Origin of the sequence: Bradyrhizobium sp. Ghvi (assembly GCF_900115265.1) — a bacterium.
GTDB lineage: Bacteria > Pseudomonadota > Alphaproteobacteria > Rhizobiales > Xanthobacteraceae > Bradyrhizobium.
Map to the genome: position 1 here is coordinate 57,672 of NZ_FOVU01000007.1, position 53,344 is coordinate 111,015.

Here is a 53,344-nt window from a genome sequence, read left to right on the forward strand (position 1 = left end):
TGAGGCCGAGCTCGTGCACATGGTGGCGACCCAGGTCGCGATCAACGACCGTCCGAGCTCGGTGCGTTATCCGCGCGGCGAAGGCCGTGGCGTCGAGATGCCCGAGGTCGGCATTCCGCTCGAGATCGGCAAAGGCCGCATGATCCGCCAGGGCAACAAGATCGCCCTGCTCTCGTTCGGCACGCGTCTGGCCGAATGCGAGAAGGCGGCCGACGAACTCGCCGCCCATGGCCTGTCCACCTCGATTGCAGATGCGCGCTTCATGAAGCCGCTGGACACCGAGCTGGTGCTCAAGCTTGCCCGCGATCACGACGTCCTGATCACCATCGAGGAAGGTTCGATCGGCGGCTTCGGCTCGCATGTCGCCCAGTACCTGGCCGACCAGGGCGTGCTCGACACCGGCATGGTCAAGTTCCGCTCCATGGTGCTGCCTGACGTGTTCCAGGACCACGACACGCCCACCGCGATGTACGCCCGCGCCGGTCTCGACGCCAAGGGCATCGTCGCCAAGGTGTTCGAGGCGCTCGGCAAGGACGTCAAGACCGAGACGGTCAAGCTGGCTTGATCGCTTTCACCTCTCCCGCTTTGCTTGCGGGAGAGGTCGCGCCGGAGGCGCGGGTGAGGGCTTTCGCCTCTTGGGGTTCTCGCGAGCGGAGACAACCCTCTCCCCACCCCTCCCCCGCAAGCGGGGGAGGGAGCAGAGCACGTGCTGCGGCTCGTAGCTCGATCCAGACTTTTCCGGCTTTGACTCCCATGAAAATCTATTTGGCAGGCCCCGATGTGTTCCTGCCGGATGCGGTTGAGATTGGCCGCCGCAAGGCCGCGATCTGCACTGCGCACGGCCTGACTGGTCTCTACCCCCTCGACAAGGCCATTGACCTCACCGCGCCCGACGCCTCCAGGCAGATCTTCTGCGGCAACGAGGCGATGATGGACGAAGCTGACGCCATCATCGCCAATCTCACCCCCTTCCGCGGCGCGGGCGCCGATCCCGGCACTGTCTACGAGCTCGGCTACATGGCCGGTCGCCGCAAGTTCTGTCTGGCCTATTCCAACGATGGCGCCGCCTATGCCGACCGTCTCGGCCGCTTCATGGCCATCACCTCCGAGGATGGGCGGTTGGTCGATGCGCAGGGGCTGACGGTCGAGGATTTCGGCCTCGTCGACAACCTCATGATGATCCATGCGCTGGAGCTGCACGGCTGTCCTCTGGTGACGCCGGCAGAGCAGCCGATCGACGTCTGGCATGATCTCGCCGCGTTCGAGGCTTGCGTCCGGATGGCAGCCGCGCGATTGATCGCTACATAAGCACTTCAGTCGTCTTTCGGAGATCCGATGTCCCCTGCCCGCAAGCGTGCGGATGTTCTGCTGGTCGAGCGTGGCCTGTTCGAGAGCCGGGCGCGGGCGCGCGCGGCGATCGAGGCCGGGCTCGTCACGGCCGACGACAAGCAGGTCGCAAAGCCCTCGGAGACAATCGCCGAGGACGCGATGATCCAGGCCGTGCCGGCGCATCCCTACGTCTCGCGCGGCGGCGTCAAACTCGCTGGCGCGCTCGAGCGTTATCCAATCGATGTTGAGGATCATGTCTGCCTCGACGTCGGCGCCTCCACCGGCGGTTTCACCGAGGTGCTGCTGGCCAATGGGGCGAGCCTGGTGTTCGCGATCGATGTCGGCACCAGCCAGTTACACGCCTCGCTCCGCGGTCATCCCAAGATCGTGTCGATGGAGGAGACCGACATCCGCAGCTATGAGGGCAAGCGGCTGCCGGCGCGGCCCGATATCGTCGTCATCGACGTCAGCTTCATCTCGCTCAAGACGGTGCTTCCCGTGGCCCTGTCGCTGGCGGCGGCGCCGATGAGTCTGCTCGCGCTGATCAAGCCGCAATTCGAAGCCGATCGGAAGCACAACAAGAAAGGCATCATCCGCGATGCCGCCGTGCACCAGGAGATCTGCGACGAAATCGCGGCCTTCGCGGCATCGCTCGGCTGCACCGAGATCGAGGTGTTTCCATCCTCGATCGCAGGGGGCGACGGCAATATCGAATTCTTCCTGGGCGCGCGCCGTGGTTGAGCGCGTCACAATCGATCACGTCGGCCATCGCGGCGACGGCGTCTCGCTCACGACGGGCGATGCAGTCTATGTGCCCTACACGCTTGGCGGCGAGACCGTGGAAGTCGATCATGTCGTCGGCCATCATCCCGATCGCCGCAAGCTGCTGGCGGTCGATGTCGCCAGTCCGGAACGGATCGAACCGTTCTGTCCGCATTTCGGCGTCTGCGGTGGCTGTGCGATCCAGCACTGGGCGGCGGAGCCGTATCATGCCTGGAAGCGCAACATCGTGGTCGAGACACTGGCCCAGGCCGGCATCGATTGCGACGTGGCGCCGCTGGTCGATGCCCATGGCGCCGGCCGCAGGCGCGTCACCCTGCATGGCAGGTTCGGCACGCATGACGTGCTCAAGGTCGGCTTCTCGGCAACAAGCTCGCACGATGTCATTCCGATCGATCGCTGCCCGATCCTCGATCCCGCACTTGAAGGCGCGCTCGACGCCGCCTGGGGGCTCGCCGAGCTCCTGACGTCCAAAATGCCGGTGACGAAGCCGCTTGACATCCAGGTCACCGCAACCGCCAACGGCCTCGATATCGACCTGCGCGGCTCCGGCCCGCTGCCGACGCCGCTGGTCACGGCATTATCGCGCGTTGCCGAGCAGCACCATTTGGCGCGGCTGACGCGACATGGCGAGCTCGTGCTGCAACGCCTGCCGCCGACGGTGAAGATGGGCCGCGCGGAAGTGACGCTGCCGCCGGGCTCGTTCCTGCAAGCCACTGTCGCGGGCGAGGAGATGCTGGCCGCGCTCGCTTCAGAACGCATCGGAAAAGCCAAGGAGGTTTTGGATCTCTTCTGCGGCGTCGGTCCATTTGCGCTCAGGCTGGCGGAGAAGTCATGCGTTACCGCTTACGACAACGATGCCGGCGCCGTCGCCGCGCTGGCGAAAGCCGCGCGCACGCCAGGGCTGAAGCCGATCAGGGCCGAGCCACGCGATCTGTTCCGCCGGCCGCTGATGCCGCAAGAACTACGCGATGTCGATGCCGTCGTGTTCGATCCGCCGCGTCAGGGCGCGCAGGCGCAGGCTCTGAAGCTGGCTGCGAGCAAGGTGCCGGTGATCGTCGCAGTCTCCTGCAACGTCGCGACCTTCGCCCGCGACGCCCGGCTGCTGATCGATGGTGGTTACCGGATCGAGAGCGTGGTGCCCGTGGACCAGTTCCGCCACACATCACACGTGGAATTGGTGGCGCGGTTCACGCGCTAACGCCGCAGTACCCCAAGCGCCGGCGACTCGCCGGGCAGCATGTTCGAATGGATATCGCTGTCCATGCGCCCCGAGTCCCGCTGGGTGAACCCGGCCCCGAACGACAGGCTGAGGTTGGAGGTCGGCTTGAATTCGACGCCCGCGAATGCACCATAACCGGGCGCGGCGGCGGAGGTCAGCGGCGCAACCGAGCTGCCGATGCCGTTACCGTATTTCAGCGTGTCGAAGCCGGCAAAGAACGTCACGGGCGAACCGCCCGCCGTTTTCATGTTGTAGCCGAACTGGGTGCTGTCGTAGGACAGCGCGCTGAAATTGCTCGCAGGCCCGGTCTGGCTGAAACCGCTCAGACCGAGATTGCCGCTCCGGCTTCCGACAAAGAAGCCGGGGTGAAAGTCGTAGCCACTATTAGCATCACCGGTATTGAAGCTTGGAAAGTTGCCGTAGCTGTCGGCACTGCCGCCATAGCCAAAAGCTCCGCCCGGAATCCAATATTGCAGGGGGGCGACCTGCGCATGAGCCGGCGCTCCACTGAAACAGAGCACCGCGAAAAAAATTACGAAACCGCAGGAGCTTAGAAGGCCGGGCATCCAGACAACCGTCAGAAAAAGCGCGTGGATTATACGCCCGGCATCGTGTGAATACCAGCGACGGGACGCCCAACATCCCACCATCCGGTTCCAGGATGCCCTCTTTCTGGCGCTTTGAACCTCCTGCGCGTCGGATTGACCCACCTAGAGGACGCGCCAGCCGAGCCGCCATATCGATCGCGGGAGTCTGGCGTAGCCGACAACGCGCAATTGCGCAGACCTTTGAAAATGCCTGACACTGGATGGAGGCTATCATGGAGGTCAATACCGACAGGTTGAATGCCTTTATGGGCAAGATGATCACCGAGGTCGGGGCGGCGATGAACGCATCGCTCGTTCTCTTGGGCGACAAGCTCGGCCTCTACCGCGCCCTTGCCGCCAAGGGACCTATGAACTCCGCCGAGCTCGCGAGCGCCACCGGAACAGCGGAGCGGTATGTCCGCGAATGGCTGGCGAGCCAGGCCGCGTCCGGCTACGTCGAATACGACGCCGGCTCTGGAAAGTTCTCGATGCTGCCGGAGCAGGCGATGGCGCTCGCTGACCAGGACAGCCCGGTGTTCCTTGGCGCGGTCGGCAACGTCATCGCGGCCGCATTTCTCGACGAGCCGAAGGTTTCCGACGCCTTCAAGTCCGGGAAAGGCGTCGGCTGGAACCGGCGCAGCGAATGCCTGTTCTGCGGCACCGCGCGCTTCTTCCGCACCGGCTACATGCACCATCTCGTGCAGGAGTGGCTGCCCGCGCTGGACGGCGTCGTGGACAAGCTGAACCGCGGCGCCAAGGTTGCCGATGTCGGCTGCGGGCACGGCGTCTCGACGCGGCTGATGGCCGAGGCTTTTCCCAATTCCCGTTTCTATGGCTTCGATTATCACGAGGGCTCGATCGAAGCGGCACGAAAAGCGGCAGCCGAGGCCAGGCTGGGCGATCGCGTCAGCTTCGCGGTCCACTCGGCCAAGACCTATCCGGCCGAAGGCTACGACCTCGTCTGCTTCTTCGATTGCCTGCACGACATGGGTGATCCCGTTGGCGCAATCAGCCATGTGCGTCAAACCATGGCGAAGGACGGCACGTGCATGCTGGTCGAGCCGTTCGCCGGCGACCGCCTCGAAGACAATCTCAACCCGGTCGGGCGCGTCTATTACGCCGCGTCGACCATGATCTGCACGCCGGCTTCGCTCGATCAGGAGGTCGGCCTTGCTCTCGGGGCACAAGCCGGTGAGGCAAGGCTACGCAAGGTCGCGAGCGAAGGCGGATTGTCGCGCTTCCGTCGCGCCGCCGAGACGCCGTTCAACCTGATCCTGGAGGCTCGGATCTGATCTTCACGCGACGCCGCGGCTCGCCATGTCAGGCCGCGGCGTCCGTCGCGATCACAGCGCAGTCCTGTGCGGCTACGCCGTCCGGTCTACCGAGGACGAGGAATCCGCCGGCGTGACGATGGCCGTGCGGCGAAATGAGGCGAAAAGTCTTAGTGGACGGGCGCCTCAGCGGCCCCAGCGGTCCGACCAGATCTTCTCGCCGATCGTGCAGCTCACGCGCGGCTCCTTGTCCTTGTCGGCAACGTGCACCACCGGACGCTCGGGCGTGCGGCCGGCGACCTCCATCAGCAGCTTGGTGCGAATTGCCTCCTTGAACTTTTCGCGCCCCTTGATCGCAATCACGAAGGAGCCGGGACCGCCGATGACGCAATCCTCGTAATAGTAATCGAGATTGTCGATATCCATTGTCGAATAGGATGGTTCCTTGACCATGATCGGCAGGCCGTTGATGACGATGCCCTTCTCGAGCGCGGCATCGCGCGCCAGGGTGACCGGGCCGCCATTGTTGTTGGGACCGTCGCCGGAAATGTCGATGACGCGACGAAGGCCGTGGTAGGGATCCTCGTCGAACAGCGGCATCGCAAATCCGATCGCACCTGATATCGAGGTGCGCGAGGCGCGTCGGATCGGCGTCTTCATGATCTCGGTGGCAACCGCATCCGCGGTCTCCGGTCCGTCGATGAGGCGCCACGGGATGATGATCTTCTGGTCGTTGGACGCAGCCCATTCGAAGTAAGTCACCGCGATCCTGCCGGCGGGGCCGGCCTTCAGCGCTTGCAAGAACTCCTTGGATTGGATCGCCTGCGCATAACCTTCGCGCTGGATCGCGAGTTCGTCCATGTCCATGGAGTAGGAGACGTCGACCGCGAGGATCAGTTCGACGTCGACCGACTGCGCATCGCCGTCGGCCGCTTGCCGCTGCCGCGACGATTCGAATTTCGGCGGTCCGGATTTAGGACCTGGTGCCGCGATGCTCGCGACGTCCCCTCCGGCAAGTACGCCGGCCACCAGCACAGCCCCGATCGAGAAAAGCAAGCGCATCGCAGCCTCCCGTCGTATGACGCGATGGTGACACGCAAACGTCCTGCCGCAAAGCGCGAAGATCGCTTGCGCTTCACATTCAGGTTAGGGATTTGCAAGTTAGAGTCTTCGTGCGCCAGCGCAAAAATCGCCGCCATGTCGCCACGCTTGCGCCGCCGCACCTTCGCGCCACAGGAGAGCGCGCTGCCCCCCACTTGTTCCCTGTGATTTCCATGCTAGGCTGACGACAGAGATGGGGATGGAGTCCCCCGTTAACCGCCCGGCGGTCGAACAACCGTAGTGGGCTGATGACTCCTGCTCGAGGTGAGGCAATGTGCCCTTGCCTTTGGTGGGAGCATGGAGAACCCCGCCGATGGCGGGTTTTTTGTTGCCTGAAGCATAAGGCCGGGGATGTGACGACGACGACACCCAATGCGCGCATCAAGCTCCCCAGGGGAATCTGGGTGCTCGGCTTCGTCTCGATGCTGATGGACATCTCCTCCGAGATGATCCACGCGCTGCTGCCAGTCTATCTCGTCACCGTGCTCGGCGCCTCCACGCTCACCGTCGGCTTCATCGAGGGCATCGCGGAGGCGACCGCCGCGATCACGAAGATCTTTTCGGGCGCATTGTCAGACTGGCTTGGCCGGCGGAAGTTGCTCGCCGCCCTCGGCTATGGGCTGGCGGCGGTGACCAAGCCGCTGTTTCCGCTCGCGCCCAGCGTCGGCTGGCTCGTCGCGGCGCGCTTCATCGATCGCGTCGGCAAGGGCATTCGCGGCGCGCCCCGCGATGCGCTGGTTGCCGACATCGCGCCCGCCGGCCTGCGCGGCGCGAGCTTCGGCCTGAGGCAGTCGCTCGATACTGTCGGCGCCTTTGTCGGGCCGCTCGCCGCGATTGGCCTGATGTGGTGGACATCAGATCATTTTGTCGCCGTGTTCTGGGTGGCAGTCGTGCCGGCGTTCTTGTCCTTTGGACTGATTGCGTTCGCGGTCGAGGAACCGGAACCGGACGCGAGCCGAGAGCCTGCGAAGAACCCGCTCAACGCCGCCGCAATCCGACAGCTCGGACCGATTTATTGGCGCGTCGTCGCAGTCGGCGTCGTCTTCACGCTCGCTCGATTCAGCGAAGCCTTTCTGATCCTGCGCGCCCAGAACGTCGGGCTCAATGCGATGTGGGTGCCGGCGGTGCTTGTGCTGATGAACGTCATCTACGCGCTCTCGGCCTATCCTGCCGGCGCGCTGTCGGACCGGATCAACCGGACCGCCCTGCTCGCGCTCGGCCTTCTCGTCCTCGCCGGCGCCGATCTGGCACTCGCGCTGTTGCCTGATCTGACCGGCCTCGCGCTCGGCGTCGTGCTGTGGGGGCTGCATATGGGACTGACGCAAGGCTTGCTCTCGGCCCTGGTCGCCGATACTGCACCTTCTGCGCTGCGCGGCACCGCGTTCGGCTATTTCAATCTGTTCACGGGCCTTGCGATGCTGGCCGCGAGCGTCATCGCCGGGGCGCTGTGGGACGCCTATGGTCCGACCGGAACGTTTCTTGCCGGGCTCGGCTTCACGCTGGCCGCGCTCGGGGGACTGCTCGCCATCGGCAACGGTCTGACGGCGGAGGACAAGGGATGACGGGGAGCTGTTCATCGTGTTGAGCGGAGTGATCGCAATCATGGTCGGCGGCGCGCTGGGCGGCTGCACCCGCTATTTCGTCTCCGGCGCGATCGCGCGGCGGCTGGGCGAGACCTTTCCCTGGGGCACCATGACCATCAACATCACCGGCGCCTTCCTGATCGGCATCTTCGGCGCGCTGGCGACCCATCCCAACTCGGCATTCGCCTCGCCCAATCCGTGGCTGTTCGCGGTGACCGGCTTTCTCGGCTGCTACACGACGGTGTCCTCGTTCAGCCTGCAAACGCTGACCTTGGCGCGCAACGGCGAGCCGATGCAGGCTCTCGGCAATGTCGTGGTCTCGGTCGGGCTGTGTCTCGCGGCCGTAAGCTGCGGCTTCCTCCTTGCGGACAGTCTGGGAGGCTAGCGGCAGATGAAGCCCTCCTCTACGGACCGCCGGCGCACGGCCATGCTCTATGCCTGGGTTTCTGCCGGCAGCATCGTCGGCGGGCTGACGCGTTATCTGGTCGGGCTTGCGCTCGATACCGGCCCCGGCTTTCCCTTTGCGACGTTGTTCATCAACGCGACAGGCTCGCTCATCATCGGCTTCTACGCCACGCTGACTGGTCCCGACGGCCGCATGCTGGCGCGGCCGGAGCACCGGCAGTTCGTCATGACCGGCTTCTGCGGCGGCTACACCACCTTCTCGACTTTCAGCCTCGAGACCTTCCGCCTGATCCATGGCGGCATGAAATATACCGCGCTCGCCTATATCACGGCGTCCGTCGTCTGCTGGCTGGTGTCGGTGTGGGCAGGGCATATGATGGCGAGCCGCTACAACCGCTTGACCAGGAGTTGACAATGCAAATCCCCAATCAAGCTATTTCGCTCCGGATCTTCATCGGCGAAAGCGACCATTGCGACGGCAAGCCGCTCTATGAAGCGATCGTGATGGCCGCACGCGAGCGACATCTCGCCGGTGCCACCGTTCTGCGCGGCCCGATGGGGTTCGGCAAGTCGAGCCGGTTGCACACTTCGAAAATTCTGCGACTCTCGGAAGATCTGCCGCTCCTGATCGAGATCGTCGACAGCGAAGACAACATCAACGCATTCCTGCCCATCCTGGATGGCATGATGTCGAGCGGCCTGATCACCTTGGAGAAGGTGCAGGTCCTGCAATATGGTGCGAAGGCCGCGAGCTGATCGCTCAGCTGGGAACCCGAGCCGCCGTGTCCAGGAGGCGGAATGAACGACACCGTTACCACGCCGAAAACCAGGACAAAGACCAAGGTCGAGCGGCCGAAGCTGCACAAGGTCATCCTGATCAACGACGACTATACGCCGCGCGAATTCGTCACCATGGTGCTGAAGGCCGAGTTCCGCATGACCGAGGATCAGGCCTACAAGGTGATGATCACTGCGCACAAGTTAGGCGCCTGCGTAGTCGCCGTATTCACCAAGGACGTCGCCGAAACCAAGGCAACGCGCGCCACCGACGCCGGCCGCGCCAAGGGCTATCCGCTGCTGTTCACGACGGAGCCGGAGGAATAGCGGGCAGGCCATCACGGGGCGTTTCCTCCGCGAGCCCATACACGCGCTGCGCCTTGGAAAACCCCGCGATCGGAAATTCGCCGAGCTCGCGCCAGCCCTCGCGGCAGACTTTGGCAAACCCTTCCGAGGCCACGATGGTGCGGCCGAGCCGGCCTGTGATCTTTTCGAGCCGTGCGGCAAGATTGACGGCAGGACCGATGCAGGTGAAGTCGAGCCGGTTGCCGCCGCCGATATTGCCATAAAGGATGTTGCCGACGTGGAGCGCGACACCGAAGCGGAAGCGCTCGATGGCCTCGCCGACAGGATGCGCAAGTGCCTCGACGCTGCCGCGCGCGTCGCGTGCCGCCGCCAGCACCTGCCCGCAGACATGCGTGGCATCCCCGACATATTCGTCGATCGGAAACACCGCGAGCAGGCCGTCGCCCATGAATTTCAGCACCTCGCCGCCGTGGGCGCGAATCGCGTCGACCTGACAATCGAAGTAGCGATTGAGGATCTCGACGACCGTTTCGGCCGGCAGCCGATCCGACAGCGCGGTGAAGCCACGCAGATCCGACAGCCAGATCGCGGCCTGCATGGTGTCGTTATGGCCGCGGCGGATCTGCCCGCCGAGGATGCGCGCGCCGGCGCGATTGCCGACATAGGTATCGAGCAGCATCTCGGCGGTTCGGCGCAGGCTGATGATCTCGCTGACGCGCGCCAGCGGCGTCACGATGGAGCGGATCGCGGCGATGTGGTCGTCGATGAAACCGCCGGGATGACGCGTCGTCCAGCTCGTGGCATGGATCGAGCCGTCGAGAAACGGCATCGGGACCGCGACGTAGTCAGTCGCGCCTTCGGCACGCAGATCGTCGATGAACGGAAACCGGTTGCTGTCAGGATCGTCGATGCGGCCGCGGACCTCGACGCCCTGCTCGAACACGATCCGAAGGGGACTCCGGGCGAATTCGGGCGAGTCCAGGATTTCGAAATCAACGGTGCCGATCTCGACCTCCTGGCCTTGCCGCCAGATGAAGTTGCGCCCAAAAATCTCCGGATGCAACGTGCGGATGAAAATGCCGAACCGCCACAGTGGCAGGCCGGCCTCGACCAGATGTTCGCAAATATCCGCGACCATCTCGGCCGGCGTCGTTGACGACCGCGCGCCGTCGATCAGCCAGTTGGTGATGCGCTGGAGCTCGGAGCTTTGCATGAGTCCATTTGCGGACGGATGACGGGCTCCGTCAAGCCGATCGAACGGTTTGCTCTCGCATCGCCGCTGTCCGCGCCGATCCTAGTGATGACGAGCCATGCAAACAGCAGCACGCTCAAGCCAACGACAATCGAGGCGATACCGAGCACCGGCTCGGCGGCCTCGACACCCCTGAGCTTGAGCAGCAACGCGACAAACATGACGGGGACACCGGCATTGTGCATCCAGAATTGCGCCCCGGCGATGCGCCCCGCGCCGACCGATGGATAGGCCGTGGCGGTCAACCCGAACAACGCCATCGAGACCCAGCCGAGCAAATTGATATGGGCGTGGAGCGGAAACAGCGAATGGTCGCCGGATGCGCCCATCATTACGCCGAGAAGCACTCCAACGGCGAAATAGAAGGCCGCCAGCCGGAGCCAGGCGCGGGCGCGCGGGTTGTCGTTCATGACATTCTCCTCGACGATCAATGGCCTGCTCACGCGGCGTGCGGCGCGTTGAGTTGGTTGAGGATCGCCGCGAAGTCGAGCCAGACGTTTTCGCGCTTGATCTGCCCGTCGGGCGCCATGTCGAACACGTGCAGCAGGCGAAAGCTCAGCTTGCGTCCATGGCCTGGAATCCCGAAGGGCGCGCCGGGAGCCGTTCCTTCCCACAGACTCTCGTCCACCACGAAATCCGGCCCGTAATAGCGTCGCAATGTGGTGACCTTCTCGCCGGAGAGGTCTGCGAACAAGGCATCGTAGAAGCCGCGCGCCGCCGTCTTCCCCTGAACCGGGCCTGTGGGATAGCCGACGACGTCGTGCTCGACGTCGTCGACCATCGTGCTCAATACACCATCCACGTCGTCCTCGGCCTCGAAACGGAAGTGGCGGTCGATCATGCGATCAAAGGTTTTCTTCAATTCAGCGTTCATGGGTTTCCCTTTGCTGGACAATTGGCTATAGTGAGACACAGTCCCTTAATAAGACATTTGTCTCACATATGCCCGACAGGAAGTCAAGCCGAAGCGCGGATCGGAATCCGATCGAGACCGATGGCCGCGCAAACCAGAAGCGTCGCACGCGCCAAGCCCTGATGGATGCTGCAATTGCGCTTCGGGATGAAGGGCGCAGCCCGACCTTTGCCGAGGTGGCCGAGCGCGCCCTGGTGTCGCGCGCCACCGCATATCGTTATTTCTCCTCGCTCGAAGCTTTGATCAGCGAAACGGCGACTGAACGCGGGCTTGTGCCTCTGGAACAGATCTGGCGGCCCGGCGATGATCCGGCCGACGGTATCTCGCGCGCGTCACGTGAAATGATGAAGCTGATGCTGGATGACGAAATCGGCCTGCATGTGATGGAGCGCTCGTTCATGGCCGTGTGGCTCGACAACGATGCGGGCGCACGGCCACCGCGGCCAGGCCGACGCATGAAGTTCATCGTGCCGATCGTCGAGGCGCTGAAGGGGGAACTGTCATCCGCCGCACGCCGGCGGCTCGCCCACGCGCTGTCGATGGTGATGGGCAGCGAGGCTGCGCTGGCGATACGCGATATCGGCGGCGCCAGCGTCGATGAGGCACTCGCTGCCGCCGCCTGGGCGGCGCGGGCGCTTGTCAACCAGGCGCGGATCGATGCTGCGGAGGCGCGCCGCAAGTAGTGGAATGCGTGTTGGCGAAGGCGCCCTGAATCAGCGTCCCACCTGCCCGCGGTCGCGCAGGAAATGATCGGCCAGCACGCACGCCATCATGGCTTCGCCGACGGGAACGGCGCGGATGCCGACGCAGGGGTCATGGCGGCCCTTGGTGAAGATCTCAGTCTCGGCGCCCTTGCGATCGACGGTCAGGCGCGGCTGGAGGATCGACGAGGTCGGCTTCACCGCGAAACGCACCACGATCGGCTGTCCCGTGGAGATGCCGCCCAAAATGCCGCCGGCATGGTTGGACAGGAAGCGCGTGCCGTCATTGCCGGTGCGCATCTCGTCGGCGTTCTCTTCGCCGGTGAGCTCGGCGGCACCGAAGCCGGCGCCGATCTCGACACCCTTCACCGCGTTGATGGTCATCATCGCGCCGGCCAGATCGGAATCGAGCTTGGCATAGATCGGCGCGCCAAGTCCTGCCGGCACGCCTTCGGCGACGATTTCGAGCACCGCGCCGATCGAAGAGCCGCTCTTGCGGATGCCGTCGAGATAGGTCTCGAAGAAGGCCGCCTTGTCCTTGTCCGGACAGAAGAACGGATTTTTGGCGATCTCGTCCCAGTCCCACTTCGCGCGGTCGATCTTGTGCGGCCCGATCTGCACCAGCGCGCCGCGCACCTTCACATCCGGCAGCACCTTCCGCGCGATCGCCCCGGCGGCGACGCGCATCGCGGTCTCCCGCGCCGAGGAACGGCCACCGCCGCGATAGTCGCGCAGGCCATACTTGGCTTCGTAAGTGAAGTCCGCATGACCGGGACGAAACTTGTCCTTGATGTCAGAATAGTCCTTCGAGCGCTGGTCGGTGTTCTCGATCAAGAGCCCGATCGGTGTGCCCGTGGTCACCTGCACGCCGGTCTCCGGATGCGCCATCACGCCGGACAGGATTTTGACCTGATCCGCCTCCTGACGCTGGGTGGTGAAGCGCGACTGGCCCGGCTTGCGGCGATCGAGATCGCGCTGGATGTCGGCCTCGATGAGCGGGATCATCGGCGGGCAGCCGTCGACCACGCAGCCAATCGCCACCCCGTGGCTTTCGCCGAAGGTGGTGACGCGGAACATGTGGCCGAAGGTGTTGAAGGACATTCGCGGAAGCCGCCTTGTGCTGACAGTCAAAGTTTATGTTGCATGTCAACGTTCGTAGCCCCGAGGAGCACAGCGTTCAACCCTGTTCCCGTCATGCCGGGATGGTCCGAAGGACCAGCCCCGGAATCTCCAGATTCCGGGTTCGGTGCTCCGCACCGCCCGGAATGGCGGTGGGTGGCCTTAACTATACTTATCCAGCCGGCCGTCGCGGAACACGTAGACGGCGCCCTGCTCGATATAGAGTTCCGCAGCGCTCACCGGGGTCTCCAGACCGAGCGAAACCATCAGCGCGCGGCAGGTGCCGCCATGGGCAACCGCGACCGTGTCGGTCCGGAGCTGGTCGTACCAGTCACGCACGCGGACCTGGACGTCGGCATAGGTCTCGCCACCCGCAGGCGCCACGGTCCATTTGTCGGCGAGGCGCCGGGCATAGATTTCGGGATCTCTCGCCTCGCTTTCCGACAGCGTGAGCCCTTCCCAGACGCCATAACCGATCTCGCGCAGGCGATCGTCCAATGCGTAATCCGTCACAGGCAATTCGAGCTTGCCGCGCACCAGTTCCATGGTCTGGCGCGCACGGCCGAGCGGGCTCGACACATAAGGCAGCGCCGCCTTGTCGCGGCCGTCGCGCTCGAGGAGATCAGCGAGTATGAGGCCGGCCTGCGCGGCCTGACTGCGGCCGCGCGCATTCAGCGGAACGTCCTTGGTGCCCTGAAGCCGTCCGAGCGCATTCCATTCGGTCTCGCCGTGGCGAAGATAATAGATCGTGGGCACGGGCATTGCGGGTGGTGATCAGTCCTTCGGCGCCGCGCCGGATGCCTCGGGCCGGCCCATGCCCAGCACGTTGTAACCGGAATCGACGTGATGGATCTCGCCGGTGACGCCGCGCGACATGTCGGACAGGAAATAGACCGCGCTGTCGCCGACCTCCTCGATCGTGACGTTGCGCCGTAGCGGTGCGTTGACCTCGTTATATTTCAGGAGCAGGCGAGAATCCGAGATGCCGGCGAAGGCAAGCGTCTTGATCGGACCGGCGGAAATCGCATTGACGCGGATCGCCTTCTCGCCGAGATCGGCGGCGAGGTATCGCACGCTCGCTTCGAGCGCCGCCTTCGCCACACCCATCACGTTATAGCGCGGCATCCACTTCTCGGCGCCGTAGTAGCTGAGCGTGAGGATCGAGCCGCCGTCGGCCATGAGCTTCTCGGCGCGCTGCGCCAGCGCGGTCAGCGAGTAGCAGGAGATCAGCATCGACTTGGAGAAGTTTTCCGCCGTGGTGTCGACATAGCGGCCGTCGAGCTGTTCGCCATAGGCGATGGCGTGCACGACGAAATCGATCTTGCCCCACTTTTCCTTGAGGGCGTCGAAGGCCGCATCGATCGTCGCGGCGTCGGTAACGTCGCAATGACCGAGTACCAGCGCGCCGAGTTCGGCAGCCAATGGCTCGACGCGCTTCTTCAACGCATCGCCCTGATAGGTGAAGGCGAGCTCGGCACCAGCCGCCCGGCATGCCTTGGCGATGCCCCAGGCGATCGAACGGTTGTTGGCAACGCCGAGGATCACCCCGCGCTTGCCTTGCATCAGTCCCTGCATCAGACCTGAATTCTGCGCCATTTCTTCACGTCCCGTCGAACTGGATCTAAGGTCTGGAGGTACACCAGCCCTCCCCGGCGGTACAGTCCTAATACGCGGCGATAACGCTGTTTCCCGGGCCGGAATAGCCGTTCCGTTCGGGTGTTATGATCAGTGAGGCGCTTGCGCCGAACGGCAGGACATCAAAGACGGCATGAGCGCGTTTCGCCAGAGTGTGGAAGCCATGATCCCGGCGTTGCGCCGCTACGCCCGCGCGCTCACGCGCGATGCGGATGCGGCCGACGATCTGGTGCAGGACACACTGGTGCGTGCGTTGCGTTCGGAGCGATTGTTTCTCGGAGGCGACGTCAGGAGCTGGCTCTACACGATCCTGACCAACCTCAACAAGAACCGGCGGCGCTCGCTGGCAAGGCGGCCGCAATTCATGCAGCTGACGGAGAACAACCCGGATGCCAGCGGGACGGAGGCTGAGGGGCGCGATATCGAGAAGGCGCTCTCGACGCTGGTCGAGGAGCAACGCTCGGTGCTGCTGCTGGTGATGCTGGAGGGCATGAGCTACCGCGAGGTCGCCGACATCCAGGGCGTGCCGATCGGCACCGTCATGTCCCGCTTGGCGCGCGCGCGCGCACACGTCAAAGCATCGCTGGAGGGCGAGCGCCCGGCGCTCAGGCGGGTGAAATGATGGCAGGATCGATGCATCGCGTGTGCCGCATCTCCTGCACGGGGAGAGAAGCAGCGCAATTGAACCGCGTGAGATATTTTGGGCTGCAGAGCCAGAGACGACCAATATGAATGACCGCAACATTCCAATCACCGAAGACGAGTTGCACGCCTTGGTCGATGGCGAGCTGCCGCCCGAGCGCCGCGCCGATGTCGAGGCTTGGCTTGCCGCCCACCCTGAGGATGCCGAGCGGGTACAGTCCTGGCGCACCATGGCCGAGATGCTGCATGCCCGCTATGACAGCGTCGCCCAGGAGCCGGTGCCGGCCCGGCTGGAGCTCGAGCGGCTGGAGCGCCGTCCACGGCAATGGCTCTACGGGGCGGTGGCGGCCACGCTGGTCGCTTTCGTCGCCGGCGGCACGGCCGGCTGGGTCGCGCATGGCGCCGCCAACGCGCCCTCGACCTTCCAGAGCTTTACGGAGGACGCGCTCGACGCGCACCGCCTCTATGTGGTCGAGGTCCGCCACCCGGTCGAGGTTCCCGGTAATGAGCGCGACCATCTCCAGGCCTGGCTGACGCGGCGCTGCGGCTGGACCGTGTTCGCGCCGAACCTGGAGGCGAGCGGGCTGAAACTGGTCGGCGGCCGGCTGCTGCCGGGGCCGAGCGGACCCGCTTCGTTCCTGATGTATGAGGGCGCCTCGGGCGAGCGCTACACGATCTACACCGCCAAGACCGAGACCGGCGAGACGCAGATGCGCTACGCCAGGACGGACAAGGACGGGGCGCTGTTCTGGGCCGAGCGCGGCGTCGGGTATGTCGTCAGCGGCGGCGGCGCCGACCGTGATCGCCTGACCAAGGTTGCGCAGGCGGTCTACGACCAAGCCGAGAAACACGGCGGCTAAGCAACCGCGCGAGCGGTGCCTCGATTCCGTCATTGAAAATCTGGAATCAGGACATGGGCGCGTCTCATTATCGCACCGGGTGTTCACACGAATATGAGCGGCGTTCGATCCGCCGATCGACGCGGGCGGCCTCGATTGGGGTTTTTGGTACCGCGCTGGTCCCCCTCTCGAGGCCGCACCTTTTTATCGGCTGCCCCGCCGGACAGTCGACACGCCGTACACGTCAGCGTTGAAGCGCGATCCGCGCTTCAAGCGTATGTTGAGCATCATCCTGTCGGGAAGAGAATGCTCCGATCGTCGACTCAAATGCGGACGGCGCCCTAGCCGAGCCCGCTTCGCGGATTATAGGGGTGTTGGTCCCGCCACTTTTCCATCAATGCTTCAAGCTCGGCGTCGTTCCCGTCCGGTAGCATAATCCTGATGGTGACGAAGAGATCCCCCGTTCCGCCCGATTTCGGCAAGCCCTTGCCTTTGAGGCGGAAGGTCCGACCGCTGGAGGTGTTTTTCGGGACCGACAGTTCCACTGCATTGCCGAGCGTGGGCACGCGCACCTTGCCACCAAGAACAGCCTCATAAAGCGTGACCGGCAGGTCGATCCTGAGGTCGGCCCCGTCGATCTTGAAGAACGGGTGCGGCGCGATGTTGATGGTAATCAGGAGGTCGCCGGGCGGGTGACCTTGGGCCGTCTCGCCCTGCCCCCGCAGCCGGATCTGCTGACCCTCGATTACACCGGCCGGAATCTTGACATTGAGTTCCTTGCCGTTCGGCAGCCGAACGCGCTTCTCGCCGCCTTTGACAGACTCTTCCAGAGAGACCGACATGGCGACATTGACGTCAAGATCGAGCCCGATCCCGCCGGTGTCGAATTCGAACTGAGCGCCGCCGCCGGCACCGGGCCGCGCGCCGCGCATCCCGCCGCCGAACATGCTGTTGAGGATGTCCTCGAACGCGCCCGCGCCCTGGCCGGGGCCTGCTCCGCCACGGAAGCTGTAGCTCTCAAACCCTCCGGGACCGGCGCGACCGCGCGGCCCGCCGCCGCCAGGAAAGCCCTGGAAGCGCGGCTTGCCCTCGGCGTCGATCTCGCCGCGATCGAACTGCTTGCGCTTGTCCTCGTCGCCGATGATCTCATTGGCCGAATTGATCTCGGAGAAGCGCTCGGCGGCCTTGGGATCACCCTTGTTGCTGTCGGGATGATGCTTCTTGGCCAGCTTGCGATAGGCGCTCTTGATTGCGGCAGCGGTTGCGCTCCGCGGCACCCCCAAGACCTCATAGGGGTCGCGCATACGTCACGTCTCCTCTTGAGATATCAAAATGTTCAAAGGGCTCCCCGCCCCACCTGAGCCTCATGTGGGGGCGAGTGGCATTTTTGCAACTAGTCAGAACAGCCGAATCCTAGCGACGCCACGGCTTTAGCGTATGAATCTCCCAACGGCCATGGCTGCTTTGGCAGCCAGCCCCCTGGAGCCAGCTTTCGGTACTACCGTTGACGTAGCTCGCCAGGAAATCGCGGCACTTGCGGCCATCCTCGGCGGCGTAGGACTGTGCGATCGGCGTTACCGAACCGCGCGCGCCGGTTTCCGGATTCTCCCAGTGCTGGCTGGCGTCCTTGTCGCCCATGCTCAGCACGTCTGAGGCGGCGTTGCGGGCGAAGGCGAGATCGGTCTCGGTCGGCGGGGCGTCCTTCGCCGGCCGCGCGATCGAACCGGTGAGGTCATTGTCGTCGGCCTTGGCGTAAGCGCCGGCGTCAGTGCGGGACACACTGCAACCGCTAGCGCCGAGCCCGATCAGAATCATTGCCGCCATGAAGCCCGACATCCGCATCGCCGATAGGCCAACGCGTTCCCATGCCCTATATAGAGCAAGAGCAGACAAAAGCGCGCTTTGGGCCGCAGGACGCAATTCGGACTCCAGACATGACCGACACGACCTCGATGAAACACCAGACACTCTTAACATCCGGTGATTTCACTGCCGCCGACGAGCCATTTGCGCTGTTCGAGGCCTGGCTGAACGAGGCCATCAAGAGCGAGCCGAACGATCCGAACGCCATGGCGCTCGCAACCGTCGATCAGGATGGCCTGCCCGATGTGCGCATGGTGCTGATGAAAGGCTTCGATAGCGAGGGGTTCGTCTTCTACAGCCACATCGCCAGCCAGAAAGGCCGCGAACTCGCCGCAAATCCTAAAGCGGCGTTACTTTTTCACTGGAAGTCGCTGCGCCGCCAGGTCCGTATCCGTGGCAACGTGACGCCGGTGACCGATGCCGAGGCCGACGCTTATTTCGCCACCCGGCCGAAGCAGGCGCAGATCGGTGCCTGGGCGAGCAAGCAATCGCAGCCGCTGGAGAGCCGCTTCGCCTTCGAGCAGGCGATCGCCAAGGTTGCGGCCAAGCACGTCATCGGCGAGGTGCCGCGGCCGCCCGGCTGGAGCGGCTGGCGCATCACGCCTGTGCGGATCGAGTTCTGGCACGACCGCCCCTTCCGCCTGCACGATCGCATCGAATTTCGTCGTGACGCGGCGGGCCATCCATGGTCCAAGACGCGGATGTATCCTTGAGCCTTGTCTCGACCGTTAGGCCGACCTGAAAGATGTCCATGCCGCATTCGTCCAATGCGCCGCGCCGCACGCTGCTCCTGACCGGAGCGAGCCGCGGTATCGGCCACGCCACCGTGATCCGCTTCTCGTCGGCGGGTTGGCGCGTCATTACCTGCTCGCGGCATCCCTTTCCCGAGGACTGCCCGTGGGATGCGGGGCCTGAAGACCACATCCAGGTCGATCTCGGCAACCCGGAGGACACCGCGCGCGCGATCACCGAGATCCGCAATCGGCTCGAAGGTGGCACGCTGCACGCTCTCGTCAACAACGCCGCCATCTCTCCGAAGGGCCCGGGCGGCGCCCGGCTCGGCTCTGTCGACACGGACCTCGACACCTGGACGCACGTCTTCCATGTCAACTTTTTCGCGCCGATCATGATGGCGCGCGGGTTGATCGAGGAGTTGAAGGCGGCCAAGGGTTCGGTCGTGAACGTCACCTCGATCGCAGGCTCGCGCGTGCATCCCTTTGCCGGTGCGGCCTACGCCACCTCGAAAGCGGCGCTCGCCGCGCTGACGCGCGAGATGGCTTCCGATTTCGGCCGCGTCGGAATCCGCGTCAACGCGATCGCGCCGGGCGAGATCGACACTTCGATCCTGTCGCCGGGCACTGAGAAGATCGTCGAGCAGCAGATCCCGATGCACCGGCTCGGCACGCCCGACGAGGTCGCCAAGATCATCTATGTGCTGTGTACCGATACCAGTTCTTACGTCAACGGCGCCGAGATCCACATCAACGGCGGCCAGCACGTTTGATCCGATAGCGTCATCGCGCTGCAGTGACGGAGCCTTGGCGACACCTTCGCGATCGTGTCCCGGACGCGCTGCAACGCTAGGCGTTGCTGCGCAGAGCCGGGACCCACCGTGACACGGCACGCTTGGTGAGATGGGCCCCGGCTCTGCGGCGCACCGTCAAAGAGACGCTGCGCTGCGTCCGGGGCACGAGAGCAGAATGTGGCGCACCTCGCCATACCGTCATTGCGAGCGAAGCGAAGCAATCCGGACTGCCTCAACGATGGCAGTCTGGATTGCTTCGTCGCTTTACTTCGCGATGACCGAAACTTGGCGAAATGGTCGGGGAAGCAAGGCGATCCAGACAACGCCGCCGCAAGACTGGATCGCCCGCCTTCCTTCCGCTTCTCAGTCCAGGCGAATTCGACGCGACCGGTCGCGCAGCCTCAACGTTGCAGCATTCGGAGCGGCAGCGTCGAACGCGCTCGAGCAGTCGTCATCGTTCTCGCCGTCGAGCAGCGGAGCACCACAGTGTCGGCAAATGCGCGCCGACAACGACGGCGCCTTGCCGCTCGCCGCGATCTGACGATAGCTGGTCAGGTCGATGACGTTGCGGGGCGTCGTTATGTGTTTCTCAACCATGGTTGTTCCTCGCGGCTAACCCGCTACTTATCGCAGACAAGTTTCGCGCAAACGTTCAGCGCACCGCTCAAATTTTACCGGAGGAATTGGGGCGCGGCACACGCATCACAGCGCAGCCGCAATGACGATCTATTCTGCGACACCATCAGCCTTGTCTTGGCGAACGGCGTAAGGTCTCGGTCACTATTTCGAAAGCGCTGGGCCGGCTCACAGCCACTTCTTCCACTTGAAGATCCAGTACGGGACGATCGCCGCGAACAGCATCATCACGATCGCCATCGGATAGCCGTGCGTCCATTCGAGTTCCGGCATCACCTTGAAATTCATGCCGTAGATCGAGGCGATCAGCGTCGGCGGCATCAGGACAACGGCCATGACCGAAAACAGCTTGATGATGTTGTTCTGCTCGAGATTGACGACGCCAAGCATGGCGTCGAGCACGAAGGTGATCTTGCTGGAGAGATAGGAGGCGTGGTCGGTCAGTGAGGCGACGTCACGCTGCATGGTCTTGAGCTGCTCGCGCATGTCCTTGGACCATTTCACACCTTCGACCACCGCAGACAGGAATGTGACGACACGGCCGATCGACACCAGGCTCTCGCGAACCTTGGAGGTCAAATCGCCCTTGCGGCCGATCGAGATCAGGATCTGCGAATATTGCTTGGCGTGGCCGTGGCGCTCGCTCTCCGGCTCGAAGATGTCGTGGCTGACCTGGTCGATCTCCATGCCGCAGCGTTCCAAGATGTCGGCGCAGCGGTCGATCACGGCGTCCAGGAGTTCCATCAGCACCATTTCGCCGGTAATCGCGGGGGTGCAGGACCGAGCCAGCTTGGCCTCGACCAGGGCGAACGGCTTGGGCTGGTCGTAGCGCACCGTGACCAGCCGGTGGTCGCCGAGGATGAAGGTGACCGCCGTGGTCCGGGGCATGTCGGTATCCGAGTGGCACATCAGCGTCGCAGTCATGTAGCGTGCGCCGTTCTCGATATAGAGGCGGCTGGAGATCTCGATCTCCTGCATGTCCTCGCGGGTCGGGATTGCGATCCCCAGCAGCCGTTCAACGGCCTTGTCCTCGGCGGCGGTTGGATTGACCAGATCGACCCAGACTGCGTGCTCCGGCACCGCCGCGAGATCGTCGACCACGGCCTTCTTCAGGGAGGAGTCGGAGGGAACAAACACAGAAAACATGAACAACTCCAGCAGAGGGCCTGCGACAGAATGACAGCCCTTAGCGCGATTCTGACAAGTTCATGATGACAACCACATTAACGGTGCGTTTGCATTTGTGGCGGCGACGCGACCTAACTGTGGCGATAAATCGACAGCTGTGCTTTTCGCGCCAAAGAACCAGCCCACAGACGGAAAATTTGCGGCAAAAAAGCCACAGGTTGGGTCTCGCAGCGCGGGATAAGCCCCTCAATGCTGGAATTGTGGCAGATTTCAACGATAATGAAAGCAACGGAGTCGAAGGGCCTTGGGTGCTATGCTTGAGGACCTGCGCGGTATTGTTTTGATTGGAACCAAACCATGTCGTCGCTGAAGGTTATGTTCGGAATTGTGGCTGCCGGCTTCATGCTGTCAGGCTGCATGCAGGGCACGCATTACGAAGCCACCAACACCCAGAATTTCAAGCCGAAGGACAAGGAACTGCTTGCCAAGATCCGGTACGAAAATACGCCGGTCGCAGAGCCGTTCCGCCGTGCCATCGTCGATTACCACCGCAAGGAATCGCCGGGCACGATCGTGGTCGATTCCGACAATCATTACCTCTATTACGTCATGGATGGCGGTAAGGCGATCCGCTACGGCATCACCGTGGGCGAAGAGGCCATGGCCTGGTCCGGCATCGCCAAGGTCGGCAGCATGACGGAATGGCCAGCCTGGCACCCGACTCCCGGCGAGATTTCGCGTCTGGGCGTGCCGACCTTCGTCGCTCCCGGCCCTGACAATCCGATGGGCTCACGTGCGATGTATCTCTATTCAGGCGGCAAAGACACGCTGTTCCGCATTCACGGCACCAACCAACCGGAATATATCGGCGCCTCGATCTCCTCGGGCTGCATCCGCCTGACCAACGAGGACGCCATCGACCTCTACAATCGCGTGAAGGTCGGCACCATCGTCGTGGTGCTCGAGCCGAAGCACGGCGACTCGCCCTACAATTCGCGCCTCGCGCTTCAGGGCGGCGGTTTCCAGAGCAGCAATTGACTGCGTCTGAAGTTTCTTCGAAAGCGCCGGTTTTACCGGCGCTTTTTTGTTATCGGCTTACTCTTGCCGGAGTCCGCTGTTGGCTTCTCCGCCGGCGCGACGGGGTTCTCCTGATCGTCGGGCCCATCCTTGGCGCTCTCCGGCTTGGCGGCGACCTCGCGTGGCGGCGCCTCCTCAGGGCGCTCCGCCGGCAGCAAGGGCGCGATCTGCGGTAAGGGATCCCAAACGTTCCATTGGCAGATCCGGTAGTCGTTGCGCCGCTGCGCCAGGTCGAGATGGACGTGGTCCTCATGGTACCAGTCCGAACCCGGGCCGAGCACAGTGGAGAAACGCGAGCAGACCGAATGCAACACGCGCTCACGCACTTCACGGGGTATCGTCCGGTCGGTCAGGCCGATCGTCTGCCCGTTGGCGAGCTTGAGGGAGCGCACGTCGAGTGCGTTGGCCTTGCCGTGCTCGGACAACAGCGCGCCGGCGACGCGGTTGCGGCCGCGGCACTCAAAACTGTCGAAGTTGTCGAGGTCGGTGATGGTCGAGCCGAGGCTTGCGGCCAGCGGCACCATGTCGGTGCGCACCCAATCGGCGATCGCTGACGCCATGGTGCAGCGGAGGATCGCCGCCGGCTTGACGGCGACCTTGCGCTTGTCCGGCAGCACGATCGCTTCCAGCCGCACCAGATCCACACCACCGCAAGCCCCTGGGCCGCGGATGTCGGGAATGGATGGAGCGATCGCGATCTCTTCAGTCAGCGCGAGGCGGCACGCCGAGAGCTGCTTCTCGGGCTGCGGCGCAGCCTCGGCCGGCTTATCGGCGCCGGACTTGTCCGGAGAAGCTTTCTCAAGGGAAGGCTTGCCGTCGGCCTCCGGCGCGCCCCCGTCCGTCGCCTTCGGAGCTTCCTCGGGGCGGGGCTTTGGTAGCGGTATCTTGGTGGCGTGAACGCTTCGGTGTGGTCGTGGAGTCCCAAAACCGAAGATATCGAGCGGTGCACCATGGGTTCGCGCATTTACGGGCTCGGTCAGCGCAAGAGACAGGCCGAGCCCAGCGGTAACCATTGCCGCGCCGGCGGACATATTGCCGCGACAAGACCATTTGCGGCGAAAGTCCGGCAGGCTAAAACTCATGACAATTCTTTGGCCCTGCGCTGAGAGCGACAAAGCGCCCAGCGACTTCTCGGAGGAACGTCTGAATGCTCGGTTTGATGCAAGATTGGCCCCTGCTCTGCCACCGGATCATCGAACACGCCGCCAGGATTCACGGCAAGCAGGAGGTTGTCACGCGATCGGTCGAGGGACCGATCCATCGCACCACCTACGCCGAAATCCACAGACGCGCGCTCAAGGTCTCGCAGATGCTGGAGCGCGACGGCATCAAGCTCGGCGACCGCGTCGCCACGATCGCCTGGAACACCTGGCGCCACCTCGAAGTCTGGTACGGCATCATGGGCATCGGCGCCATCTGCCATACCGTCAATCCCCGGCTTTTCCCCGAGCAGATCGCCTGGATCATCAACCATGCGCAGGACCGCATCGTGATGGTCGACCTCACCTTCGTCCCCGTGCTGGAAAAGCTCGCCGACAAGCTGCCAAGCGTCGAACGGTACGTCATCCTCACCGACAAGGCCCATATGCCCGAGACCACGTTGAAGAACGTCGTCGCCTACGAGGACTGGATCGCCGAGGCCGACGGCAAATTCAAATGGAAGGACTTTGACGAGAACACGGCGGCCGCAATGTGCTACACGTCAGGCACGACGGGCGACCCGAAGGGTGTGCTGTATTCGCACCGTTCCAATGTGCTGCACGCGCTGATGGCCAACAATGTCGATGCGCTCGGCACCAGCGCCTCCGAAACAATGCTGCCGGTGGTGCCGCTGTTCCATGCCAACAGCTGGGGCATCGCCTTCTCCGCGCCGTCGCAGGGCACCAAGCTGGTGATGCCCGGACCCAAGCTCGACGGCGCCTCGGTGTATGAGCTGCTCGCCACCGAGAAGGTGACGCACACCGCGGGCGTGCCGACGGTGTGGCTGATGCTGCTTCAGCACATGAGCGCCAACAATCTGAAGCTGCCGGATCTGAAGATGGTGATCTGCGGCGGCTCGGCGATGCCCCGCTCGATGATCAAGGCCTTCCTCGACATGGGCTCGAACGTCCGCCACGCCTGGGGCATGACGGAGATGAGCCCGATCGGCAGCGTCTCGGCGTTGAAGCCGCCGTTCAGCGATGCGACCGGCGATGCCAGGCTCGATGTCCTGCAAATGCAGGGCTACGCGCCCTTCGGCGTCGAAATGAAGATCACGGACGATGCCGGTGCGGAGCTGCCCTGGGACGGCAAGACCTTTGGCCGCCTCAAGGTCTCCGGTCCCGCGGTCGCCAAAGCCTATTACCGGGTCGACACTGACATCCTCGATGAGGAGGGCTTCTTCGACACCGGCGACGTCGCGACCATCGACGAGGGCGGCTATATGCGGATCACCGACCGCTCCAAGGACGTCATCAAGTCAGGCGGCGAGTGGATCTCCTCGATTGACCTCGAGAACCTCGCGGTCGGCCATCCGGCCGTCGCGGAGGCCGCTGTGATCGGCGTCTTCCACCCCAAATGGGACGAGCGGCCGCTGCTGATCGTGCAGCTCAAACAGGGTCAGCAGGCCACGCGCGAGGACATCCTGAAATACATGGACGGCAAGATCGCCAAATGGTGGATGCCCGACGATGTCGCCTTCGTCGATGGGATCCCGCATACCGCGACCGGCAAGATCCTGAAGACTGCGCTCCGCGACCAGTTCAAGGAGTATCGCTTCCCGAACGCGGCGGCGTAGCAATCGTAACCAGACTTCATGCCCGGGCTCGTCCCGGGCATCCACGTCCTGGCCGCAGGAAAGAAAGGCGTGGATGGCCGGGTCAAGCCCGCCTACGACGATCCAGGCGCTTGTGGAACTCTTGAATTTGCTCCCGTGGCGTGGTCTCAACGGCTGAGTGTCGCGCAAATCGGCCGGCACCGCCCCACGACCCCGGCAGAGCTCACCCGATGGCCCGCAGGTTTTCCGCTCCCTATCAATCGGAGCCCGTGTCCAGCCTCGCGAGCTGGGCGCGCAATCTGGCCGTGTTCGCGGCGGTAACGGTGGTGGTGTCGATCATCATCGTTCGTTTCGACTTCCTGGAGATGAAGCCGGCGCTGGCCACCTTCTTTGGCGGGCTCGCGATCGCAGGACTGTCCATCCTGCTCGGCCTCGCCGGCTTTGCCGCGATCTGGCAGAACGGCTCGCGCGGCATGGCGCGCATCCTGCTCGCCTTCCTGATCGACGGGGCGATCCTCGCCTATCCCGCTTATCAGGCGATGCTCTATCGCAAGCTGCCTCATATCTACGATATCACCACCGACCCCATAGACCCGCCGCGTTTCGATGCGCTGTCGCGCCTACGCACCGGCGACGGTACCAACACCGCCGTTTATGCCGGTCTCTATTCGGCCGAGCAGCAGCGCCGGATCTATCCCGATATCGAGCCGGTCGAGCTCGAGATTCCTGTCGACCGCGCCTATGCGATCGCGCGCCAGTTGGTCATCAAGCGCAAATGGACCGTCATCGACGAGCGCGAGCCGCAGCCGCCGCGCCGCATCGGCCGCATCGAGGCGGTGGCGCGCACGCCGATCATGGGCTTGCGCGAGGACGTATCGATCAGGGTCGCGCCCGACGGGGACGATTCCCGGGTCGATATCCGCTCCGCCTCGCGCTATTTCGACAGCGATCTCGGCAGCAACGCCGCGCGCGTGACCAAATTCATCGACGACCTCAACACCGCAGCCGATGCCGATGCGCTCAAGCCGGCGAAGAAGACCCCCGTGGCGCCGCCGAAGGCGCCCGCGAAAACGGTGAAGAAGTGACGCGATAGCGTCATCCCGGGGCGCCGCAAAGCGGCGAACCCGGGATCTCGCGCCGCAATCTGGGTTCCGGGTTCGATGCTGCGCATCGTCCCCGAATGACGAAATCACGCCATCCGGTAGGTCCCGCCAATCACGGGATCGCCGTCCGTGGCCACGACGCCGCGGGCGACCAGGTCTTCCAGATGGGCCAGCACGGAATAACCAGCAGCCGTGGTCAGCCTCGGATCGATGCCGATATAGATGGCGCGCACCATGGTCGGAATATCGGTCTCCCCCTTGGCGAGGCGGTGCAGGATCGAGGCTTCACGCGCCTTGCGGTGGCGGATCAGGAAGCGCACGAAGCGCTGCCCCTCGGGGATCTCCGGGCCATGGCCGGAGAAATACAGGTCCTCCTCGCGCGCGGCGAGCCGGTCGAGCGAGTCCATGTAGTCGATCATCGAGCCGTCGGGCGGCGCCACGATCGAGGTCGACCAGCCCATCACGTGGTCGCCAACAAAGTTGAATTTTCGCTCGGGCCAGGCAAAGGCAAGGTGGTTTGCGGTATGGCCGGGCGTGGCCACGGCCTCGAGCCGCCAGCCGGCGCCTTCGACGACATCGCCATGAGCGATCCTGATATCGGGCACGAAGTCTCGATCCGAGCCCGATTCCGGATTGTGCTTCTCGCTCTCGAAGCGCGGCCGCGAGGCGCGATGCGGGCCCTCGGCGTACACAGGCGCGCCGGTCGCCTGCTTGATGCGCGCCGTGTTCGGCGAATGATCGCGATGGGTGTGGGTGACGAAGATGTGGCTCACCGTCTCGCCGCGCACAGCATCCAGCAGCGCGGCCGCATGCGCCGCGTCGTCCGGACCGGGATCGATGATCGCGACATTGCCGGTGCCGACGATGTAGCTGACCGTGCCGGTGAAGGTGAACGGGCTCGGGTTGTTGCAGAGCACCCGCCGCACGCCGGGGCGGACTTCCTCGACGACGCCGGCCTTCAGAGGAAAGTTGCGGTTGAACGGGACGTCATCGTTGTCGGACATGGCAATTCCTGTGGCCGCGCTCTCTGCTGTCATACCCCGCGCAGGCGGGGTATCCAGTACGCCGCGGCGCCGGTGGCGAAGGCAAGGTCACTGGGATACTGGATCGCCCGCCTTCGCGGGCGATGACAGCGAAGTAAACTAGCCACGGGAAAGAACACCGTTCCTAGAAAAACGCCTGAATGCCCGTGATCGCGCGGCCCAGGATCAGGGCGTGGACGTCGTGAGTGCCCTCGTAGGTGTTGACCGTCTCGAGGTTATGGACGTGGCGCATCACGTGATACTCGATCGAGATGCCGTTGCCGCCATGCATGTCGCGAGCGGTACGGGCGATGTCGAGCGCCTTGCCGCAATTGTTGCGCTTCATGATCGAGATCATCTCGGGGGCGAACTTGCCTTCGTCCATCAGGCGGCCAACGCGAAGCGAGCCCTGCAGGCCGAGCGCGATCTCGGTCTCCATGTCGGCGAGCTTCTTCTGCACCAGTTGGGTCGCCGCGAGCGGCTTGCCGAATTGCTTGCGATCGAGCGTGTACTGGCGGGCGCGGTGCATGCAGTCCTCGGCGGCGCCCAGCGCGCCCCAGGAGATGCCGTAGCGGGCGCGGTTGAGGCAGCCGAACGGGCCCTTGAGCCCGGAGACGTTGGGCAGCAGCGCGCTTTCGGGCACCACAACGCCGTCCATCACGACCTCGCCGGTGATCGAGGCGCGAAGCGAGAGCTTGCCGCCGATCTTCGGCGCGGAGAGGCCCTTCATGCCCTTCTCCAGCACGAAGCCGCGGATCTGGTTGTCGTGCTCGGCCGACTTGGCCCAAACCACGAACACATCGGCGATCGGCGCGTTCGAGATCCACATCTTGCTGCCGGTCAGGCGGTAGCCATCCGAGACCTTCTCGGCGCGGGTCTTCATGCCGGCCGGGTCGGAGCCGGCGTCGGGCTCGGTCAGGCCGAAACAGCCGACCCACTCGCCGCTGGCAAGCTTCGGCAGATATTTCTTGCGCTGGTTCTCGTCGCCATAGGCGTAGATCGGGTACATCACCAGCGAGGACTGCACCGAGTTCATCGAACGATAGCCGGAATCGACCCGCTCGATCTCGCGCGCGACGAGGCCGTAAGCCACGTAGCTCGCATTGGCGCAGCCGTATTCCTCCGGCAGCGTGATGCCGATCAGGCCGAGCTCGCCCATCTCGTTGAATATCTCGCGGTCGGTCTTCTCTTCCAGATAGGCCTTGGTGACGCGCGGCAGCAGCTTGTCCTGGGCGTAAGCGCGCGCCGTGTCGCGCACCATGCGCTCGTCTTCGGTCAGCTGCTCGTCGAGCAGGAACGGATCGTCCCACTGGAAGGAAGCCGCAGCCGGCTTGTCCTTGGTCTGAGGGCGCACGCTCATGAAACGTCCTTTCGATCTGGTTCCGTCTAAAATTGCCCGACAAATTAAAGCGCCGCGGCAACAAGTGCAATTGCGTTAGCGTTAGCTTTCGAGCTGCTCGTTGGCGACGATCTCGATGCCGAAGCCCGACAGGCCCTTGTAGTCGTGCACCGACGAGGTGAGATGGCGGATCGAGGTGACGCCGAGATCACGCAAGATCTGCGCGCCGACACCGACCTCTCGCCACTGGCGGTTGCGGTCCGCTTCCGTCGCCGTCTCGTCAGGCAGCGGCGACACGGGAACGCCGGCGGCGCCATCGCGCAAGTACACCAGCACACCGCGGCCGGACTTTTTGAAGTGTTCGAGCACGGTCGCCATGCGCTTGTGGCCGGTGAAGGTGTCCTTGACGATGTTCGGCTTGTGGAAGCGGGTCAGCACGTTCTTGCCGTCACCGACGCCGTTGTAGACGAAGGCGACGTGGGCGATGGAATCGAACGGCGAGCGATAGGCATAGCCCTGCAGCGGGCCGATCGGGCTGTCGGTCGTGAAGGTCGAGACCCGCTCGATCAGCTTTTCGCGCGCCTGCCGGTAAGCGATCATGTCGGCGATGGTGACGTGCTTCAGCTTGTGCCTGGCGGCGAACTGGGCGACCTGCTCGCCCTTCATCACGCTGCCGTCGTCGTTCATCAGCTCGCTGATGACGCCGACCGGCGGAAGCCCTGAGAGCTTGCAGAGATCGACCGCGGCCTCGGTATGGCCGGAGCGCAGCAGCACGCCGCCGTCCTTGGCGATCAGCGGGAAGATGTGACCGGGCCGGGCGAAGTCGTTGGCGCCGGCGTTGGGATTGGACAGCGCCCGGCAGCAGGAGGCGCGCTCCTCGGCCGAGATGCCGGTGCCACCATCCGGCTTATAGTCGATCGAGACCGTGAACGCCGTGGTGTGGGCGGAATCGTTGTGGGCGACCATCGGATCGAGCCGCAGCCGGCGCGCATCCTCGGTCGTGATCGGCGCGCAAACGATGCCGGAGGTGTGGCGGATGATGAAGGCCATCTTTTCCGCCGTACAGAATGAAGCGGCGACGATCAGATCGCCCTCGCCCTCGCGGTCCTCGTCGTCAGTCACGACGACGAGTTCGCCCCGGGCAAAGGCCTGCAAGACTTCCTGGACGGTATCGGGCATTTCCCAATCTCTTGATGGTGTGGACGGGAGGCTTAGCCGGACTCCGAACCATGCGCTAGTGCCCCGGCCGCAACCGCATATGCCGCCCGGTATCGGCCTCGAGCCTTGTGCTGCGGATACCAGCCATATAGGCGTGGCCGGGGCGCGCGGAAGGTCCGAACCTTGCCCTGACCAGACCCGCCCCGCGCCGAATGGAGCTGTGCAATCCCCGGCAATGGGGTAGTCAGGATCGCGACTGCCGGGCAAACTGCGCCAAGCATGAAACGGGCAAGCACGAGATGAGATTCGTCGTTCCACTCCTCGCGGGCCTCCTGTGGCCGATCGTCCTGGTCACGCCAGCGCTCGCACAGAGCAAGGTCGGGATTGAGCAGACCTTCGCCGATTCGCTAACGGCCATGCCGAAGGAGGATCTCGCCGTCGCCGGGGGCTTCTATGTGCCGGCCTATTCCAGCGTCGCGATGAGCCAGGGCAAGCTGCGGGTCGATTTCTCGGTGACGCTGAGCGTCCACAACGCTTCGGAAACGCAAGCGCTGGTGGTCAGGCGCATCGCTTATTTCGACACCGCCGGCAAGCAGGTCGAGAGCTATCTGAAGGCACCGGTCGCGGTGAAGCCGCTCGCGACCATCTCGATCTTCGTTCCGACCGACGACGTGCGCGGCGGGACCGGCGCCAATTTCATCGTCGACTGGGCCGCCACGAGCGAGATCGCCGAGCCTGTCGTCGAGGCCCTGATGGTTGGCGGCGTCGCCAATGCGCATTACGCTTTCATCAGCCAGGGACGTCCGACCAGAACGGTCGGGAAGAAGTAACGCAGGCCGAAGCGGCTGGGATCTAGGACGACGATCAGCCACGGCATCAAGCGAGCGCTGTCGCGGCCGCGGATCGAAAACACGAAAACAACCCCATGCACAGTAGCCAAACGTGCAAAATCATCGAGAAATTGATCCCTCACAGCACGGATGCGGATTTTACGAATTTTGTTTGACGCGTCGGGCAAAACACTGGCATGATGGCATCACCGAAATCGCGGCGCCCCGTCGGCATCCAGGCCGGCCGCTCAATAAAAAAAGAGGAACGCTCCCATGACGTCCAGCTTCGATTTCGCCCCCCTGTTTCCCGCAGGGCTGCCGGCCCCTTCTGCACGCTGGACGGGCCTTGCCAAATACAGCTTTGTCGGCGGCAACAACGATTCCGAGCAGGTGCCGCTTGAGGAGCTGATCGAGGCAGCCAATGAGGCCCTGCGGCGAGAGGGCCGGTCGCTCGCAACTTACGGCCTGGCGCATGGGCCCCAAGGTTACGTGCCGTTGCGCGAATTCCTCGTGACGAAACTGAAGCGCGATGCCGGCATTAGCTGCACGGTCGACGACCTCATGATCGTCTCTGGCTCGCTCCAGGCGCTCGACCTCGTCAACAACACATTGCTGGCGCGCGGCGACACCGTGATCATCGAGCAGGAAACCTATCAGGGAGCGCTGCAGCGGCTGACGCGGCTGGGCGTCAACACCGTCGGCGTTCCGCTCGACGAGGACGGCATGCGCATGGATGCGCTCGCCTCTACGCTTGCCGATTTGAAGGGGCGCGGCATCCGGCCGAAATACATCTACACCATCCCGACCGTGCAGAACCCGACCGGCAGCATCATGCCCGAAAGCCGCCGCGCCGAATTGTTGCGGCTGTCGGCTGAATATGGCGTGCCCATCTTCGAGGACGATTGCTATGCCGACCTGGTCTGGTCGGGACACCGGCCGCCGGCGATCTACGCGATGAGCCAAAATGGCGGCGTGATCCATATCGGCTCGTTCTCGAAGTCGATCGCACCGGCGCTGCGCGTCGGCTTCATCGTCGCGCCCTGGGATGTGATGTCTCGGATGCTGGCGCTGAAGACGGATGCCGGTTCCGGCGCGCTGGAACAGATGGTGCTGGCCAGCTATTGCCGGCCGCATTTCGCAAGCCATGTGCCTGTTCTGACCAAGGCGCTGCGCACCAAGCTCGATACGTTGATGGAAGCGCTCAACGAACAGTTCGGGACTGCGGCCGAGTTTAGGGAGCCCAAGGGCGGCATCTTCCTGTGGGTGAAGCTGCCCGACCAGGTCGATACGCTCAAGCTTTACCAGGCTGCGCTTGCCTCCGGAGTCTCGATCAATCCGGGACCGGAATGGTCGACCAACAAGGGCTATTCGGGCTCCCGCCTGCGACTGTGCTTTGCGAGCCCGTCGCATCAGCAGATTCGCGAGGGCGTCGCCGTACTGGCCGAGGTCTGCCGCAAGGAGTTCGGCGTGCCCGCGCGCAGCGCCAATGTGGAGAAGCGGGCCTAAGCCGCCTGGGGCTGGCTGCCATGGATCGCGGAGGCCAGCCGCAGCAGCAGCACGATCGAAACGTTGCCCTTGCCGGCTTCGATCTGGGCGATGTAGCGCTCTGAAATCCCGGAACGACGGGCGAGCTCCCGGCGCGACAGCTCGCAGCGCGCGCGCGACGATCTCAACCGCTCGCCCAGTTCGGCCAGAAACGCGGTCTCGGAATAAGGCGGTACGGCACAGCTCCCCGGCAGCACCTCGCCCGCGAAATCCATCACTTGATTCAGCATCGCTCTCACCACGTTCGCCTTCGGGATCGCCATCTTACCCCCGACCCGCACGGCCTCATTGACGCGGATCAAATTCACGCGTGATTGGCGGCTGGCGTGGACGATCGCGACGGGGATGCTACACTTGGAATTCCTCAAGGCGGGGCCTTTTGAAACATGACGGGTTGCTTGAGCCGCTGGACTGCGGCGGCGGTGCTTTGGTTTGCGTTCACGTCCCTCGGGCGTGCCGAGACGCTCGCGGCGACGGTCGAGCAGTGGGGCTTGCTCGGCTCATGGGCGGTCGATTGTGCCGTCCGGCCTGACCGCAACAAGGGTGCCCTGCTCACCTACGAAATCCGGAAGGACGGCCGGGTGATGTACCGGCGCGATTTCGGTGACGTCAAGGATGAGAACGAGGTGGTGTCCGCCAGCGTCAACGCTGAAGGCCTGCTCAACGTGATGGTCTACTTCCCATCGCTCCGGCAGACACGCGAATTCGGACTGATGCTGACCGAGAACGGCAGCCTGCGCGCGATCTACAATCGCGACGAGCGCGGCGCGTACTCGATCAAGGACGGCAATTACGCCAAGACCGGCGCACCAACACCTCCGCAGCAACGCTGCGATTAGCAATCGCCTCGAGCCTGAATATCCATTCAGAATTCTCTTCCCGTTCCCCAGGGAACGTTCATGCGAATGCGCGGTTTAAATTTGCATTCGATTGGAGGAGGACATCATGAAGAAGCTTGGTTATGTCGTTGCCGCTCTGGGTGCGCTCGCGGTTGCGGCGCCGACGCTCGCAAGTGCAGAGACTGTGATCGTCAGGCACGGCCATCACGGCCCGTACGGCGCCCGCGCCGAATTCCGCGAGCATCGCGACTATGGCTGGCATCGCGGCTGGCACCATCACGACCGCGTCGTGGTGATCAAGCACGGTCATCGCCACATGGACTACTAATGCGCAACGCAAACTGAAATGGCCCCTCGCGGGGCCATTTCTGTGCGTTCAAACGGGTAGAGAGGACATGTACTCATGAATCCGCTAGGTCCGCTCTACCTCCAATGGCGCCCGAACAGCGGACATCGATTTACGTCGGCTGTGGGCCAACAAGTGACTATAAGCTCGTTTATTCGACCACCTCGTCGGCGGTCAGGAGCAGCTCATTTGGAACGGTGAGGCCAAGCGCCTTGGCGCTCTTGAGGTTGATGACGAGATAAAATTTGGTCGGTTGCTCGACCGGGATGTCCCCGGGTCTTGCGCCCCGCAAAATTTTGTCAATGACCTCGGCGGCGCGCCTGAACAAATCCGGGTAGTTTGGTCCATAGGCCATGAGCGCTCCGGCTCGGGCTGTTTCGCTAATTGAGGCCGTCGTCGGTAACTTGGTAGCCAGCACGAGTGAAGCGACGCGGGGGCGATTGCCATCTATTAGGCCAGCATCCGCGAGATAAACGGCATCAGCCTGATTTTTGAAGGCATCAAAGGCAGGCTCTAGATCGGCAGCTACATGAATGCCCCGCCTGACGAGCGTGATCCCAAATTGGCGAGTAGCAGTCTCAACATTATCGGCTTCGCGCACGCTTGGGGGATAGTTCGCATCAAACAGGATTCCTAAACTTCTGAGACCTGGAACGATCTGGCGAAGAAGTTCAACTCGCTTGCTTCCGATTTCGGCTTGTTGAACCGACATTCCAGTCACGTTGCCCCCCGGGTGCGCGAAATCAACAATGAGCCCAGCCGCTACTGGGTCAACCGCGGGCACGAAAACAATAGGAATTGAAGCAGTCGCCTGTTTCACCACGACCGCAGCGCCTCCGTAGGTTGAAATCAGGTCAACCTTCTTGCTGACTAGCTCTGCGGCAATTTCGACGACACGCTCTCGGCGTCCCTCGGACCACCGATACTCGACTTGGAGCGTGCGGCCCTCAATCCAGCCAAGTTGGCCAAGCCGCTCAACAAGAGCGGCTTGCCAGGGACCAAACGCCGCCGGCGTATTTCCAATGAGTGCAATCGTCCGAAGCGGCAGCTGCGCTCGAGCCTCGGTCGCCCATATCGCGGAAGTTCCAAGAAGCCAAATGAAGTCTCGGCGTTTCATTGCGCCCCCCGCATTTTGCAAGAGTGCGAAATTATTCCAAAGCGGACCGGGCCAAGCCGCTTGCCAGCCAAGTACCGAATTCAATCGCTTCCTCTCGCATTATCCTCCCGGTCGGGAAGGTCCGCAACGGATCAATCGCGACGGCTGGCCCGGTTTAACTGTGGGATGCGGCAGCGACCGGCCAATTCCCGACTCATGCAGCGCAGCGTCCAAGGCCTTGCGAGCCAAGGTCAGGCTGCGCTTAGAGGGAAGCGCTCAACCTTGCGGCCCTGGCGCAATTCGATTTCAGCGCCCCGGCAGAGCGGATAGTCCGTCAGAACCGGGCGGATCGCATCAAAGAGCGCGCGGGCGTTTGGGCCGTAAAGGAAGAGCTGCACATTTTCCGGACCGTGCTCGTGACCGTCGAGTTCGCCCGCATCCATCTCGTCGAGCCGTCGTTCGAGCCTGACCTCAAGTGTGTGCAGATCGCATTGCGCATAGATCTCGGCGGGAAGGCCGATGCCATCCAGCGTGACGAGCACGGTGCCGTTGGGCTTGCGCTTGACGGGTTGCTTGGCGGGTTTCGGAGCCGCGCGCGGCGTCGGCGGCGCCTCGGTCTGGAGCAAGGCGGCGGCGCGTGCGCGCAGCGCGTCGGCTTCAGTGGCGCGGTCCAGGGCCTCGAGCGCGTCGGCCTCGTTGCTCAGCTTTTCGGCAAGCTTCTCTCTGTTGGCGTTTGGAAGCGCCTCCATGACGGCGCGGGCGCGGCCGAACCACTTGAGCGCTGCTTCCTTATCGCCCGCATCGCGGCGGATTTCACCCTGTGTGCCAAGGGCGTGGGCGAGAAACTCGCCGCCGACCGGGGTCAGGATTTCGACCGCGCGGTCGGCCTCAGTCCGGGCGCGCGCGAAATCGCATTGGCGGCGGTAGACACTGGCGATGTTGTTGTGCAGGTTGCCCCGCTGCGTCGTCGTCGTTTTCGGATCGCGCTCGCGCGCCTCGCGCACTTTTTCGTACCATGCGAGCGCCTCTTCGAGCCGGTTCGCCCGGCTCGCCAGTACGCCGAGATTGAGCCATGCGGTCGCGGCCTGGTTGCTGTGGTCTTTCGCGGCGAAGATGTCCGCGGCCTCGCGGAACGCCGTCGATGCGCCGTCCGGGTGGGACCTGAGGATGGCGTTGCCGAGATCGAGCAAGGCGTGAGCGAGCAGCAGCTCCGGGCCCGAGCCGCGGGTCAGGTCAATCGCCTCGCGCAGCACGACCGCCGCTTCGGCCGAGAAGCCGAGACGCGCGAGGCAGCGGCCAGCGCGCCAAAGCCGGCCGCGCACTGCCTCGGCATTGCGACGGGTCAGGGCGACAGCTTGCTGGCAATAGGGCAGCGCGCGGCGATTTTCGTTTCGGTCCATGAGCGCATCTGCGATCACGTCGACGCTCTCCAGCGTCCGGCTCGGCTCAGTGAGGCTCTTGAGGACCGCCATTGCCTTGGCGGCGCGCTTTCCCATCGCCCCGCTTTGGCCGGACACGGCGTGGCATGTTGCCGCCGCGAAATGCGCGGCGGCCTTCATTTCGCGGGCGTCGGTATCGTCGCGCGTTGCCAGCTGGGTCAGGATGGCGTCGAAGACGTCGATCATCTTCGGATTGCCGGTGCGCGCTTCGCGAAGACCGAGCTCCAGCGCGGCCGCGCAATCGACGAACATGGCATCCACTGCGCGCGCTCCTGTTCCCGCGACGGAGAATTACGCCGATCTTGGCATTCGCGCGTCAATCATGGATCAGGCAAAACGCTAAAATTTGAATGTTAGGCCGGCTTCGGGTCACAAGCTGCAATGCTCTGATCAAGCTGCTTGCCCCCAAAGCCGACATCGGCGCCTTTATGAGTAAACGCCCTAGTCCCAGTCTGGCGCGAACCCGGGATTGACGCACCGCCTGTCCTTCGGCAGCGCGGCGATCTTCTTGCGGTCGGCATCATCCAGCTTGATCTTCAGCGCATCCCAATTGGCCTGTTGGCTCTCGCGGCGTGACGCCTTCGGAATCGCGGCGACGCCGTCCTGGTCGAGCAGCCATTTCAACGCCACTTGCGCCGCGCTCGCATTATGCCTGGCGCCGATCTCGGCGAGCACCGGGTCGGAGGCAAAACGCCCTTGCGCAAGTGGGCAATAAGCAACGAGCGGAATCGACCTGGCGCGGAGATAGGTCAGGACTTTCGATTGATCCAGCATGGCGTGATATTCGACCTGGTTGCAGGCGATCGGCGCCTTGATGTCCTCGACCGCGATCCTGAGCAGCGCCGTGGTGAAATTGGCAACGCCGATCGCTCGCGTCCGCCCCTCCTCCTTCAGCTTCATCAGGGTCTCGAACACGGCACCCCAGTTCGCCGATTTCGACGGCCAGTGCACCAGATAGAGATCGACGTGGTCGAGCCTGAGCTTCTTCAGGCTGGCATCGAAGGCGCGACGGATCGCATCCGGCGTCAGATTGTCGTGCCAGACTTTTGTGGTGACGTGCAGCTCGCCGCGCGGCAGGGAGGCAGCCGCCAGCGCGGCGCCGATGGCCTCCTCGTTGGCGTACATTTCGGCGGTGTCGATGTGGCGATAGCCGATCGACAGCGCGGTCTCTACCGCGGCGCGGCAGACGTCGCCCTGCATCCGGAAGGTGCCGAGGCCGAGCTTGGGCATGCTGATGCCCTGTGTTTTCAGATTGTCCATTGAACAGGCTCCTGAAGGCATTTCAGCCCGCCGGATGCGCGCGGCATGCCGCGAGAGCAGGCTCTTCGGTCATGGAAAAGAGGTGGCGGGTGCAGGTATCATAGCGCGGCGGGGATAGCGCGGCTAATCAAGATCGGGTTAGCGCGGTCGGGTTTGGCTTTCGCCCCAACGGTGGACGGTTTTGCGACGTGGGGGTGACGGCCTCGGACTGGACTAATGCTTCCAGTTGCAGATGCCACCGGAACGGCACGGCCAGGTCTGGATGCGCGTATCCATGGCCTGCGCATTGAGCGGATTGCCGTGGCGATGCGCAAGCTTGGTGCGGGCCGCGCCACGCGGCTGCACCCTCTTCGTGTGAGCGACCTTCGGCTCGGACTCGTGCACGCGCTCGGCCGCGACCTTCTTCGGCACGTCGAGCGGTTCGGCACGCGCTTGCGCCTCGTTACCGCCCTTCGCCTCTAGCGCAACGGGAGCGAAATGCGTTTCGGGACCGAGCCGCTTCGGCGACAGCACGGCCTTGGAGAGATCGAGACCGAGATATTCGTCAGGCTTGTAGTCGTCAGCGCGCGCAACGCCGGCCCATGCAAGCACGAGGGCAATTGCAACTGCAAAAGGAACGCTTTTCAGGACCACGGACGCCTCCTGAAATTGATTGTTAAAGAGTAATTTACTCCTATCTAGGAGGCGTCGCGCGCAATTCCAGCGGTCAGTTGCGGCCGTGGTTAAGAAGTTTGGCGGTGTCAGGCGACCTTTCGCGTCGCCCCCGCCCCATCCAGGAACCCCATCAGACGGTTGCGGATGATGTGTTCCGCCTCGGTCATGATGCGGTCCACGAGTTCCTTGCAGGTGGGAATGTCGTGGATCAGACCCGCGACCATGCCGCAGCTCCAGGCGCCGGCATCCATCTGCCCCTCCAGCATGATCTTGGGATAGACGCCCGCGACCTGGTCGTGAATGTCGTCGATCGTGAGCTTGTCGCCCTTGGCATGCTCGATCTCGAGCAGGCGATCGACATTGGCGTTCTTCAGCACACGCTCGGTGTTGCGCAAGGCCCGCATGATCAGCCGCGTGTCGAGCTCGGTCGCCGCGACCAGCGCGTTCTTCACATTCTGATGGACGGGTGCTTCCCTGGTCGCGATGAACCGCGTGCCCATGTTCATGCCTGATGCGCCCAGCGACAAGGCTGCGACGAGACTGCGCCCGTCGGCCATGCCGCCGGAGGCCACGAACGGGATCTTCAACTCCTCCGCCGCGCGCGGCAACAGGATCATGTTGGGAATGTCGTCCTCGCCAGGGTGGCCACCGCATTCAAAGCCATCGACGCTGACGGCGTCGCAGCCGATGCGCTCGGCCTTCAGCGAATGACGGACCGACGTGCATTTGTGGATGACCTTGATGCCGGCCGCCTTCAGCGCCGGCATGTAGGCTTCCGGACTGCGGCCCGCGGTCTCCACCGCCTTGATGCCGCCCTCGACGATCGCTGCGATGTATTCCGGATAAGGCGGTGCCGAGAAGGTCGGCAGGAAAGTGAGGTTCACGCCGAACGGCTTGTCGGTCATGTCGCGACAGCGCGCGATCTCCTTGGCGAGCAATTCCGGCGTCTTCTGCGTGAGGCCGGTGATGATGCCGAGCCCCCCGGCATTGGAGACAGCGGCCGCGAGCTCGGCAAAGCCGACGAAATGCATGCCGCCCTGGATGATCGGGTGCTCGATGCCGAACAGTTCGGTGATCGCGGTCTTCACTTACATATCCTCCCGGATTTTTGCTTGAAATCAGTCTAGCCGGACCTTTGCGCCGCAGTCACCATTTCTCGCCGAACGGGCGGATCTCCATCTCGAAGGTCCAGGCACTCCTGGGCTGCTGATAGAGCTGCCAATAGGAGTCAGCGACGGCCGACGGCGGCATCAGCAGATCGGGATTGTCCAGCGCGTTGGGCCCAAGCGCCTCGAGGCGGCGCTGCCGCACCCATTCGGTGTCGACGCCGGAATCGATGATGAGATGGGCGACGTGGATGTTCTTCGGCCCGAGCTCGCGCGCCATCGCCTGCGCCACCGCGCGCAGTCCGAACTTGGCGCTGGCAAAGGCGGCAAAGCCGCTGCCGCCCCGCAAGCTCGCGGTCGCGCCGGTAAAGAAGATGTTGCCGCCGCCTCGCGGCAGCATCAGCCGCGCCGCCTCGCGCCCTGCGAGGAAGCCGGAATAGCAGGCCATCTCCCAGACCTTGCGAAACACGCGCTCGGTGGTGTCGAGGATCGGGAAATTGACGTTGGCGCCGACGTTGAAGATGCAGACCTCGAGCGGCGCGTGCTTGTCGGCATCGTTCAGGAAGGAGATGACTTCCTCTTCCTTGCGCGCGTCCAGCGACCGCGCGTGGATTTCGCCGCCGGCGGTCTCGATGTCCTTCACCAGCGGGGCGAGCTTGTCGCCGTTGCGACGGCCCGCGTAGATCGAGAAGCCCTCGGCGGCGAATTTCTTTGCAATCTCGGAGCCGATGAAATCGCCGGCCCCGATCACGGCCACGGTCGCGTTTCGCTTGGGCAAAGTTGCCTCCTCCGATGGGAGCTTACGATGTGCCGAAGGCTATCGTTCTGAAATAGAACTGTCAAACTGAGCGGCGAAATGCTAGTTTACAGTGAAAATACCGCTGATCGTTCAAGTCAGTTCCTTTTTAGACTTACGGTGGAGAGGATCATGAAGTGGGATGCGCTGGAAGAAGAACCCTGCTCGCTGTCTCGCACCGTCGCCGTGGTCGGCGATCGCTGGACGCTCCTGATCCTGCGTGAGTGCTTCTTGCGCGTGCGCCGCTTCGAGGCATTCCAGTCGTCGCTCCAGATCACGCGGCATCTGCTGTCGGAGCGTCTGAAGAAGCTGGTTCGCCTCGGCATCCTCCGCCGCGTCCCCTATTGCGAGGCGCCGAAGCGCTATGAGTACATCCTCACGCAGAAGGGGCTCGACCTCTATCCTGTTATCATGGCGATGGTGCATTGGGGCGACATCCACATGGGCGACGAGCGCGGCCGCCCCTTGCTTCACGAGCACAAGAACTGCGGCAAGCTGTTCAATCCGGTGATGGTGTGCTCGGAATGCGGCGAGGTATTGCATGCCAAGCAGGTGCACGTGCATGCGGGGCCGGGGCGGCGGGGAGCTGACGCCGCCTAATGCCCCCGCGCCGGCGCGGCAAGATCGATCGGACGCAGCACGGCCGCAGTCGGGATCATCAGCACGGCAATGAGCGCGAGCGTCCAGAACACATCGATATAGGCGAGGAAATCGACCTGCTGCTGCAAGGTTCTGCCGACCCAGGCGACCGCCTGCGAGGCCGCATCGCTGGCATTCGAGCCTTGCGCCTGGAAATACCGCGTCATCGCATCAATGGTCTGCTGGTAGCCGAGGTCGGACGGTGCGGCGTGCTCGATCAGGCGGCTCTGGTGGAATTGCTGGCGCTGGGCGAGAAGCGTCTGCGCCAGCGCAACCCCCATCGAGCCACCGATATTGCGGCCGACATTGATCAGGGCGGAGGCCTGGTTGGTTTGCTCGGGTGGCAAGCCCTCATAGGATGCTGTCGTCACCGGAAGGAACAAGAAGGGAAGAGCGAACGCAAGATAGATCCGCGCCAGCGCGGCATAGCCGTAGGTGATGTCCGCGGTAAGTCCGGTCAGATGCCACATTGAAAGCGCGGCGACTGCAGCGCCGAACATGATCAGATATTTCGGCTGCACCATCGTGACCAGTCGTCCCGCCACCGGCATCAACATCATGGTCACGACGCCGCTCGGCGACAGCACGAGTCCCGCGAGCATCGCGGTGTAGCCCAGCTCGGTCTGCAGGAGCTGCGGCAACAGCTGCGTCGTTGAGATCAGCACTGCAAACGTGCCGAGCATGACCAGGAAACAGGACCCGAACTGCCACCTGCCGAGCAGGCGGATGTCGACGATGGGATCATCCCGCATCAACTCCCATGGGATCAACGCGAGCAGGCAGAAGGCGGAGAGCAGCGCGAAGAACACGATCATGTTCGAGCCGAACCAGTCGTTGCGCTGGCCTTCATCGAGCACGAATTCGAGCGCGCCGAGTCCGATCGCGACGAGCAGGAAGCCGATGTAGTCAACGCGCAGGCCCTTGCTCAGCAGCTTCTCCCTCTCCTCTTCCGCGCCCGACGGCTCCTTGACCAGCGTGCCGACCAGGAAGAGCGAGAGCAGCCCCATCGGCACGTTGATCAGGAAGACCCAGTGCCAGCTATAGGTATCGGTGATCCAGCCGCCGAGCGTCGGGCCGATCACCGGCGCGACCACGACGGCGACGCCATAGATGGCAAAGGCCTGGCCTCGCTTCTCCGGCGGGAACGAATCGGCAAGGATCGCCTGCTCGCTGGTGGCCATGCCGCCGCCGCCGAGGCCTTGCAGGATGCGGAACAGCACCAGCGCCTGCAGATTCCAGGCGAGGCCGCACAACAGCGACGCCACCGAGAATGTCGCCACGCACATCATGTAAAAGCGTTTGCGGCCGATGACGGTCGACAGCCAGCCGGAGATCGACAGCACGATGGCGTTGGCGACGAGATAGCTGGTGATGACATAGGTGCTCTCGTCGATGCCGACAGCGAGCCCGCCGGCGATGTGGCGTAGCGCGACATTGGCTATCGTGGTGTCGAGCACCTCCATGAAGGTCGCGATCGAGACCACGAAGGCGATGAGGTATGGATTGTGTCCGCCTGCGGCCGAACGTTCCGGCGACCAGCCTCCGGCGGACGCACCGTCTTGGGTGGCGTCGGTCATCGCACCTTGACCCAGGGCACGACCGACATGCCGGGACCGACAGGCAGATCGGCCGGCCAGTTGTCGACCACGATCTTCACCGGCACGCGCTGCACCACCTTGACGTAATTGCCGGTGGCATTCTCGGCCGGCAGCAGGCTGAAGGCGGTCCCCGAGCCCGGCTGCACGGAATCGACATGGCCGGTCAGCTTGCGTCCCGGATAGGCATCGATGCGGATTTCGACCGCCTGACCCGGCCGCATGTCATTGAGCTGGGTTTCCTTGTAATTGGCGACGATCCAGACGTCGTCGGGCACGAACATCATCAGGCTCTGCCCCGCGGTCACGAACGTACCTTTGGCGCCCGAGAGCTTGACGACGCGGCCGGATTGCGCGGCGACGACGCTCGTGTATTGCAGGTTCAACCGGGCCTGATCGAGCTGCGCCTGCGACTGTTGCAGCTGCGCCTTGGCGCCTTCGAGCTGGGCCTGCAGCGTCTTGATGCCGACCTGCGCGGCGATCACGGCGGTCTTGGCGCGTTCGGTGTTGGCTTGCTGGGCCTGAAGATCGGACCGGGTCTGCTGCTGACGCTGCACGGTGCCGGCGCCCTTCTCGACCAGATCCTGTGCGCGGTTGAACTCCTCCTGCGAGAACTGGAGCTGCGCCTGCGCCTGCTCGAGCTGCGCCTGGGCCTGCTTGATCTGCTCCTGCTGGGAATCGATCTGCGCCTCGACATTGCCGATGTTGGCCTTGGAGACTTCGACCTGCGCATTGGCCTGATCGACGGCGATGCGATAGTCACGCTCGTCGATTTTGGCGAGGAGATCGCCGGCGTTGACATGCTGGTTGTCGGTAACAGGGACATCGGTGACATAGCCGCCGACTTTCGAGGCCACCGAAAAGCTGCGCGCGGCGACGAAGGCGTCGTCGGTGGACTCATAGTGACGGACCTCGAGCCAATAAAGCAGACCGCCGGCCAGGGCGGCGATCAGCGCGATTGCGCCGATGCTCGCCAGCAGCCAGTGCTCGCGAAGTCGATCGCGCAGCGACGGCGCCTTGTCCGATTTCCCGGACTGTTCTTTGGCCTGGTGCTTGGGGTCGGGCGAATTCCTTGGAGCTTCCACCTTCTGAGGCTGCTCCGCGGAAGGCCCACGCTCCCGGGTTTGAGCATCCACTGCGAACACCTCTATCGGGATTTTTCGGCAAACGGCTGGCCTGCGCACATGCCGGGGGCCTAACCGCAGCCCTGAAGCATGGTTCCGGGTCCTGGGAGCACCGCCGCCATTTGTGATTGCATTGCGCAAAAAAGAAGCGCGGCGCTGTCGGCGCCGCGCCTCACCAATGCCCACACACCATCAGTGCGTGTTCGTCTTTTGCCACTTCTCGAGATCGGGCTTCACCTTGTCCGATCCCTGCTCTTTCTCCGGGGTACCTTTCCAGGGCGTGTCCGTCTGCCTGTGCGAACCCCAGTCACTCCGATCCCGGGGATCATCGTTGGGCCGTTCTTTGCTCATCGATCTCTCTTTCTGCAAGAACGTCAGGCGACGGGAACACCGTAATAGGCGTTGATGCCGCGCAGCGCGGCGTCGTCGCCCCAGTTCCAATCGCTGCGCTCGCCGTATTTCGGCGCGCCTTCCAGCGCCTTGGCGGTGATTCCGGTGACATAACCCCCGAGTTCGGTGTCGTACTTGAGCGACTGCCAAGGCAACGGATAATGGTCATTGCCGAGGCCGAGAAATCCACCGAAGCCGAGGACAGCGTAAGACACCCTGCCGCTGACCTTGTCGATCATCACGCGTTCAATCGAACCGATTCTGTTGCGATCGGCGCCGTAGACCGATGTTCCCTCGACCTTGTCGCTGCCGATCAACCGGCCCATCTCGCTGCGGTCCAGCTCACCTTGATTCAACATCGCAATCCTCCACTCAGCCGATACGTGAACTAACTTGCAGGAAGGGGCGATCGTTCCAGGACTGACCTGCGATCAGACGGGAACATCGCCGGAAACGCGCTGTTCTTGATAATCAATGGAGACAACCATGAGCGACTTCCGCGACATTCAGCACGGCGTCAACGATCCCGTCGACGGCGTCGATGTGAAGCACCGGATCAACGCCAACCAGACGCCGCATGAGCGGGCACAACGCCATGCCGACGTGCGCGCCGATCCCTCAGCCTCGCCTTCCGAGCCGTTCCTGCCGGAACGCTTGCGGCGGAAACCGACCGATCCGATTAATCCTCGCACCGGCCGCAATCCCCGGGATTAGGAACCTCGGCCCCGCGGCTCGTGTTGGTTTCCGCGAGGACTCGCACGGCAAGGCCGCGCGACCAACAGAGGGACCTAACCATGAAACGTGCCGTCATCGTCTTTGCCTGCGTGCTTCTCGCAGGCCCCGCGCTCGCGCAGTCGATTGGGGAGAAGACCGGCGTCAATTCGGCGCTGGGCGTCGCACCCAAGACCGCCGATTTCGTCAAGGAGGTCGCCATCAGCGACATGTTCGAGATCGAATCGAGCAAGCTCGCCGAGCAGAAGGGCAACGCCCAAGAGAAGACGTTCGCGCAGCAGATGATCACCGACCACACCAAGACCAGCAGCGAGCTGAAGGGCCTGGTCGGAAACGGCAAGGTCCAGGCGACCTTGCCGACTGCGTTGGATAGCTCTCATCAGAGCAAACTCGACAAGCTCAAGAGCGCCTCGGGCAAGGATTTCAGCTCGGACTACAATTCCTACCAGGTCAGCGCCCACGAAGACGCGATCTCGCTGTTCGATCGCTATGCCAAGGGCGGCGACAACGCCGCGCTGAAGGAGTGGGCCGACAAGACGCTGCCGGCACTCAGGCATCATCTCGACATGGCCAAGGAACTTGGCAGAGCGCCGAGCGTCGGACAAACGAAGTAAAGGCCTTCCGAGGACGTCGGCTCTGCCGGCGTCCTCGGTTAGCAGCGATGCTCCTCTCCGCTGGTTGAGATCGCAAAATCGCGGAGACCTTCATGGCAGATCACGACAACACTTTGGTAACCCGGCGGCGCGTCGTGCACGCCGCGAGCGCCACGCTCGCTGCGGCATCGCTGGCGCCGTCGGTGGCGAAAGGAAACATTGACATGGCCGAGCAAGATCTGATCGATCCCCTCACCCGCTATCCGAAGCCGCCGTTCAAGAAGCAGTCGCAGCCCTGGCCGGGCCTCGCCGGCAAGATGGAGCCGCGCCCCGATCACGGCGAGACCAGCTACAAAGGCTCCGGCCGGCTTACCGGCCGCAAGGCGCTGATCACCGGCGGCGATTCCGGCATGGGCCGGGCGGCCGCGATCGCGTATGCGCGCGAAGGCGCCGACGTCGCCATCAATTACGTGCCGGCGGAGGAGCCCGACGCGCAGGAGGTCATCGCGCTGATCAAGAAGGAAGGTCGCACCGGTCTTGCGATCCCAGGCGATCTTCGAGACGAGGCGTTCTGCAAGAAGCTGGTCGAGCAGGCCGTGCAGGGCCTCGGCGGGCTCGACATCATCGTCAACAACGCCGCCCGCCAGCAGGCACGCGCCTCCATCCTCGATGTCTCATCGGAAGATTTCGACGCGACCATGAAGACCAACATCTACGCGCCGTTCTGGATCATCAAGGCGGCGCTGCCGCATCTCAAGCCGGGATCCTGCATCATCGGCACGACATCCGAACAGGCTTACGATCCCTCGCCCGATCTCTACGACTACGCACAGACCAAGGCGGCGACGATGAACTACGTGAAGTCACTGTCAAAGCAACTCGCCTCCAAGGGCATTCGCGTCAATGGCGTCGCGCCCGGACCGATCTGGACGCCGCTCCAGGTCTCCGGCGGCGCCACGATGGAGAAGCTCGAAAAGTTCGGCGGCATGACACCACTGGGCCGCCCCGGACAGCCCGCCGAGCTCGCCTCGATCTATGTGCAGCTTGCCGCGGCCGATGCGAGTTATGCGACCGGTCAAGTGTACGGCGCCGCCGGCGGATCAGGCCAACCTTAAGACCCGCCGGACGGTACGTTCGGAACCGTCGGGCGGGAATGTTCGTTGTCATGCGAGCGCAACAAAGTCGTCAGGAAGATAGCTCGTCAGCAACGGCCCCATGGCACTGGTAACCATAGAACCGACCCACGCCGATCATGCGATCGCCAATGAGATCGCTAACCACACCAACTCGCGGCTCGAGCAAACGGCCGAGGCGCTGACCTGGGGAGCCGACGAACATATCCTGATAGGACTTGCCGCGGCAGGATGGGTCTACACCCAGCTGCGGCAACCGAGCCAGCGTCCCACTGCAAATCACGTGTTGCTGGTCTCGCTGGTCACGGCCCTGCTTCCGCACGTCCTGAAATCAGTGTTCGACCAAACGAGACCGGATCGGCTAACGGCGGTCGGCCACTGGCGCGGCATTCCGATATCAGGGCAGTCTCGCGACGCATTTCCGTCTGGTCATGCCGTACACATGGGCGCCCTTGCCTCCGCCGCTGGTCTACTTCCAACAAGACCGCGGCGTGTCGTTCGCGCTGTTGCCGTGGGGCTTTCACTGACGCGCGTTGTCCTGCTTGCTCATTGGGCGAGCGATGTACTGGCTGGCTTCACTTTGGGCGTGGCTGTCGAGAGACTTCTCCGTCCGCTTACCCTCGGCTGGTCGCGCATGGCATCCCGGACGCGGCGATGACGGAGTACCTTGTCCGCTTCATCGCGGGTGGCGTTGTCGTCTCTGCCTTCGCGATCTTTGGAGACATGCTAAAGCCGAAGAGCTTTGCCGGACTTCTCGGTGCCGCCCCCTCGGTGGCGCTGGCGACGCTGGGCATCGCCGTTGCCCAGCACGGCGCGCAATATGCTGCGGCAGCCAGCTGGACCATGATCTATGGTGCGGCAGCCCTCGCCTGCTACAGCCTCGCGGTCTGCCATCTCCTGATGAGGTTTCGTTTCACGGCCTTGCCCGCCACGATCATCGCTTTTGTCGTATGGCTTGTGGTTGCCTTTGCCCTGCTCGCGGGTTTCGGAGGCGCCGCTTGATGCCGGTCCAGCTGTCATTGTCGGCTCTGAAGCAAACGCATTGGTACGAGTACGGCGTTCGCTTTCTGCTCGGCGGAACGGCGACGGTTTTCGCAGGTATCGTCAGCGCGCAATGCGGCGTCGCCGTGGGCGGGCTCTTCCTTGCGCTGCCTGCTATTTTCTGTGCCAGCGCGACGCTGATCGAAAGCCATGAGCGCCGGGCCAAAGAGAAGGCGGGTCTCTCGGGACGAAGACGCGGACAGCAGGCGGCAGCTCTCGACGCTGCGGGTGCCGGCTTGGGGAGCATTGGTCTTGCAGCGTTTGCCGCGACCTTCTACGCCCTGGTTGCGACGAGTGTGATCGGAGCATTCGCCGTCGCCATCCTCGTGTGGGCTACCGTCTCGGTATCGGCCTGGTGGTTGAGACGGAAGCTCCGCGCCACATCTCATCGCACGCACACGGAGCGCTGAGGGCGATCAGCGCGAGGCCGGCGCCTCTTGCCGCGGCATCAGGAAATCGTACATCTCGGCTGCAGTGTGCAGCTGATCAATGCGGGCGGCGACGGAGTCGCGCTGATGACCAGCCGGCAGACGCGATAACTCATGTTCGAGCCGCAGCTTTTGCGCCACGAGACGCTGTTCGAAGGTGTGAGGCTCAGATCGTTTTCGCATCTTCCGTCCTTGGCGGTTGCAGGCCGGGGCTGTTGGCCCAGCGCTCGACCTGATCGATGACCTTCTGGTGGCTTGGTCGCACCGGTTTCGATGCTTCGGGCTCTTCCGACAGCTTGCGGGGTAACCTGACTTCGTCCGTCATGGCGGCTCTCCCTCTGCTGTAGAATGCGCCAGCGGAAGAGTCGTTTCAATCATAACCTATTGATATTTTTGAGGGTTATTACTCATTTGGCGGTATCGACGATTCATGTGGAACTCTTGCTAAGTTCGTTCGTTGAGTAAGCTACTCAATCTACTCAATTTGCGTGATGGACCATGAACGACCTTCGCGCCGAGCGGCTTCAGGTCATGCTCTCGCCGGAAGAGCTCGCTGCCGTTGACGATTTCCGATTTAAGCATCGCATGCCGACGCGAGCGGCAGCGGTGCGCGAATTGCTCAAATTCGGACTGGCGGCTGCGGGCGTAGATGCGGGGGTCGGCGTGAAGTCGAGCAGCTTCGGCGTGTTCGGCCGCGGCCCTGACGGGCACACTCAAGGCGACCCTGACTCCGGCACAGACGGCTGATCGGTACGATCCCTCAAAACGAAACGACCCCGGCACGGGCGTGCCAGGGCCGCTCTTGGAGATTGCTTCCGGAGCACCGGGGGCATGTCAACCGGAAGCAATCTGTCGACTCCTCGTATGCGGATTCGTTCCTCGCATAGTCAGCCGCTCGGCGCAGCGCCGGAATCGTCGGGCGTCATGCCCGAGCCCGGTGTCTTGCTGTCGTCGTTGAGCTTGGGATCGCGCGTCGCCTCTCGCGACGGCGACCCTTTCTGGTCCGACTTGTGGACGGTCTGTGCACGCTGCTTGTCGCGCGGCTGCTCCTCCGCACGCTTATCCCTGACGATGCCTTGGTCGGAATGTGCCATGTTGTCTTCTCGCCTCTTCCGATGCCTCGCAGCGCTTACGCGCCGGTGCGTCGAATGTTCCGAAATTGGCGAGAGGAGTGCGGCGCTAACTATGCGCCGCGCGCATCCCAACTGATGTGTGTTCCTGATGCATCTGACGAACCGTCGTCACGGTCGCGAACGCGACCGAGACGCCAAAGGCGAGAACGAGTGAGAGAAGTGCCAGACGTGGAGCCATCGCAAAACCTCCTTCTGGATTCGAAAATCAGCGCGATCGACTATTCCTCGATGATTGCTGGTTCGTCTCGCCGATACCGTGAGCAGTCTCACACGCGGAGTCATGAAAAGAGAGCGGTCAGGCACCCTGGCTGCGCGGGGCGCCGACCTGAACGGGCGGAATTTCGCCGTCGAGCCAATCCTGTTCTTTCGCCAAAGCCGTCCAGGCATCCGCCATGCGCGAATAGCGATTATAGGCGGGTCGCCCTTCTGACCGCTCGGCCAATTGCAGGCAGTTTTCGGCGTTATCCCTGAAGATATCAGACTGTTTCATGGATTAGACGTGGGCACGGAACCAGCGGCCCGCAACCGCCCTTACAGGATCTTAACTCGACGGGAACTTCCCACGTCATGGACCATTGTTCGTTCATGCGGATACTTGTCGCGATTCTCCTGGCCTGCATCAGCACCGCGGCCCTCGGCGACAGCACGGGCGAGCAAATGCGCGGCGACCGTGCACCCGACGCAACGGACGTCATCAGCGGGCTCTACGCCTTCAGCCGTTTCCAGCAGGGCCTCTTGGAGAGTTCCGACCTGAAGGGGAATGCGGAGGTCAAGAACCTCGCCGCTTTGCGCGCTGAAGAGGCGGCCAGGCGCGACAAGAAGCTGCGGGAGATTCAGGATGCCATTGGCGCCGAGCCGCGCGTGAGCAAAGCATCCTCGGCAGGCCCCGGCCTCGTCATGCCCGACGACATGGACGGGCCGGCCTATGTCAGAAGTTTTTATGCGGCACAAATTCCCGAATACGAATCCACGATCGGCCTGCTGGAGCGCTATCTGAGGACGCCCGACAACCCCGCACTCGCCGCTTTCGCGCGCGAGCACCTGCCGGCGCTGCGCGCACAGCTGCAAGACACCGAACGCACCATGGCTGACAAGTAGCAGGCTTACCTGTCCTGTGGATGAGGCTGCTGGTCCATCGGACGGACATTACGATCGCTGTCGGGCATCTTGTCCCGGCCGGCATCGCCATTGGCATCCTTGCCGCCCGAGGTCGAGGTGCCGCTGCCGCTGGGGCTTGACTTCGTGGCAGTCCCCGTCGTCTGCGAATCCGCCTGCGGCGTGGCGGAACTGGCCGCCGGATCGCCCGTCACCGCGCCGCGCCCACTTGGCGCCCCCTGCGCATACGCAGATCCAGCGGCGACCAAGATGACGGCAAAGATGGCTAATCCAGCTTTCATCTGCGCTCTCCCTGTTTAGCCAGAGGCTAACCACGCGGCCACCCCGGCGTTCCCGAGCGCCTTTGGCGGGGGCATTTCAGGACGGAAACGGCAAATGCCCTCGAGTTTTGTGCAACGGCATTGGAACCGAACGCGAATTTCGCCGTTGCCTTGGTTGGGCTGAGCAAGGCAGGTTCCAATTCCTGGCGTCACAACCTTGGCGCTTGATTTCGAATTTGGCTGACGCTCTATTTTGGATAGTCGCGTCCTGCCATAGGATTTGGCCGACGCCTGCGGGGGAATCAGTATGAGCGACCTCGATCCCGGAACAGCATCACGCTCCGGTCGTCGCGTCCAAAAGCCAAAACCGAACGGCATGTCAGAGCCGGATTCCCGGGCGGAATTGCTCCTCGCGCTTCAGGCCATGCGCAGCGGCGATTTCTCCGTGCGCATGAGCGGCGACTATCTCGGCATGGACGGCAAGATTGCCGACACGTTCAACGAAATCATCGCGGCCAACCAGCGAATGGCACAACAGCTCGAGCTGGTCGGCCAGGTGGTGGGGCGCGAAGGCAAGACCCGCCAGCGGGTCAAGTTCGGCCTCGCCTCGGGATCCTGGGCCGACATGGAAGGCTCCGTCAATACTTTGATCGACGATCTGCTGTGGCCGACGCGCGAGGTGACCCGCGCCGTAGCCGCCGTGGCACAAGGCGACCTGCTCGACACCGTCAAGCTCGACGTCGAGGGCCGCCCGCTACGTGGTGAATTCCTGCAATCGGCGACCATCGTCAACACGATGATCAAGCAGCTCGGCGTGTTCACCTCCGAGGTGACGCGCGTCGCGCGCGAGGTCGGCACCGAGGGCAAGCTCGGTGGCCAGGCCCAGGTGCCCGAGGTGACCGGCGTCTGGAAGGATCTGACCGAGAGCGTCAACTCGATGGCGAACAACCTGACCAACCAGGTTCGCAACATCGCCGAGGTGACGATCGCGGTCGCCAATGGCGACTTGTCCAAGAAGATCACGGTCGACGTCCGCGGCGAGATCCTTCAGCTCAAGGAAGCCATCAACACGATGGTGGACCAGCTCCGCTCCTTCGCCTCCGAAGTGACGCGCGTGGCGCGCGAGGTCGGCACGGACGGCAAGCTGGGTGGCCAGGCGATCGTGCCGGGCGTTGCCGGTACCTGGAAGGATCTCACCGACTCCGTGAACGCGATGTGCGGCAACCTGACTGCACAGGTCCGCAACATCGCCAACGTCACCACGGCCGTGGCGCGCGGCGACCTCTCGCGCAAGATCACCGTGGACGTGCGCGGCGAGATCCTGGAGTTGAAGGACACCATCAACACCATGGTGGACCAGCTCAACGCCTTCGCCTCCGAAGTGACGCGCGTCGCCCGCGAGGTCGGCACCGAAGGCAAGCTCGGCGGTCAGGCCCAGGTGCCCGGTGTGGCCGGCACCTGGAAGGACCTCACCGACAACGTCAACTTCATGGCCTCGAACCTGACCGCGCAGGTCCGCAACATCGCCGACGTCGCCACCGCGATCGCCGGCGGCGACTTGTCGAAGAAGATCACCGTCAACGTCTCGGGCGAAATCCTTCAGCTGAAGGAAACTCTCAACACCATGGTGGACCAGCTCAACGCCTTTGCCGGCGAGGTCACGCGCGTGGCGCGCGAAGTCGGCACCGAAGGCCGGCTCGGCGGCCAGGCCAACGTGCTCGGCGTCGCCGGCACCTGGAAGGACCTCACCGAGAGCGTCAACTCGATGGCCTCGAACCTGACCGCCCAGGTCCGCAATATCGCCGAGGTGACCACGGCGGTCGCCGGCGGCGACCTCTCCAAGAAGATCACCGTGGACGTGCGCGGCGAGATCCTGGAGCTGAAGGACACCATCAACACCATGGTGGATCAGCTCAACGCCTTCGCCGGCGAAGTCACGCGCGTGGCGCGCGAGGTCGGCACCGAAGGCAAGCTCGGCGGCCAGGCCCAGGTCCGCGGCGTCGCCGGCACCTGGAAGGATTTGACCGACTCGGTCAACTCGATGGCCTCCAACCTGACCGGCCAGGTCCGAAACATCGCCGAAGTCGCGACTGCGGTCGCCAAGGGCGACCTGTCGAAGAAGATCACGGTGAACGTGTCGGGCGAAATCCTTCAGCTGAAGGAAACGCTCAACACCATGGTCGACCAGCTCAACGCCTTCGCCGGTGAAGTCACGCGCGTGGCGCGCGAGGTCGGCACCGAGGGCAAGCTCGGTGGCCAGGCCCAGGTGCCCGGCGTCGCCGGCACCTGGAAGGACCTCACCGACAACGTCAACTCGATGGCGGGCAACCTCACCGCCCAGGTCCGCAACATCGCCGAGGTCGCGACCGCCATCGCCGGCGGCGACCTCTCGCGCAAGATCACGGTGGACGTCCGCGGCGAGATCCTTCAACTGAAGGACACCCTCAACACGATGGTCGACCAGCTCAACCGCTTCGCCGGCGAAGTGACGCGCGTGGCGCGCGAGGTCGGCACCGAAGGCCGCCTCGGCGGTCAGGCCAACGTGCCCGGCGTCGCCGGCACCTGGAAGGATCTCACCGACAGCGTGAACTCGATGGCGGGCAACCTCACCGCCCAGGTCCGCAACATCGCCGAGGTGACGACCGCCGTGGCGCGCGGTGACTTGTCCCGCAAGATCACCGTGGACGTGAAGGGCGAGATCCTCGAGCTCAAGAACACCATCAACACCATGGTGGACCAGCTCAACGGTTTTGCCGGCGAAGTCACGCGCGTGGCACGCGAGGTGGGCACCGAAGGCAAGCTCGGTGGCCAGGCGGAAGTGCCCGGCGTCGCCGGCACCTGGAAGGACCTCACCGACAACGTCAACTTCATGGCCTCGAACCTGACGGCCCAGGTCCGCAATATCGCCGAGGTCGCGACCGCCATCGCCGGCGGCGACCTCTCCAAGAAGATCACGGTGGACGTGCGCGGCGAGATCCTCCTGCTGAAGGACACCCTCAACACCATGGTGGAGCAGCTCCGCTCCTTCGCCGCCGAAGTGACGCGCGTGGCGCGCGAGGTCGGCACCGAGGGCCGGCTCGGCGGTCAGGCCGTGGTGCCCGGCGTCGGCGGCACCTGGAAGGATCTCACCGACAACGTCAACCTCTTGGCCGCGAACCTCACCACGCAGGTCCGCAACATC

Annotated in this window: 63 protein-coding genes and 1 riboswitch (2 of these 64 only partly in view); of the genes, 33 read left to right on the top strand and 30 right to left on the bottom strand. The window is 63.6% G+C overall.

Annotated features, from left to right (window positions below; all coding sequences use genetic code 11):
- The 4 genes from dxs to BM374_RS25030 all read left to right on the top strand — a co-directional run.
- Positions 1-565, top strand: partial view of a 1-deoxy-D-xylulose-5-phosphate synthase gene (gene dxs, locus BM374_RS25015; RefSeq protein WP_092298935.1) — the end only. The gene continues 1,364 nt to the left of window position 1, outside the view; 565 of the gene's 1,929 nt are visible here — the last part of the coding sequence; its start codon lies off the left edge, out of view; its stop codon occupies positions 563-565.
- 188 nt (positions 566-753) lie between these two features.
- Positions 754-1,308 carry a nucleoside 2-deoxyribosyltransferase gene (locus BM374_RS25020; protein ID WP_092298178.1) on the top strand — a complete coding sequence of 185 codons (555 nt, stop codon included), beginning with the start codon at positions 754-756 and terminating at the stop codon, positions 1,306-1,308.
- A gap of 27 nt (positions 1,309-1,335) precedes the next feature.
- Positions 1,336-2,070 (top strand): TlyA family RNA methyltransferase, encoded by a 735-nt coding sequence (locus tag BM374_RS25025; protein ID WP_092298181.1) that lies wholly within the window; start codon positions 1,336-1,338, stop codon positions 2,068-2,070.
- Positions 2,063-3,310 (top strand): class I SAM-dependent RNA methyltransferase, encoded by a 1,248-nt coding sequence (locus BM374_RS25030; RefSeq protein ID WP_092298184.1) that lies wholly within the window; start codon positions 2,063-2,065, stop codon positions 3,308-3,310. The genes BM374_RS25025 and BM374_RS25030 overlap by 8 nt, the downstream gene beginning before the upstream one ends.
- Here BM374_RS25030 and BM374_RS25035 read toward each other — a convergent pair.
- Positions 3,307-3,897: a putative outer membrane beta-barrel protein gene (locus BM374_RS25035; protein WP_092298187.1), complete on the bottom strand. Its 591-nt coding sequence runs from the start codon at positions 3,895-3,897 to the stop codon at positions 3,307-3,309. The two genes, BM374_RS25030 and BM374_RS25035, sit on opposite strands and share 4 nt — an antisense overlap.
- A gap of 254 nt (positions 3,898-4,151) precedes the next feature.
- Here BM374_RS25035 and BM374_RS25040 point away from each other — a divergent pair, with 254 nt between their 5' ends.
- On the top strand, positions 4,152-5,210 hold the full coding sequence (locus tag BM374_RS25040) for a class I SAM-dependent methyltransferase (protein WP_177248519.1): 1,059 nt from the start codon (positions 4,152-4,154) through the stop codon (positions 5,208-5,210).
- A 165-nt stretch (positions 5,211-5,375) separates the two neighbouring features.
- Here the strand turns inward: BM374_RS25040 and BM374_RS25045 are convergent, their stop codons facing one another.
- Positions 5,376-6,251 carry a DUF1194 domain-containing protein gene (locus BM374_RS25045; protein WP_092298193.1) on the bottom strand — a complete coding sequence of 292 codons (876 nt, stop codon included), beginning with the start codon at positions 6,249-6,251 and terminating at the stop codon, positions 5,376-5,378.
- A gap of 225 nt (positions 6,252-6,476) precedes the next feature.
- Positions 6,477-6,555, top strand: a riboswitch (Fluoride riboswitch).
- 88 nt (positions 6,556-6,643) lie between these two features.
- On the opposite strand from BM374_RS25045, the gene BM374_RS25050 reads away from it, so the two are divergent.
- The 5 genes from BM374_RS25050 to clpS are packed head-to-tail and all read left to right on the top strand — an operon-like array spanning position 6,644 to position 9,382.
- Positions 6,644-7,852, top strand: coding sequence for an MFS transporter (locus BM374_RS25050; RefSeq protein WP_092298196.1), 1,209 nt, complete (start codon positions 6,644-6,646; stop codon positions 7,850-7,852).
- A 16-nt stretch (positions 7,853-7,868) separates the two neighbouring features.
- On the top strand, positions 7,869-8,258 hold the full coding sequence (gene crcB, locus BM374_RS25055) for a fluoride efflux transporter CrcB (RefSeq protein WP_092298199.1): 390 nt from the start codon (positions 7,869-7,871) through the stop codon (positions 8,256-8,258).
- Between the two features lie 6 nt (positions 8,259-8,264).
- Positions 8,265-8,690: a fluoride efflux transporter CrcB gene (crcB, locus tag BM374_RS25060; RefSeq protein WP_092298203.1), complete on the top strand. Its 426-nt coding sequence runs from the start codon at positions 8,265-8,267 to the stop codon at positions 8,688-8,690.
- Positions 8,691-8,692: 2 nt separating this feature from the next.
- On the top strand, positions 8,693-9,034 hold the full coding sequence (locus BM374_RS25065) for a DUF190 domain-containing protein (protein WP_092298206.1): 342 nt from the start codon (positions 8,693-8,695) through the stop codon (positions 9,032-9,034).
- 42 nt (positions 9,035-9,076) lie between these two features.
- The gene (gene clpS / locus BM374_RS25070; protein WP_057753578.1) at positions 9,077-9,382 is read left to right on the top strand and encodes an ATP-dependent Clp protease adapter ClpS; all 306 of its coding nucleotides are present in this window, start codon (positions 9,077-9,079) and stop codon (positions 9,380-9,382) included.
- Here the strand turns inward: clpS and BM374_RS25075 are convergent.
- Genes BM374_RS25075 through BM374_RS25085 form a run of 3 tightly spaced genes read right to left on the bottom strand, consistent with a single transcriptional unit; the run spans position 9,360 to position 11,487 of the window.
- Positions 9,360-10,574: an adenylate/guanylate cyclase domain-containing protein gene (locus BM374_RS25075; RefSeq protein ID WP_092298210.1), complete on the bottom strand. Its 1,215-nt coding sequence runs from the start codon at positions 10,572-10,574 to the stop codon at positions 9,360-9,362. The two genes, clpS and BM374_RS25075, sit on opposite strands and share 23 nt — an antisense overlap.
- Positions 10,535-11,023 (bottom strand): hypothetical protein, encoded by a 489-nt coding sequence (locus BM374_RS25080; RefSeq protein ID WP_210188594.1) that lies wholly within the window; start codon positions 11,021-11,023, stop codon positions 10,535-10,537. The genes BM374_RS25075 and BM374_RS25080 overlap by 40 nt, the downstream gene beginning before the upstream one ends.
- Positions 11,024-11,052: 29 nt before the next feature.
- Positions 11,053-11,487 carry a nuclear transport factor 2 family protein gene (locus BM374_RS25085; RefSeq protein ID WP_092298213.1) on the bottom strand — a complete coding sequence of 145 codons (435 nt, stop codon included), beginning with the start codon at positions 11,485-11,487 and terminating at the stop codon, positions 11,053-11,055.
- Between the two features lie 215 nt (positions 11,488-11,702).
- On the opposite strand from BM374_RS25085, the gene BM374_RS25090 reads away from it, so the two are divergent.
- On the top strand, positions 11,703-12,209 hold the full coding sequence (locus BM374_RS25090; RefSeq protein ID WP_210188595.1) for a hypothetical protein: 507 nt from the start codon (positions 11,703-11,705) through the stop codon (positions 12,207-12,209).
- Positions 12,210-12,239: 30 nt separating this feature from the next.
- Here BM374_RS25090 and aroC read toward each other — a convergent pair whose 3' ends face one another.
- The 3 genes from aroC to fabI all read right to left on the bottom strand — a co-directional run bounded on the left by aroC (position 12,240) and on the right by fabI (position 14,942).
- The gene (aroC, locus tag BM374_RS25095; RefSeq protein ID WP_092298219.1) at positions 12,240-13,328 is read right to left on the bottom strand and encodes a chorismate synthase; all 1,089 of its coding nucleotides are present in this window, start codon (positions 13,326-13,328) and stop codon (positions 12,240-12,242) included.
- A gap of 180 nt (positions 13,329-13,508) precedes the next feature.
- Entirely contained in the window at positions 13,509-14,108 is a 600-nt protein-coding gene (locus tag BM374_RS25100; RefSeq protein ID WP_092298222.1) for a histidine phosphatase family protein, read from the bottom strand.
- 12 nt (positions 14,109-14,120) lie between these two features.
- The gene (gene fabI / locus BM374_RS25105; RefSeq protein ID WP_092298226.1) at positions 14,121-14,942 is read right to left on the bottom strand and encodes an enoyl-ACP reductase FabI; all 822 of its coding nucleotides are present in this window, start codon (positions 14,940-14,942) and stop codon (positions 14,121-14,123) included.
- A gap of 172 nt (positions 14,943-15,114) precedes the next feature.
- Here fabI and BM374_RS25110 point away from each other — a divergent pair, with 172 nt between their 5' ends.
- A complete protein-coding gene (locus BM374_RS25110) occupies positions 15,115-15,603 on the top strand; it encodes a sigma-70 family RNA polymerase sigma factor (protein WP_092298229.1) in 489 nt (162 codons plus the stop codon).
- Positions 15,604-15,709: 106 nt separating this feature from the next.
- On the top strand, positions 15,710-16,483 hold the full coding sequence (locus BM374_RS25115) for an anti-sigma factor family protein (protein WP_092298232.1): 774 nt from the start codon (positions 15,710-15,712) through the stop codon (positions 16,481-16,483).
- Between the two features lie 320 nt (positions 16,484-16,803).
- On the opposite strand, the gene BM374_RS25120 is transcribed toward BM374_RS25115, so the two are convergent.
- Together BM374_RS25120 and BM374_RS25125 are read right to left on the bottom strand one after the other, a co-directional pair.
- Positions 16,804-17,766 (bottom strand): DnaJ C-terminal domain-containing protein, encoded by a 963-nt coding sequence (locus BM374_RS25120; RefSeq protein WP_092298236.1) that lies wholly within the window; start codon positions 17,764-17,766, stop codon positions 16,804-16,806.
- Between the two features lie 109 nt (positions 17,767-17,875).
- On the bottom strand, positions 17,876-18,286 hold the full coding sequence (locus BM374_RS25125) for an RT0821/Lpp0805 family surface protein (protein ID WP_349509998.1): 411 nt from the start codon (positions 18,284-18,286) through the stop codon (positions 17,876-17,878).
- A 110-nt stretch (positions 18,287-18,396) separates the two neighbouring features.
- Here BM374_RS25125 and pdxH point away from each other — a divergent pair, with 110 nt between their 5' ends.
- From pdxH to BM374_RS38730, 3 genes are all read left to right on the top strand, one after another.
- A complete protein-coding gene (pdxH, locus tag BM374_RS25130) occupies positions 18,397-19,038 on the top strand; it encodes a pyridoxamine 5'-phosphate oxidase (protein ID WP_092298239.1) in 642 nt (213 codons plus the stop codon).
- A gap of 38 nt (positions 19,039-19,076) precedes the next feature.
- A complete protein-coding gene (locus BM374_RS25135) occupies positions 19,077-19,829 on the top strand; it encodes an SDR family NAD(P)-dependent oxidoreductase (RefSeq protein WP_092298942.1) in 753 nt (250 codons plus the stop codon).
- Between the two features lie 259 nt (positions 19,830-20,088).
- Positions 20,089-20,391, top strand: a complete 303-nt coding sequence (locus BM374_RS38730; RefSeq protein ID WP_177248521.1) for a hypothetical protein — start codon at positions 20,089-20,091, stop codon at positions 20,389-20,391.
- Positions 20,392-20,654: 263 nt separating this feature from the next.
- Here BM374_RS38730 and BM374_RS25145 read toward each other — a convergent pair whose 3' ends face one another.
- A complete protein-coding gene (locus BM374_RS25145) occupies positions 20,655-21,632 on the bottom strand; it encodes a magnesium transporter CorA family protein (RefSeq protein WP_092298245.1) in 978 nt (325 codons plus the stop codon).
- 339 nt (positions 21,633-21,971) lie between these two features.
- Between BM374_RS25145 and BM374_RS25150 the strand changes: the two genes are divergently transcribed.
- A complete protein-coding gene (locus tag BM374_RS25150; protein WP_092298248.1) occupies positions 21,972-22,652 on the top strand; it encodes a L,D-transpeptidase in 681 nt (226 codons plus the stop codon).
- A 32-nt stretch (positions 22,653-22,684) separates the two neighbouring features.
- Here BM374_RS25150 and BM374_RS25155 read toward each other — a convergent pair whose 3' ends face one another.
- Complete coding sequence (locus BM374_RS25155) at positions 22,685-23,773, bottom strand: extensin family protein (protein WP_092298251.1); 1,089 nt, start codon at positions 23,771-23,773, stop codon at positions 22,685-22,687.
- Positions 23,774-23,838: 65 nt separating this feature from the next.
- Here BM374_RS25155 and BM374_RS25160 point away from each other — a divergent pair, with 65 nt between their 5' ends.
- Positions 23,839-25,467, top strand: a complete 1,629-nt coding sequence (locus tag BM374_RS25160) for a fatty-acid--CoA ligase (RefSeq protein WP_092298254.1) — start codon at positions 23,839-23,841, stop codon at positions 25,465-25,467.
- A gap of 209 nt (positions 25,468-25,676) precedes the next feature.
- Positions 25,677-26,531 carry a DUF1499 domain-containing protein gene (locus BM374_RS25165; RefSeq protein ID WP_092298257.1) on the top strand — a complete coding sequence of 285 codons (855 nt, stop codon included), beginning with the start codon at positions 25,677-25,679 and terminating at the stop codon, positions 26,529-26,531.
- A gap of 104 nt (positions 26,532-26,635) precedes the next feature.
- Here the strand turns inward: BM374_RS25165 and BM374_RS25170 are convergent, their stop codons facing one another.
- From BM374_RS25170 to ribB, 3 genes are all read right to left on the bottom strand, one after another.
- Positions 26,636-27,553, bottom strand: a complete 918-nt coding sequence (locus tag BM374_RS25170; RefSeq protein WP_092298260.1) for an MBL fold metallo-hydrolase — start codon at positions 27,551-27,553, stop codon at positions 26,636-26,638.
- 163 nt (positions 27,554-27,716) lie between these two features.
- On the bottom strand, positions 27,717-28,931 hold the full coding sequence (locus BM374_RS25175) for an acyl-CoA dehydrogenase (RefSeq protein ID WP_092298263.1): 1,215 nt from the start codon (positions 28,929-28,931) through the stop codon (positions 27,717-27,719).
- A gap of 81 nt (positions 28,932-29,012) precedes the next feature.
- On the bottom strand, positions 29,013-30,089 hold the full coding sequence (gene ribB / locus BM374_RS25180) for a 3,4-dihydroxy-2-butanone-4-phosphate synthase (protein ID WP_092298266.1): 1,077 nt from the start codon (positions 30,087-30,089) through the stop codon (positions 29,013-29,015).
- 278 nt (positions 30,090-30,367) lie between these two features.
- On the opposite strand from ribB, the gene BM374_RS25185 reads away from it, so the two are divergent.
- Both BM374_RS25185 and BM374_RS25190 read left to right on the top strand, forming a co-directional pair.
- A complete protein-coding gene (locus tag BM374_RS25185) occupies positions 30,368-30,898 on the top strand; it encodes a DUF3124 domain-containing protein (RefSeq protein WP_092298945.1) in 531 nt (176 codons plus the stop codon).
- 273 nt (positions 30,899-31,171) lie between these two features.
- Positions 31,172-32,404, top strand: a complete 1,233-nt coding sequence (locus BM374_RS25190; RefSeq protein WP_092298269.1) for an aminotransferase-like domain-containing protein — start codon at positions 31,172-31,174, stop codon at positions 32,402-32,404.
- Here the strand turns inward: BM374_RS25190 and BM374_RS25195 are convergent.
- Positions 32,401-32,673: a helix-turn-helix domain-containing protein gene (locus BM374_RS25195; RefSeq protein WP_092298948.1), complete on the bottom strand. Its 273-nt coding sequence runs from the start codon at positions 32,671-32,673 to the stop codon at positions 32,401-32,403. The genes BM374_RS25190 and BM374_RS25195 overlap by 4 nt on opposite strands.
- 156 nt (positions 32,674-32,829) lie before the next feature.
- Between BM374_RS25195 and BM374_RS25200 the strand changes: the two genes are divergently transcribed.
- Positions 32,830-33,282, top strand: coding sequence for a hypothetical protein (locus BM374_RS25200; protein WP_092298272.1), 453 nt, complete (start codon positions 32,830-32,832; stop codon positions 33,280-33,282).
- Between the two features lie 106 nt (positions 33,283-33,388).
- Entirely contained in the window at positions 33,389-33,610 is a 222-nt protein-coding gene (locus BM374_RS25205) for a hypothetical protein (RefSeq protein ID WP_092298951.1), read from the top strand.
- 169 nt (positions 33,611-33,779) lie between these two features.
- On the opposite strand, the gene BM374_RS25210 is transcribed toward BM374_RS25205, so the two are convergent.
- From BM374_RS25210 to BM374_RS25235, 6 genes are all read right to left on the bottom strand, one after another.
- Positions 33,780-34,745, bottom strand: coding sequence for an ABC transporter substrate-binding protein (locus tag BM374_RS25210; RefSeq protein WP_092298275.1), 966 nt, complete (start codon positions 34,743-34,745; stop codon positions 33,780-33,782).
- Positions 34,746-34,975: 230 nt separating this feature from the next.
- On the bottom strand, positions 34,976-36,349 hold the full coding sequence (locus BM374_RS25215) for a tetratricopeptide repeat protein (protein WP_177248522.1): 1,374 nt from the start codon (positions 36,347-36,349) through the stop codon (positions 34,976-34,978).
- Between the two features lie 255 nt (positions 36,350-36,604).
- The gene (locus BM374_RS25220; protein ID WP_092298281.1) at positions 36,605-37,423 is read right to left on the bottom strand and encodes an aldo/keto reductase; all 819 of its coding nucleotides are present in this window, start codon (positions 37,421-37,423) and stop codon (positions 36,605-36,607) included.
- Between the two features lie 213 nt (positions 37,424-37,636).
- The gene (locus BM374_RS25225) at positions 37,637-38,056 is read right to left on the bottom strand and encodes a hypothetical protein (protein ID WP_092298284.1); all 420 of its coding nucleotides are present in this window, start codon (positions 38,054-38,056) and stop codon (positions 37,637-37,639) included.
- Between the two features lie 107 nt (positions 38,057-38,163).
- Positions 38,164-39,165 (bottom strand): NAD(P)H-dependent flavin oxidoreductase, encoded by a 1,002-nt coding sequence (locus tag BM374_RS25230; RefSeq protein WP_092298286.1) that lies wholly within the window; start codon positions 39,163-39,165, stop codon positions 38,164-38,166.
- A gap of 58 nt (positions 39,166-39,223) precedes the next feature.
- Positions 39,224-39,961 carry an SDR family oxidoreductase gene (locus tag BM374_RS25235; RefSeq protein WP_092298289.1) on the bottom strand — a complete coding sequence of 246 codons (738 nt, stop codon included), beginning with the start codon at positions 39,959-39,961 and terminating at the stop codon, positions 39,224-39,226.
- Between the two features lie 150 nt (positions 39,962-40,111).
- Between BM374_RS25235 and BM374_RS25240 the strand changes: the two genes are divergently transcribed.
- Positions 40,112-40,579, top strand: coding sequence for a winged helix-turn-helix transcriptional regulator (locus BM374_RS25240; protein ID WP_177248523.1), 468 nt, complete (start codon positions 40,112-40,114; stop codon positions 40,577-40,579).
- On the opposite strand, the gene BM374_RS25245 is transcribed toward BM374_RS25240, so the two are convergent.
- From BM374_RS25245 to BM374_RS25255, 3 genes are all read right to left on the bottom strand, one after another.
- On the bottom strand, positions 40,576-42,195 hold the full coding sequence (locus tag BM374_RS25245) for a DHA2 family efflux MFS transporter permease subunit (protein ID WP_092298295.1): 1,620 nt from the start codon (positions 42,193-42,195) through the stop codon (positions 40,576-40,578). The genes BM374_RS25240 and BM374_RS25245 overlap by 4 nt on opposite strands.
- Positions 42,192-43,349 carry an HlyD family secretion protein gene (locus tag BM374_RS25250; RefSeq protein ID WP_092298954.1) on the bottom strand — a complete coding sequence of 386 codons (1,158 nt, stop codon included), beginning with the start codon at positions 43,347-43,349 and terminating at the stop codon, positions 42,192-42,194. The genes BM374_RS25245 and BM374_RS25250 overlap by 4 nt, the downstream gene beginning before the upstream one ends.
- Positions 43,350-43,711: 362 nt before the next feature.
- Positions 43,712-44,086, bottom strand: a complete 375-nt coding sequence (locus tag BM374_RS25255) for a PRC-barrel domain-containing protein (protein WP_092298298.1) — start codon at positions 44,084-44,086, stop codon at positions 43,712-43,714.
- 127 nt (positions 44,087-44,213) lie between these two features.
- Here BM374_RS25255 and BM374_RS25260 point away from each other — a divergent pair, with 127 nt between their 5' ends.
- The 6 genes from BM374_RS25260 to BM374_RS25285 all read left to right on the top strand — a co-directional run bounded on the left by BM374_RS25260 (position 44,214) and on the right by BM374_RS25285 (position 47,636).
- Complete coding sequence (locus BM374_RS25260) at positions 44,214-44,441, top strand: hypothetical protein (RefSeq protein ID WP_092298956.1); 228 nt, start codon at positions 44,214-44,216, stop codon at positions 44,439-44,441.
- Positions 44,442-44,521: 80 nt separating this feature from the next.
- Entirely contained in the window at positions 44,522-45,073 is a 552-nt protein-coding gene (locus BM374_RS25265; RefSeq protein WP_092298301.1) for a DUF4142 domain-containing protein, read from the top strand.
- A 203-nt stretch (positions 45,074-45,276) separates the two neighbouring features.
- Positions 45,277-46,167 (top strand): SDR family oxidoreductase, encoded by an 891-nt coding sequence (locus BM374_RS25270; RefSeq protein WP_177248543.1) that lies wholly within the window; start codon positions 45,277-45,279, stop codon positions 46,165-46,167.
- 100 nt (positions 46,168-46,267) lie between these two features.
- The gene (locus BM374_RS25275; protein ID WP_092298307.1) at positions 46,268-46,843 is read left to right on the top strand and encodes a phosphatase PAP2 family protein; all 576 of its coding nucleotides are present in this window, start codon (positions 46,268-46,270) and stop codon (positions 46,841-46,843) included.
- Positions 46,840-47,187 (top strand): DUF3147 family protein, encoded by a 348-nt coding sequence (locus BM374_RS25280; protein WP_092298310.1) that lies wholly within the window; start codon positions 46,840-46,842, stop codon positions 47,185-47,187. The genes BM374_RS25275 and BM374_RS25280 overlap by 4 nt, the downstream gene beginning before the upstream one ends.
- Positions 47,187-47,636 (top strand): DUF3147 family protein, encoded by a 450-nt coding sequence (locus tag BM374_RS25285; protein ID WP_092298313.1) that lies wholly within the window; start codon positions 47,187-47,189, stop codon positions 47,634-47,636. The genes BM374_RS25280 and BM374_RS25285 overlap by 1 nt, the downstream gene beginning before the upstream one ends.
- Positions 47,637-47,642: 6 nt before the next feature.
- On the opposite strand, the gene BM374_RS25290 is transcribed toward BM374_RS25285, so the two are convergent.
- Both BM374_RS25290 and BM374_RS38735 read right to left on the bottom strand, forming a co-directional pair.
- Complete coding sequence (locus BM374_RS25290) at positions 47,643-47,837, bottom strand: hypothetical protein (RefSeq protein WP_092298316.1); 195 nt, start codon at positions 47,835-47,837, stop codon at positions 47,643-47,645.
- Positions 47,821-47,979: a hypothetical protein gene (locus BM374_RS38735; RefSeq protein ID WP_164938826.1), complete on the bottom strand. Its 159-nt coding sequence runs from the start codon at positions 47,977-47,979 to the stop codon at positions 47,821-47,823. The genes BM374_RS25290 and BM374_RS38735 overlap by 17 nt, the downstream gene beginning before the upstream one ends.
- Positions 47,980-48,152: 173 nt before the next feature.
- Here BM374_RS38735 and BM374_RS25295 point away from each other — a divergent pair, with 173 nt between their 5' ends.
- Positions 48,153-48,401, top strand: a complete 249-nt coding sequence (locus BM374_RS25295) for a hypothetical protein (protein WP_092298319.1) — start codon at positions 48,153-48,155, stop codon at positions 48,399-48,401.
- Between the two features lie 140 nt (positions 48,402-48,541).
- Here BM374_RS25295 and BM374_RS25300 read toward each other — a convergent pair whose 3' ends face one another.
- Together BM374_RS25300 and BM374_RS25305 are read right to left on the bottom strand one after the other, a co-directional pair.
- Positions 48,542-48,748: a hypothetical protein gene (locus BM374_RS25300; RefSeq protein ID WP_092298322.1), complete on the bottom strand. Its 207-nt coding sequence runs from the start codon at positions 48,746-48,748 to the stop codon at positions 48,542-48,544.
- A gap of 334 nt (positions 48,749-49,082) precedes the next feature.
- Positions 49,083-49,277 (bottom strand): hypothetical protein, encoded by a 195-nt coding sequence (locus BM374_RS25305; protein WP_092298325.1) that lies wholly within the window; start codon positions 49,275-49,277, stop codon positions 49,083-49,085.
- A 95-nt stretch (positions 49,278-49,372) separates the two neighbouring features.
- Here BM374_RS25305 and BM374_RS25310 point away from each other — a divergent pair, with 95 nt between their 5' ends.
- Positions 49,373-49,885: a DUF305 domain-containing protein gene (locus BM374_RS25310; protein WP_092298959.1), complete on the top strand. Its 513-nt coding sequence runs from the start codon at positions 49,373-49,375 to the stop codon at positions 49,883-49,885.
- A 5-nt stretch (positions 49,886-49,890) separates the two neighbouring features.
- Here BM374_RS25310 and BM374_RS25315 read toward each other — a convergent pair whose 3' ends face one another.
- Positions 49,891-50,184 carry a hypothetical protein gene (locus tag BM374_RS25315; RefSeq protein ID WP_092298327.1) on the bottom strand — a complete coding sequence of 98 codons (294 nt, stop codon included), beginning with the start codon at positions 50,182-50,184 and terminating at the stop codon, positions 49,891-49,893.
- 286 nt (positions 50,185-50,470) lie between these two features.
- Here BM374_RS25315 and BM374_RS25320 point away from each other — a divergent pair, with 286 nt between their 5' ends.
- On the top strand, positions 50,471-53,344 hold the 5' portion of the coding sequence (locus BM374_RS25320; RefSeq protein ID WP_092298330.1) for a HAMP domain-containing protein. Its footprint extends 3,417 nt past the window's final position; only the first 2,874 of its 6,291 coding nucleotides appear in the window; the start codon lies at positions 50,471-50,473; its stop codon lies off the right edge, out of view.

What these genes read in the sequence shown, in the direction of transcription:
- BM374_RS25245 (WP_092298295.1), bottom strand. Translation starts at nt 42,195, where the DNA reads ATGACCGACGCCACCCAAGACGGTGCGTCCGCCGGAGGCTGGTCGCCG.
- BM374_RS25305 (WP_092298325.1), bottom strand. Translation starts at nt 49,277, where the DNA reads ATGAAACAGTCTGATATCTTCAGGGATAACGCCGAAAACTGCCTGCAA.
- BM374_RS25310 (WP_092298959.1), top strand. Translation starts at nt 49,373, where the DNA reads ATGCGGATACTTGTCGCGATTCTCCTGGCCTGCATCAGCACCGCGGCC.
- BM374_RS25280 (WP_092298310.1), top strand. Translation starts at nt 46,840, where the DNA reads ATGACGGAGTACCTTGTCCGCTTCATCGCGGGTGGCGTTGTCGTCTCT.
- pdxH (WP_092298239.1), top strand. Translation starts at nt 18,397, where the DNA reads ATGACCGACACGACCTCGATGAAACACCAGACACTCTTAACATCCGGT.
- BM374_RS25145 (WP_092298245.1), bottom strand. Translation starts at nt 21,632, where the DNA reads ATGTTTTCTGTGTTTGTTCCCTCCGACTCCTCCCTGAAGAAGGCCGTG.
- BM374_RS25155 (WP_092298251.1), bottom strand. Translation starts at nt 23,773, where the DNA reads ATGAGTTTTAGCCTGCCGGACTTTCGCCGCAAATGGTCTTGTCGCGGC.
- BM374_RS25175 (WP_092298263.1), bottom strand. Translation starts at nt 28,931, where the DNA reads ATGAGCGTGCGCCCTCAGACCAAGGACAAGCCGGCTGCGGCTTCCTTC.
- BM374_RS25075 (WP_092298210.1), bottom strand. Translation starts at nt 10,574, where the DNA reads ATGCAAAGCTCCGAGCTCCAGCGCATCACCAACTGGCTGATCGACGGC.
- clpS (WP_057753578.1), top strand. Translation starts at nt 9,077, where the DNA reads ATGAACGACACCGTTACCACGCCGAAAACCAGGACAAAGACCAAGGTC.
- BM374_RS25215 (WP_177248522.1), bottom strand. Translation starts at nt 36,349, where the DNA reads ATGATCGACGTCTTCGACGCCATCCTGACCCAGCTGGCAACGCGCGAC.
- ribB (WP_092298266.1), bottom strand. Translation starts at nt 30,089, where the DNA reads ATGCCCGATACCGTCCAGGAAGTCTTGCAGGCCTTTGCCCGGGGCGAA.
- BM374_RS25270 (WP_177248543.1), top strand. Translation starts at nt 45,277, where the DNA reads ATGGCCGAGCAAGATCTGATCGATCCCCTCACCCGCTATCCGAAGCCG.
- BM374_RS25200 (WP_092298272.1), top strand. Translation starts at nt 32,830, where the DNA reads ATGACGGGTTGCTTGAGCCGCTGGACTGCGGCGGCGGTGCTTTGGTTT.
- BM374_RS25265 (WP_092298301.1), top strand. Translation starts at nt 44,522, where the DNA reads ATGAAACGTGCCGTCATCGTCTTTGCCTGCGTGCTTCTCGCAGGCCCC.
- BM374_RS25190 (WP_092298269.1), top strand. Translation starts at nt 31,172, where the DNA reads ATGACGTCCAGCTTCGATTTCGCCCCCCTGTTTCCCGCAGGGCTGCCG.
- BM374_RS25040 (WP_177248519.1), top strand. Translation starts at nt 4,152, where the DNA reads ATGGAGGTCAATACCGACAGGTTGAATGCCTTTATGGGCAAGATGATC.
- BM374_RS25150 (WP_092298248.1), top strand. Translation starts at nt 21,972, where the DNA reads ATGTCGTCGCTGAAGGTTATGTTCGGAATTGTGGCTGCCGGCTTCATG.
- BM374_RS25260 (WP_092298956.1), top strand. Translation starts at nt 44,214, where the DNA reads ATGAGCGACTTCCGCGACATTCAGCACGGCGTCAACGATCCCGTCGAC.
- BM374_RS25135 (WP_092298942.1), top strand. Translation starts at nt 19,077, where the DNA reads ATGCCGCATTCGTCCAATGCGCCGCGCCGCACGCTGCTCCTGACCGGA.
- BM374_RS25045 (WP_092298193.1), bottom strand. Translation starts at nt 6,251, where the DNA reads ATGCGCTTGCTTTTCTCGATCGGGGCTGTGCTGGTGGCCGGCGTACTT.
- BM374_RS25100 (WP_092298222.1), bottom strand. Translation starts at nt 14,108, where the DNA reads ATGCCCGTGCCCACGATCTATTATCTTCGCCACGGCGAGACCGAATGG.
- BM374_RS25220 (WP_092298281.1), bottom strand. Translation starts at nt 37,423, where the DNA reads ATGGACAATCTGAAAACACAGGGCATCAGCATGCCCAAGCTCGGCCTC.
- BM374_RS25255 (WP_092298298.1), bottom strand. Translation starts at nt 44,086, where the DNA reads ATGTTGAATCAAGGTGAGCTGGACCGCAGCGAGATGGGCCGGTTGATC.
- BM374_RS25290 (WP_092298316.1), bottom strand. Translation starts at nt 47,837, where the DNA reads ATGCGAAAACGATCTGAGCCTCACACCTTCGAACAGCGTCTCGTGGCG.
- BM374_RS25080 (WP_210188594.1), bottom strand. Translation starts at nt 11,023, where the DNA reads ATGAACGACAACCCGCGCGCCCGCGCCTGGCTCCGGCTGGCGGCCTTC.
- BM374_RS25035 (WP_092298187.1), bottom strand. Translation starts at nt 3,897, where the DNA reads ATGCCCGGCCTTCTAAGCTCCTGCGGTTTCGTAATTTTTTTCGCGGTG.
- BM374_RS25120 (WP_092298236.1), bottom strand. Translation starts at nt 17,766, where the DNA reads ATGCGCGACCCCTATGAGGTCTTGGGGGTGCCGCGGAGCGCAACCGCT.
- BM374_RS25210 (WP_092298275.1), bottom strand. Translation starts at nt 34,745, where the DNA reads ATGAAACGCCGAGACTTCATTTGGCTTCTTGGAACTTCCGCGATATGG.
- BM374_RS25025 (WP_092298181.1), top strand. Translation starts at nt 1,336, where the DNA reads ATGTCCCCTGCCCGCAAGCGTGCGGATGTTCTGCTGGTCGAGCGTGGC.
- BM374_RS25315 (WP_092298327.1), bottom strand. Translation starts at nt 50,184, where the DNA reads ATGAAAGCTGGATTAGCCATCTTTGCCGTCATCTTGGTCGCCGCTGGA.
- BM374_RS25275 (WP_092298307.1), top strand. Translation starts at nt 46,268, where the DNA reads ATGGCACTGGTAACCATAGAACCGACCCACGCCGATCATGCGATCGCC.
- BM374_RS25065 (WP_092298206.1), top strand. Translation starts at nt 8,693, where the DNA reads ATGCAAATCCCCAATCAAGCTATTTCGCTCCGGATCTTCATCGGCGAA.
- BM374_RS25300 (WP_092298322.1), bottom strand. Translation starts at nt 48,748, where the DNA reads ATGGCACATTCCGACCAAGGCATCGTCAGGGATAAGCGTGCGGAGGAG.
- BM374_RS25110 (WP_092298229.1), top strand. Translation starts at nt 15,115, where the DNA reads ATGAGCGCGTTTCGCCAGAGTGTGGAAGCCATGATCCCGGCGTTGCGC.
- BM374_RS38730 (WP_177248521.1), top strand. Translation starts at nt 20,089, where the DNA reads ATGGCAGTCTGGATTGCTTCGTCGCTTTACTTCGCGATGACCGAAACT.
- BM374_RS25285 (WP_092298313.1), top strand. Translation starts at nt 47,187, where the DNA reads ATGCCGGTCCAGCTGTCATTGTCGGCTCTGAAGCAAACGCATTGGTAC.
- BM374_RS25195 (WP_092298948.1), bottom strand. Translation starts at nt 32,673, where the DNA reads ATGCTGAATCAAGTGATGGATTTCGCGGGCGAGGTGCTGCCGGGGAGC.
- BM374_RS25085 (WP_092298213.1), bottom strand. Translation starts at nt 11,487, where the DNA reads ATGAACGCTGAATTGAAGAAAACCTTTGATCGCATGATCGACCGCCAC.
- BM374_RS38735 (WP_164938826.1), bottom strand. Translation starts at nt 47,979, where the DNA reads ATGACGGACGAAGTCAGGTTACCCCGCAAGCTGTCGGAAGAGCCCGAA.
- BM374_RS25165 (WP_092298257.1), top strand. Translation starts at nt 25,677, where the DNA reads ATGGCCCGCAGGTTTTCCGCTCCCTATCAATCGGAGCCCGTGTCCAGC.
- BM374_RS25115 (WP_092298232.1), top strand. Translation starts at nt 15,710, where the DNA reads ATGAATGACCGCAACATTCCAATCACCGAAGACGAGTTGCACGCCTTG.
- fabI (WP_092298226.1), bottom strand. Translation starts at nt 14,942, where the DNA reads ATGGCGCAGAATTCAGGTCTGATGCAGGGACTGATGCAAGGCAAGCGC.
- BM374_RS25020 (WP_092298178.1), top strand. Translation starts at nt 754, where the DNA reads ATGAAAATCTATTTGGCAGGCCCCGATGTGTTCCTGCCGGATGCGGTT.
- BM374_RS25295 (WP_092298319.1), top strand. Translation starts at nt 48,153, where the DNA reads ATGAACGACCTTCGCGCCGAGCGGCTTCAGGTCATGCTCTCGCCGGAA.
- aroC (WP_092298219.1), bottom strand. Translation starts at nt 13,328, where the DNA reads ATGTCCTTCAACACCTTCGGCCACATGTTCCGCGTCACCACCTTCGGC.
- BM374_RS25240 (WP_177248523.1), top strand. Translation starts at nt 40,112, where the DNA reads ATGAAGTGGGATGCGCTGGAAGAAGAACCCTGCTCGCTGTCTCGCACC.
- BM374_RS25125 (WP_349509998.1), bottom strand. Translation starts at nt 18,286, where the DNA reads ATGGCGGCAATGATTCTGATCGGGCTCGGCGCTAGCGGTTGCAGTGTG.
- BM374_RS25160 (WP_092298254.1), top strand. Translation starts at nt 23,839, where the DNA reads ATGCTCGGTTTGATGCAAGATTGGCCCCTGCTCTGCCACCGGATCATC.
- BM374_RS25205 (WP_092298951.1), top strand. Translation starts at nt 33,389, where the DNA reads ATGAAGAAGCTTGGTTATGTCGTTGCCGCTCTGGGTGCGCTCGCGGTT.
- crcB (WP_092298203.1), top strand. Translation starts at nt 8,265, where the DNA reads ATGAAGCCCTCCTCTACGGACCGCCGGCGCACGGCCATGCTCTATGCC.
- BM374_RS25170 (WP_092298260.1), bottom strand. Translation starts at nt 27,553, where the DNA reads ATGTCCGACAACGATGACGTCCCGTTCAACCGCAACTTTCCTCTGAAG.
- BM374_RS25185 (WP_092298945.1), top strand. Translation starts at nt 30,368, where the DNA reads ATGAGATTCGTCGTTCCACTCCTCGCGGGCCTCCTGTGGCCGATCGTC.